This is a genomic window from Variovorax paradoxus B4 (genome assembly GCF_000463015.1).
Taxonomy (GTDB): Bacteria; Pseudomonadota; Gammaproteobacteria; order Burkholderiales; family Burkholderiaceae_C; genus Variovorax; species Variovorax paradoxus_E.
This window is the reverse complement of sequence record NC_022234.1, coordinates 278854-333727: the sequence shown is the minus strand read 5'-3', so window position 1 is coordinate 333727 and position 54874 is coordinate 278854. Positions and strand designations below refer to the sequence as shown.

General features: G+C 65.8%; 59 protein-coding genes and 1 pseudogene (2 of these 60 running past the window's edge). 30 read left to right on the top strand and 30 right to left on the bottom strand.

What is annotated here, in order from left to right; translation table 11 throughout:
- Window positions 1–998, top strand: the 3' portion of a protein-coding gene (locus tag VAPA_RS28710; RefSeq protein WP_021003720.1) for a PAS domain S-box protein. It extends 1108 nt beyond the left edge of the window; only the last 998 of its 2106 coding nucleotides appear in the window; its start codon lies off the left edge, out of view; it ends in the stop codon at window positions 996–998.
- A gap of 24 nt (window positions 999–1022) precedes the next feature.
- Here the strand turns inward: VAPA_RS28710 and VAPA_RS28705 are convergent, their stop codons facing one another.
- Together VAPA_RS28705 and VAPA_RS28700 are read right to left on the bottom strand one after the other, a co-directional pair.
- Complete coding sequence (locus tag VAPA_RS28705; RefSeq protein WP_021003719.1) at window positions 1023–2375, bottom strand: MBL fold metallo-hydrolase; 1353 nt, start codon at window positions 2373–2375, stop codon at window positions 1023–1025.
- 33 nt (window positions 2376–2408) lie between these two features.
- A complete protein-coding gene (locus VAPA_RS28700) occupies window positions 2409–3233 on the bottom strand; it encodes a universal stress protein (protein WP_021003718.1) in 825 nt (274 codons plus the stop codon).
- A 180-nt stretch (window positions 3234–3413) separates the two neighbouring features.
- Between VAPA_RS28700 and VAPA_RS28695 the strand changes: the two genes are divergently transcribed.
- Complete coding sequence (locus tag VAPA_RS28695) at window positions 3414–3761, top strand: type II toxin-antitoxin system prevent-host-death family antitoxin (protein ID WP_021003717.1); 348 nt, start codon at window positions 3414–3416, stop codon at window positions 3759–3761.
- Entirely contained in the window at window positions 3761–4408 is a 648-nt protein-coding gene (locus VAPA_RS28690; protein ID WP_021003716.1) for an AAA family ATPase, read from the top strand. The genes VAPA_RS28695 and VAPA_RS28690 overlap by 1 nt, the downstream gene beginning before the upstream one ends.
- 31 nt (window positions 4409–4439) lie before the next feature.
- Here the strand turns inward: VAPA_RS28690 and VAPA_RS34630 are convergent, their stop codons facing one another.
- From VAPA_RS34630 to VAPA_RS28640, 10 genes are all read right to left on the bottom strand, one after another.
- The gene (locus VAPA_RS34630) at window positions 4440–4811 is read right to left on the bottom strand and encodes a hypothetical protein (protein ID WP_155248132.1); all 372 of its coding nucleotides are present in this window, start codon (window positions 4809–4811) and stop codon (window positions 4440–4442) included.
- A gap of 108 nt (window positions 4812–4919) precedes the next feature.
- Window positions 4920–5183: a hypothetical protein gene (locus tag VAPA_RS34625; RefSeq protein WP_021003714.1), complete on the bottom strand. Its 264-nt coding sequence runs from the start codon at window positions 5181–5183 to the stop codon at window positions 4920–4922.
- Between the two features lie 244 nt (window positions 5184–5427).
- Window positions 5428–6420 carry a hypothetical protein gene (locus VAPA_RS28675; protein ID WP_021003713.1) on the bottom strand — a complete coding sequence of 331 codons (993 nt, stop codon included), beginning with the start codon at window positions 6418–6420 and terminating at the stop codon, window positions 5428–5430.
- A 6-nt stretch (window positions 6421–6426) separates the two neighbouring features.
- Window positions 6427–6912 carry a hypothetical protein gene (locus tag VAPA_RS28670; RefSeq protein WP_021003712.1) on the bottom strand — a complete coding sequence of 162 codons (486 nt, stop codon included), beginning with the start codon at window positions 6910–6912 and terminating at the stop codon, window positions 6427–6429.
- Window positions 6909–8159 carry a hypothetical protein gene (locus VAPA_RS33645; protein WP_021003711.1) on the bottom strand — a complete coding sequence of 417 codons (1251 nt, stop codon included), beginning with the start codon at window positions 8157–8159 and terminating at the stop codon, window positions 6909–6911. The genes VAPA_RS28670 and VAPA_RS33645 overlap by 4 nt, the downstream gene beginning before the upstream one ends.
- A 7-nt stretch (window positions 8160–8166) precedes the next feature.
- A complete protein-coding gene (locus VAPA_RS28660) occupies window positions 8167–8523 on the bottom strand; it encodes a DUF4150 domain-containing protein (RefSeq protein WP_021003710.1) in 357 nt (118 codons plus the stop codon).
- Between the two features lie 36 nt (window positions 8524–8559).
- The gene (locus VAPA_RS28655; RefSeq protein ID WP_021003709.1) at window positions 8560–9900 is read right to left on the bottom strand and encodes a DUF2169 family type VI secretion system accessory protein; all 1341 of its coding nucleotides are present in this window, start codon (window positions 9898–9900) and stop codon (window positions 8560–8562) included.
- Between the two features lie 9 nt (window positions 9901–9909).
- On the bottom strand, window positions 9910–12123 hold the full coding sequence (locus tag VAPA_RS28650) for a type VI secretion system Vgr family protein (protein ID WP_021003708.1): 2214 nt from the start codon (window positions 12121–12123) through the stop codon (window positions 9910–9912).
- A gap of 99 nt (window positions 12124–12222) precedes the next feature.
- The gene (locus VAPA_RS28645; RefSeq protein WP_021003707.1) at window positions 12223–12705 is read right to left on the bottom strand and encodes an Hcp family type VI secretion system effector; all 483 of its coding nucleotides are present in this window, start codon (window positions 12703–12705) and stop codon (window positions 12223–12225) included.
- 184 nt (window positions 12706–12889) lie between these two features.
- A complete protein-coding gene (locus VAPA_RS28640) occupies window positions 12890–13123 on the bottom strand; it encodes a hypothetical protein (RefSeq protein ID WP_021003706.1) in 234 nt (77 codons plus the stop codon).
- A 374-nt stretch (window positions 13124–13497) separates the two neighbouring features.
- Between VAPA_RS28640 and VAPA_RS28635 the strand changes: the two genes are divergently transcribed.
- The 13 genes and pseudogenes from VAPA_RS28635 (at window position 13498) to VAPA_RS28575 (ending at window position 25579) form a co-directional block, all read left to right on the top strand.
- Complete coding sequence (locus VAPA_RS28635; protein ID WP_021003705.1) at window positions 13498–14397, top strand: LysR family transcriptional regulator; 900 nt, start codon at window positions 13498–13500, stop codon at window positions 14395–14397.
- A gap of 135 nt (window positions 14398–14532) precedes the next feature.
- Window positions 14533–15546, top strand: a complete 1014-nt coding sequence (locus tag VAPA_RS28630) for a Bug family tripartite tricarboxylate transporter substrate binding protein (protein WP_021003704.1) — start codon at window positions 14533–14535, stop codon at window positions 15544–15546.
- 28 nt (window positions 15547–15574) lie between these two features.
- On the top strand, window positions 15575–16483 hold the full coding sequence (locus VAPA_RS28625) for an amidohydrolase family protein (RefSeq protein ID WP_021003703.1): 909 nt from the start codon (window positions 15575–15577) through the stop codon (window positions 16481–16483).
- Window positions 16480–17467 (top strand): annotated as a pseudogene (locus tag VAPA_RS28620) (Bug family tripartite tricarboxylate transporter substrate binding protein). Before VAPA_RS28625 ends, VAPA_RS28620 begins: the two are co-directional and overlap by 4 nt.
- A gap of 40 nt (window positions 17468–17507) precedes the next feature.
- Window positions 17508–18197 carry an RraA family protein gene (locus VAPA_RS28615; RefSeq protein ID WP_021003701.1) on the top strand — a complete coding sequence of 230 codons (690 nt, stop codon included), beginning with the start codon at window positions 17508–17510 and terminating at the stop codon, window positions 18195–18197.
- Entirely contained in the window at window positions 18194–19120 is a 927-nt protein-coding gene (locus VAPA_RS28610; RefSeq protein WP_021003700.1) for an NAD(P)-dependent oxidoreductase, read from the top strand. Before VAPA_RS28615 ends, VAPA_RS28610 begins: the two co-directional genes overlap by 4 nt.
- 74 nt (window positions 19121–19194) lie before the next feature.
- On the top strand, window positions 19195–20172 hold the full coding sequence (locus tag VAPA_RS28605) for a tripartite tricarboxylate transporter substrate binding protein (RefSeq protein ID WP_021003699.1): 978 nt from the start codon (window positions 19195–19197) through the stop codon (window positions 20170–20172).
- A 54-nt stretch (window positions 20173–20226) separates the two neighbouring features.
- Entirely contained in the window at window positions 20227–21183 is a 957-nt protein-coding gene (locus tag VAPA_RS28600) for a Bug family tripartite tricarboxylate transporter substrate binding protein (RefSeq protein ID WP_021003698.1), read from the top strand.
- Between the two features lie 7 nt (window positions 21184–21190).
- Window positions 21191–22078, top strand: coding sequence for an amidohydrolase family protein (locus VAPA_RS28595; RefSeq protein ID WP_021003697.1), 888 nt, complete (start codon window positions 21191–21193; stop codon window positions 22076–22078).
- 64 nt (window positions 22079–22142) lie between these two features.
- Window positions 22143–23069 (top strand): SMP-30/gluconolactonase/LRE family protein, encoded by a 927-nt coding sequence (locus VAPA_RS28590; protein ID WP_021003696.1) that lies wholly within the window; start codon window positions 22143–22145, stop codon window positions 23067–23069.
- A gap of 135 nt (window positions 23070–23204) precedes the next feature.
- A complete protein-coding gene (locus VAPA_RS28585) occupies window positions 23205–24335 on the top strand; it encodes a saccharopine dehydrogenase family protein (protein WP_021003695.1) in 1131 nt (376 codons plus the stop codon).
- Window positions 24336–24429: 94 nt separating this feature from the next.
- Window positions 24430–24891, top strand: a complete 462-nt coding sequence (locus VAPA_RS28580) for an Lrp/AsnC family transcriptional regulator (RefSeq protein ID WP_021003694.1) — start codon at window positions 24430–24432, stop codon at window positions 24889–24891.
- 13 nt (window positions 24892–24904) lie between these two features.
- Complete coding sequence (locus VAPA_RS28575) at window positions 24905–25579, top strand: aspartate/glutamate racemase family protein (protein WP_021003693.1); 675 nt, start codon at window positions 24905–24907, stop codon at window positions 25577–25579.
- Here VAPA_RS28575 and VAPA_RS28570 read toward each other — a convergent pair.
- Genes VAPA_RS28570 through pcaB form a run of 3 tightly spaced genes read right to left on the bottom strand, consistent with a single transcriptional unit; the run spans window position 25574 to window position 29368 of the window.
- A complete protein-coding gene (locus VAPA_RS28570) occupies window positions 25574–27001 on the bottom strand; it encodes a class II fumarate hydratase (protein ID WP_021003692.1) in 1428 nt (475 codons plus the stop codon). The genes VAPA_RS28575 and VAPA_RS28570 overlap by 6 nt on opposite strands.
- Before the next feature lie 2 nt (window positions 27002–27003).
- On the bottom strand, window positions 27004–27978 hold the full coding sequence (locus tag VAPA_RS28565) for a tripartite tricarboxylate transporter substrate binding protein BugD (RefSeq protein ID WP_021003691.1): 975 nt from the start codon (window positions 27976–27978) through the stop codon (window positions 27004–27006).
- 34 nt (window positions 27979–28012) lie between these two features.
- Window positions 28013–29368, bottom strand: coding sequence for a 3-carboxy-cis,cis-muconate cycloisomerase (gene pcaB, locus VAPA_RS28560; RefSeq protein ID WP_413470491.1), 1356 nt, complete (start codon window positions 29366–29368; stop codon window positions 28013–28015).
- 117 nt (window positions 29369–29485) lie between these two features.
- On the opposite strand from pcaB, the gene VAPA_RS28555 reads away from it, so the two are divergent.
- On the top strand, window positions 29486–30235 hold the full coding sequence (locus VAPA_RS28555; RefSeq protein WP_021003689.1) for a GntR family transcriptional regulator: 750 nt from the start codon (window positions 29486–29488) through the stop codon (window positions 30233–30235).
- Between the two features lie 42 nt (window positions 30236–30277).
- Here VAPA_RS28555 and VAPA_RS28550 read toward each other — a convergent pair whose 3' ends face one another.
- Entirely contained in the window at window positions 30278–31204 is a 927-nt protein-coding gene (locus VAPA_RS28550) for a LysR family transcriptional regulator (protein ID WP_021003688.1), read from the bottom strand.
- Between the two features lie 130 nt (window positions 31205–31334).
- Between VAPA_RS28550 and VAPA_RS28545 the strand changes: the two genes are divergently transcribed.
- Window positions 31335–31742, top strand: a complete 408-nt coding sequence (locus tag VAPA_RS28545; RefSeq protein WP_021003687.1) for a RidA family protein — start codon at window positions 31335–31337, stop codon at window positions 31740–31742.
- Here the strand turns inward: VAPA_RS28545 and VAPA_RS28540 are convergent.
- Window positions 31699–32646, bottom strand: a complete 948-nt coding sequence (locus VAPA_RS28540) for a LysR family transcriptional regulator (protein ID WP_021003686.1) — start codon at window positions 32644–32646, stop codon at window positions 31699–31701. The two genes, VAPA_RS28545 and VAPA_RS28540, sit on opposite strands and share 44 nt — an antisense overlap.
- 145 nt (window positions 32647–32791) lie before the next feature.
- Between VAPA_RS28540 and VAPA_RS28535 the strand changes: the two genes are divergently transcribed.
- From VAPA_RS28535 to VAPA_RS28525, 3 genes are all read left to right on the top strand, one after another.
- A complete protein-coding gene (locus VAPA_RS28535) occupies window positions 32792–33781 on the top strand; it encodes a Bug family tripartite tricarboxylate transporter substrate binding protein (protein WP_041946658.1) in 990 nt (329 codons plus the stop codon).
- Window positions 33782–33812: 31 nt separating this feature from the next.
- Window positions 33813–35225, top strand: coding sequence for an FAD-dependent oxidoreductase (locus tag VAPA_RS28530; RefSeq protein WP_230559088.1), 1413 nt, complete (start codon window positions 33813–33815; stop codon window positions 35223–35225).
- 199 nt (window positions 35226–35424) lie between these two features.
- Complete coding sequence (locus VAPA_RS28525) at window positions 35425–36123, top strand: HAD-IA family hydrolase (protein ID WP_021003683.1); 699 nt, start codon at window positions 35425–35427, stop codon at window positions 36121–36123.
- 153 nt (window positions 36124–36276) lie between these two features.
- Here VAPA_RS28525 and VAPA_RS28520 read toward each other — a convergent pair whose 3' ends face one another.
- The gene (locus tag VAPA_RS28520) at window positions 36277–37014 is read right to left on the bottom strand and encodes a FadR/GntR family transcriptional regulator (protein WP_021003682.1); all 738 of its coding nucleotides are present in this window, start codon (window positions 37012–37014) and stop codon (window positions 36277–36279) included.
- A gap of 91 nt (window positions 37015–37105) precedes the next feature.
- On the opposite strand from VAPA_RS28520, the gene VAPA_RS28515 reads away from it, so the two are divergent.
- Together VAPA_RS28515 and VAPA_RS28510 are read left to right on the top strand one after the other, a co-directional pair.
- The gene (locus tag VAPA_RS28515) at window positions 37106–37792 is read left to right on the top strand and encodes an RraA family protein (protein ID WP_021003681.1); all 687 of its coding nucleotides are present in this window, start codon (window positions 37106–37108) and stop codon (window positions 37790–37792) included.
- A 123-nt stretch (window positions 37793–37915) separates the two neighbouring features.
- On the top strand, window positions 37916–38728 hold the full coding sequence (locus VAPA_RS28510) for a transporter substrate-binding domain-containing protein (RefSeq protein WP_021003680.1): 813 nt from the start codon (window positions 37916–37918) through the stop codon (window positions 38726–38728).
- A gap of 36 nt (window positions 38729–38764) precedes the next feature.
- Here VAPA_RS28510 and VAPA_RS28505 read toward each other — a convergent pair whose 3' ends face one another.
- The 10 genes from VAPA_RS28505 to VAPA_RS28460 all read right to left on the bottom strand — a co-directional run bounded on the left by VAPA_RS28505 (window position 38765) and on the right by VAPA_RS28460 (window position 47346).
- Entirely contained in the window at window positions 38765–39520 is a 756-nt protein-coding gene (locus VAPA_RS28505; protein ID WP_021003679.1) for a sulfite exporter TauE/SafE family protein, read from the bottom strand.
- Between the two features lie 70 nt (window positions 39521–39590).
- Complete coding sequence (locus VAPA_RS28500) at window positions 39591–40592, bottom strand: Bug family tripartite tricarboxylate transporter substrate binding protein (RefSeq protein WP_021003678.1); 1002 nt, start codon at window positions 40590–40592, stop codon at window positions 39591–39593.
- A 125-nt stretch (window positions 40593–40717) separates the two neighbouring features.
- Window positions 40718–41620 carry a LysR family transcriptional regulator gene (locus VAPA_RS28495; protein WP_021003677.1) on the bottom strand — a complete coding sequence of 301 codons (903 nt, stop codon included), beginning with the start codon at window positions 41618–41620 and terminating at the stop codon, window positions 40718–40720.
- 50 nt (window positions 41621–41670) lie between these two features.
- Entirely contained in the window at window positions 41671–42504 is an 834-nt protein-coding gene (locus VAPA_RS28490; protein ID WP_021003676.1) for an amidohydrolase family protein, read from the bottom strand.
- A gap of 66 nt (window positions 42505–42570) precedes the next feature.
- Window positions 42571–43251, bottom strand: a complete 681-nt coding sequence (locus VAPA_RS28485) for a fumarate hydratase C-terminal domain-containing protein (RefSeq protein ID WP_018905943.1) — start codon at window positions 43249–43251, stop codon at window positions 42571–42573.
- A complete protein-coding gene (locus tag VAPA_RS28480; RefSeq protein WP_021003675.1) occupies window positions 43245–44180 on the bottom strand; it encodes a fumarate hydratase in 936 nt (311 codons plus the stop codon). Before VAPA_RS28480 ends, VAPA_RS28485 begins: the two co-directional genes overlap by 7 nt.
- A 12-nt stretch (window positions 44181–44192) precedes the next feature.
- On the bottom strand, window positions 44193–45932 hold the full coding sequence (locus VAPA_RS28475) for an L-aspartate oxidase (RefSeq protein ID WP_021003674.1): 1740 nt from the start codon (window positions 45930–45932) through the stop codon (window positions 44193–44195).
- A 1-nt stretch (window position 45933) separates the two neighbouring features.
- The gene (locus VAPA_RS28470) at window positions 45934–46278 is read right to left on the bottom strand and encodes a succinate dehydrogenase/fumarate reductase transmembrane subunit (RefSeq protein ID WP_021003673.1); all 345 of its coding nucleotides are present in this window, start codon (window positions 46276–46278) and stop codon (window positions 45934–45936) included.
- The gene (locus tag VAPA_RS28465; RefSeq protein WP_021003672.1) at window positions 46275–46610 is read right to left on the bottom strand and encodes a succinate dehydrogenase/fumarate reductase subunit; all 336 of its coding nucleotides are present in this window, start codon (window positions 46608–46610) and stop codon (window positions 46275–46277) included. The genes VAPA_RS28470 and VAPA_RS28465 overlap by 4 nt, the downstream gene beginning before the upstream one ends.
- A 1-nt stretch (window position 46611) precedes the next feature.
- Window positions 46612–47346 (bottom strand): succinate dehydrogenase/fumarate reductase iron-sulfur subunit, encoded by a 735-nt coding sequence (locus VAPA_RS28460; protein WP_021003671.1) that lies wholly within the window; start codon window positions 47344–47346, stop codon window positions 46612–46614.
- Between the two features lie 353 nt (window positions 47347–47699).
- On the opposite strand from VAPA_RS28460, the gene VAPA_RS28455 reads away from it, so the two are divergent.
- The 3 genes from VAPA_RS28455 to VAPA_RS28445 all read left to right on the top strand — a co-directional run bounded on the left by VAPA_RS28455 (window position 47700) and on the right by VAPA_RS28445 (window position 49044).
- Window positions 47700–47972 carry a YlcI/YnfO family protein gene (locus VAPA_RS28455; protein ID WP_021003670.1) on the top strand — a complete coding sequence of 91 codons (273 nt, stop codon included), beginning with the start codon at window positions 47700–47702 and terminating at the stop codon, window positions 47970–47972.
- On the top strand, window positions 47969–48289 hold the full coding sequence (locus tag VAPA_RS28450) for a type II toxin-antitoxin system RelE/ParE family toxin (protein ID WP_041946657.1): 321 nt from the start codon (window positions 47969–47971) through the stop codon (window positions 48287–48289). Before VAPA_RS28455 ends, VAPA_RS28450 begins: the two co-directional genes overlap by 4 nt.
- 122 nt (window positions 48290–48411) lie before the next feature.
- Window positions 48412–49044, top strand: a complete 633-nt coding sequence (locus VAPA_RS28445; RefSeq protein ID WP_021003669.1) for a DUF4337 domain-containing protein — start codon at window positions 48412–48414, stop codon at window positions 49042–49044.
- Between the two features lie 64 nt (window positions 49045–49108).
- Here the strand turns inward: VAPA_RS28445 and VAPA_RS28440 are convergent, their stop codons facing one another.
- The gene (locus tag VAPA_RS28440; protein WP_230559087.1) at window positions 49109–50071 is read right to left on the bottom strand and encodes a LysR family transcriptional regulator; all 963 of its coding nucleotides are present in this window, start codon (window positions 50069–50071) and stop codon (window positions 49109–49111) included.
- Between the two features lie 6 nt (window positions 50072–50077).
- Between VAPA_RS28440 and VAPA_RS28435 the strand changes: the two genes are divergently transcribed.
- From VAPA_RS28435 to VAPA_RS28425, 3 genes are read left to right on the top strand one after another with little or no spacing between them, the layout of a single operon-like run.
- On the top strand, window positions 50078–51529 hold the full coding sequence (locus VAPA_RS28435; protein WP_230559086.1) for an amidase: 1452 nt from the start codon (window positions 50078–50080) through the stop codon (window positions 51527–51529).
- Window positions 51530–51572: 43 nt separating this feature from the next.
- Window positions 51573–52538: a tripartite tricarboxylate transporter substrate-binding protein gene (locus VAPA_RS28430; RefSeq protein ID WP_021003666.1), complete on the top strand. Its 966-nt coding sequence runs from the start codon at window positions 51573–51575 to the stop codon at window positions 52536–52538.
- A gap of 7 nt (window positions 52539–52545) precedes the next feature.
- Window positions 52546–53994, top strand: a complete 1449-nt coding sequence (locus VAPA_RS28425) for an MFS transporter (protein ID WP_021003665.1) — start codon at window positions 52546–52548, stop codon at window positions 53992–53994.
- Window positions 53995–54046: 52 nt separating this feature from the next.
- Here VAPA_RS28425 and VAPA_RS28420 read toward each other — a convergent pair whose 3' ends face one another.
- Window positions 54047–54490 (bottom strand): ester cyclase, encoded by a 444-nt coding sequence (locus VAPA_RS28420; RefSeq protein ID WP_021003664.1) that lies wholly within the window; start codon window positions 54488–54490, stop codon window positions 54047–54049.
- A 107-nt stretch (window positions 54491–54597) separates the two neighbouring features.
- Here VAPA_RS28420 and VAPA_RS28415 point away from each other — a divergent pair, with 107 nt between their 5' ends.
- Window positions 54598–54874 carry the 5' end (the start) of a helix-turn-helix transcriptional regulator gene (locus tag VAPA_RS28415; protein ID WP_041946656.1) on the top strand. The gene runs 494 nt beyond the window's last position, so the window shows 277 of its 771 coding nt (coding positions 1–277); the start codon lies at window positions 54598–54600; the stop codon falls past the right edge of the window.

Here is a 54874-nt window from a genome sequence, read left to right as displayed (position 1 = left end):
CATCGCGGCGCGGCGCCGAGCTCACGGGCAAGCTGCTGGCGTTTTCGCGCCGGCAGATGCTGCAGCCCAACGCGGTGGACACGCATGCGATGCTGCATTCCCTGGCCGACATGCTGCGGCGCACGCTCGACCAGCGCATCGGCATCGCGATCGACGCCGCGCCGGGTTGCCCGCCGGTGCTCGCCGACCCCGGTCAGCTCGAATCGGCATTGCTGAACATTGCCATCAACGCCCGCGACGCCATGCCCGAAGGCGGCACGCTGCACTTTCGCGCCGCGGCCTGCGGCGCGCTGCCGCCGGAGGTGCACAACGAGCTCAGCGACCATGACGCACACGGCAGTTTCGTGGCCATCTCGGTGGTCGACAACGGCACGGGCATGACCGAGGAAGTGAAGGAGCGCGCCTTCGAGCCCTTCTTCACGACCAAGGAAGCCGGCCGGGGCACCGGCTTGGGCCTGAGCGCGGTGTACGGCTTCGTGAAGCAGTCCAAGGGCGCCGTGGCCATCGCGACGCGGCCGGGCGCGGGAACGACCGTGACGCTCTATCTTCCCCAGCTGTACGACCCGGCTCCTGCGGCTGCAGAGGAGGAAGAAGACGGCGAACAGGCGATTCCCGTCGGCCTGCGGGTCATGCTGGTCGAGGACGACGCCGAAGTGCGCAGGGTCGTCCACACATTTCTCGTGACGCTCGGCTGCAGCGTGGTGACCGCGGGCAATGCCGAGCAGGCCTTGCTGAGCATGGAAACGGATGCGGGCTCCTTCGACGTGCTGCTCAGCGACATCGCGCTCGGGCCCGGCATGCGCGGAACCCGGCTCGCCACCGAGGCGCAGCAGCGCTTTCCCCGGCTCGCGATTCTCCTGATGTCCGGCTTCTCGTCGGAGCTGCTCGACGCCGACCGCGACGTGCCGCAAAGCTGGGAGCTGCTGCGCAAGCCCTACACGCGCGGCGAACTCGCGCGCGCATTGGCCAAGGTACTGGCGGCCGCACGGCCCAGCTAGCCGCCGGCTGGCGCCGCCGAGCCGTCACAGCTCCCGCGACTCACGGTAGTCGGGCACGGTGCAGGGCCAGCCGTAGCGCTCCTCGACGGCCAGCCTCAGCGCGTCGGCGGCCACGGGTTCGCCGTGCGTCACGAACACGCGGCGCGGTGTTTTCTGGGACGAGAGCCAGGCCAGCAGTTGCTCGCGGTCGGCATGGGCGGACAGGGTCTCGAGGTTCGCCACTTCGGCACGCACCGGCACGTAGGTGCCGTGGATCTTCACCGCGTCCGCGCCGCCCACCAGCGTCGCGCCGCGCGTGCCCGCGGCCTGGAAGCCCGCGAACAGGATCGTGTTGCGCGCATCGGGTGCGTAGGCCTTCAGGTGATGCAGCACGCGGCCGCCCGTCGCCATGCCGCTGGCCGACACGATGATCGACGGATAGGTCAAGGTGTTGAGCCGCTTCGACTCCTCCAGCGTGTTGACGATGATCGTCTTTCCGCTCATGTCGGCGCATTGCTCGGCGCTCATGCGGTGCTCGTCCAGGTGCGCCTTGTAGAGACGGGTGGCATCCGCGGCCATCGGGCTGTTCAAATACACCGGCATGTCCGGAATGCGGCCTTCGCGCTTGAGCATCTGGATGCAGTACAGCAGGGTCTGCGCGCGCCCCACCGCGAACGCCGGCACGACCAGCACCCCGCCGCGCGCAGCCGTGCGGTTGATCACGGCGGCCAGTTCGCCGAGGGTGTCCGCGTCCAGATGCAGCCTGTTGCCGTAGGTGGACTCCACCACCACGTAGTCCGCCGGCGCGGCCTCCTGCGGCGGCCGCATCACCAGATCGTCGCTGCGGCCCAGGTCGCCCGAGAACAGGATGCTGCCTTGCTCCCATTCCACGCGCAGGCTGCCCGCGCCGAGGATGTGGCCGGCCCGCACCAGCCGCCATGACCAACCGGGCCAGGGCGAGAATTCTTCGTCGAACGAAACGCATTCGAACCGCTTCAGCGCAGCGCGCGCCTCCTGCTCGGTGTAGAGCGGCAGTGCAGGCTTGTGCTTCGAAAACCCGTGCCGGTTGGAAAAATCGGCCTCTTCCTCCTGCAGCCGGCCGGAATCGGGCAGCAGCAGTTCGCACAGTTCGCGGGTGGCGGCCGTGCAGTACACCTTCCCCTTGAAGCCGAGCTTCACGAGCCGCGGCACGAAGCCGCTGTGATCGATGTGGGCATGCGTCAGCAGCACGGCATCGATGGCCGACGCATCGAAAGGCAGTGCATCCCAATTGCGCAGCCGCAGCTGCTTCAGTCCCTGGAACAGCCCGCAGTCCACCAGCAGCCGCCGGCCCTCGTGCGTCAGCAGGTACTTGGAACCGGTCACGGTGCCGGTGCCGCCCAGAAAATCGATGCGCATGGCTGCTCCTGCGTATTTTTTATCAGTTTGTCGTCAATGCGACATCAGCACCGGCAGTGTCATCGACTCGAGCATCGTGCGCGTGGCACCGCCCAGGATCCATTCGCGCGCCCGGCTGTGGCCGTAGCAGCCCATCACGAGCAAGTCTGCGCCCAGATCCGCGGACATCGACAGCAGCCGGTTGCCGGCATCCCCTTCTCCGCTGGCGTCCGCATGCAGCGACACGTCGGCAATCCCCTGTGCGGCAAGATAGCGCTGCAGTTGCTTCAGGGATGCTTCGGCGTCCTCGCCATAGCAGGCCGCGTGCACGTTCGAGGCGGCGCGCAGCCAGGGCAGCGCGGCCGATACCGCGCGCGCGGCCTCGGGGGTTTCCTTCCATGCCAGCAGCACGGTGCCGGCCGCCGCAACCAGCGGCCCCGCATAGGGCAGCACCAGCGCGGGCCGCCCGCTTTCCACCAGCAGGTGGGGCAGGAAGTCACCGGGCAATTCGGAGGCCATGGGATCTTCGGGATTGCGCTGGCCCAGGATCACCAGGTCGGCGTACAGCGCACGGCGGGCAAAACCCCACGGCGCGTCGCTCTCCGGTTCGCTCCAGTGCATGCGGTGCGAGCCCGCCGCCTGGGCCGTGAAGCTCGCGTACATCCTGTCTCGCGCGGCCTTGTCGCCCTCTCGCATGATCGCGATGGCTTCTGCGGCGCCTTCCAGCGCGAACGGATAGCGCATGAGCGCGGACAGGGTGCACGGCGCACCGGTCACTTGCGCATCGAACGCCTCGGCCAGGCTGCGCGCAAACCTGATGCGCTCCGCCGTGCGGGCCGAGCCATCGAGGTGCAGGAGAATCGATCCAGGGGTCTGCATGGAAGTTTTCTTCGGAGTTGGCGGCAGGTGCGCAGACCTTAGGCCTCGTGGGCGGCACGAGCCTTGCGCAATATCAATCCGGGCGCCCGCGCCGCCGCCGGCTTTGCCGGAAAATGGCTTCCTCCGGGCCTTTTGTCCATTTTTGCTATTTTTGCCATAATGGCACCAAAGGAGCACACCATGGCCGCCGTCCTGCCCAACCTCGATGAACTGCCGCGTCAGAACGCATCCCACGTCAAGAACCGCTGGGGCGACGTGGTCCGCCAGGTCCAGAAGACCGGCAGCCTGGCCGTGACCAACCATTCGACGGTGGAGATGGTGCTGCTGACCGCGGCCACCTACAACCAGCTGGTGGAAGACGCGCAGGCGCTCAAGGCGCGCGAGCAGTCGGTGCTCGACGAACTCGGGCGCCGCTTCGACGTTCGCCTGGGCGTGCTGCAGCAGCCGGATGCGGCGGCGCAGGTGGGCAAGCTGTTCGCTGCCAAGGGCAAGCTCGGGCGCCGTCCCAAGGCAGGCGACACCTTCTGATGGCGGCGGCCGCGCGCCCGTTCATCCTGGTGCTGGCCGGCGTCAACGGGGCGGGCAAGAGCTCGGTCGGCGGTGCTTTGCTCGCCGACCACGGGCTGACCTGGTTCAATCCGGACACCTGCGCGCGGGAACTCATCGCGCAACTGGGGCTGACGCCCGAAGAGGCGAACGCCCGCGCATGGAACCTCGGCCGCGAGCGGCTGGAAGCGGCCATCGCGCAAGGTTCCAGCTACGCCTTCGAAACCACGCTGGGCGCGAGCACCATTCCCGCGCTGCTCGCCCGCGCCGCATCGAGCCACGACGTGGTCATGATCTTCTGCGGGCTTTCCTCGCCCGAGCAGCACATCGCCCGCGTGCGGGCGCGCGTGGCACGCGGCGGCCACGACATTCCCGAGGCCAAGATCCGCGAGCGCTGGATCGCATCGCGCGCCAACCTCATCCAGCTGCTGCCGAAGCTGACGCGGCTGCAGGTCTTCGACAACAGCGCGGAAGCGCCGCCCGGCGGCGACATTGCAGACCCGGTGCTGGTGCTCGAACTGAGCGCGGGCGAGCCCGTCTTTCCACAGCCGGGCGACCTGGCCGCGCTGGCGGCAACGCCGGCCTGGGCGCGGCCCATCGTCCAGGCGGCGATCGAGCTGCTGGGCTGACGAATCGCCGATCTGGTCCATCTTGGCTTTGTCAACGGAACAATTCAGACTCCATAAATTCGGCAAAGCAAGTGACGCGATAGATTTGATAGTCGATCAGACTGATCAGCAGGTGCATGCTGCAGGCTTCAAACCGCCAGACGTAGGCCGCCACGTCGTCATTGACGAGCATTGAATCCGGCTTGCGTCCCACACGCGATACGGCTTGCTCTGGCGTGTGGTGGTACTCGATTCCAAAAGGCAGTTCACCCTCGAAGCCATCGCTGTTCGAGTCACCACGTCGATTGACGCGAAAGCCCGCGAAAACTGCACCATCCAGCGCAAATTGCCGGCCGCCCAACGCTTCATACTCTTGGGCATTGCGATAGCAGAGAGCAAGACCGTGGCGCGGAACCAGGCTCACAGGATCTCGTCGCAATCGGCCATCTCAAGATGGTCGGCCTGCCAGCCGAGCGGTTCCACTTCCTTAGTCCCTTAGTCCGTAGCCCTTGAGCTCGAATTTATGACGCCATCAATCAATTTGTCGTAATCGAATTTCTTGAACATCTGAGCCGCCGCGGCGTAGGCCTTGTATGGCGCCTCCGACGTCGAACACGGTGTGCACCACCGAGCTGCCCCAGCTGTTCCACCAGCTCTCTTCCTTGGGCGTCTCGGGCTTCACCTCGGGGTTGGCCTGCTTCGCCTTGCCGGCGGTCGAGGGCGTCTCGCCAACCACGGAGCCGAGCGTGTTGCCGTTGGCGTTGGTCCCGGGCTTGCGGGGTTTGAGTTCGGGCAATTCCAGCGTCGGTTGAGCCCGGCGAAGCTCCTTGAAGATCTTCTACTTGCGTGAAGGACCGAGCCGGTCTTTAGTCATAGCACCCACGTGCCAGCAACGTGACGCGATAGATCCGAAGAAGGGCAATAGGTCGTTCAGTGTCATGCGTTGCGCTCCTGTACACGCAGCATCGGTCATCACGGCGACAACTCCGGACTCGATCAGTCCGGCGTCAGGGCCATGGAAAACCACGCGCGCACCAACCTCACGCTTGTTCGTTGCGCCGCAGATAGCCCGGCGCCATCAACGCGATGCACTCTACGCAGTTGCGCACGGTGTCGTAGTTCACTCGCACGTCCATCTGCGGGAAAGCCCATTTCGCGAACCCCCAGACCACCATGGTGTCGTCCCATGCGAGAGGAGGCATCGGTATCTTTTGCTTCAGCACCGACGGCGTGTCGTCGAAGTCGAGTTCAAAAGGAAGCGTGCCTTTCCACTTGCGGGAAGGGCCGAGCCGGGCCCTGGTGAGATTGACGCCGGCAAAAGACGGCGTGCCGTCATCGGCAGGCCTGGCGGGATCGAAGTACAACTCGAATCCGAAAGCCCGCCGGCGATCGAGGTGCCCGTCCTCGCTCTCTGCCAGCCAGTTCTCCACATCGAAGGACTCGAATGCCTCGCGGAATTCGGGCGCATCCATGGACTTGCCGAAAAGGCCGACAAGCGCTTCGTGAGTCGGATACTCCGCCGGCCGCACCAATTCGCTCTCCGGATAGAACAGTCCAAAGGACAGGTCGAAGACGCCCGGCTGCTCGGGTCGGGTGATGTCGCCCGGCTGGTAGGTCACGCTCATGTAGCGCTCGCCGAACCACCAGCAATCGCGCAGGTAGCCGTGCAACCTGTCTTCGTACTGCGTCATGCGCTCGCGGACCTGCTGGCGCGTATCGCTCCAGGAAATTCCGTAGGGCATCTCGCCTGCATAGGGCAGGTACTGCCCCTCGACTCCCGCGGTGACCGTCACGGTGCGCAACTGCAGCGTGCTGTTGCCCCACTGCCGCGGCGGCCGGTTTTCCACATAGGCGAGGTCCTGGAACGACAGGCAGAGGCCGTGCTTGCTCAAGCGAAAGAGCACCTCGTAGGGGCTCTTGAAGGGAGACGGCTTCTCCGGGCGCCGACGCACGCCGAGTTCGTCCAGCAACGCGACGAGCTGCGCATCAGTGGAGTCCACCCCCAGCAGCGAGAGAAAGCTGAACAGGCTCACTGCACGTCAGTCCTGTTTCATCCAGTACGAAATCACTCGAATCTTGCCCGGACTCTTCCACTGGATCGTCAATCTGAAGTCGGGCAGTTCCCAAAAGTGGATGTCGAGGCGACCGACGCGGGTCGGCGCTCCTAGCTTTTCCACGGCATCGGCCACTGTGTCGGAGAACCGCAGGTCCTTCCACAACGGCCCCTTGTAGCTCTCGTACTCGTCCTCGTGGCCCCAGAAGCCGCAGTGCGTCATCAGGAATGGGCCTTCGCCCACGTCGTGATACTCCTGCTCGAACACCAGGCCTGCGTCCTTATACGTGAAGCCTATGCCAAGAGTCGGCGCGCTGATGTTGTAGATCTCCAGGCCACTATCGAGCTTGACGGCATCGGACCATACGATGCCGAACGGCGCCACAACCTTGCTTCCCTGTTCGCTGTCGAATGGCTTGGCGATCGCAGAGACAAAGTCTTGGGCCTCCGGGTATCGGTGCGGCGCTTTCATAAGATTCCTTTCCATGGATTCGTGGTTCGCTTGCCTTCGAGAGCGTCGTCGATCAAGCTGTTCAGAAACTTCTTGTACTGATCATTCGAGACCTTGTCGATGACCTTCGACGCCTCCTCCAGGGCCTTTGCGCAGTCCTTGTGATTGTCACTTTTCTCGATAGCGTCCCTGTGATTTTTGGTGTCGCGTCGGGCCGCCCCAGCGAGGTCCTTCGAATCTTTGTAGTTTTCGTGATTTCCGGTGGTGGGACTCGCTCTGTGAATCTCCTTGGGCACGGCGACGGTCTGTGCGTGGGTGTAAATCTTTCCGCCTTCGCGCTGGCCATTCTTTCCGACTTTCCCGAACAGCGAGTCACGCTGTGCGGGGGTCAGATCGATGCCGTCCTCGAGCAGCATCTTTTCCGCCATGTCCTTGAGCGAGGCCACATTGGGGATGTGATCCCGCTCCATCTCATTGCCCAGGAAATCGCCGGCCTGTTTCCCGTAAGTCGCGCGCCCCCCGCACTTCGGCTTCTTGCCCTTCTTGACCTGCGAGTCCTTCTTTTTTGAACCGCCCCCGCCACCGACCTCGGCCTTCTGGGCCGCCTCCTTTTCGAGTTTCTCCTTGGCCAGCCTTTCCGCTGCCTCCTTCTCGAGGCGCTCCTTCAGCAGTTTTTCGGCGAGTTCCTTCTCGGCCTTCTCGAGCGCCATCTTGCCGCCCCTGTAGGCCAGCTTGCCGGCCTTCGTGGCGGCCCCGCCGCCAGGGATCAGGTTGGCGGCTGCGGAGACGCCCGAGATCGCGGCGTTGGCCATGTCGCCTTCGGCCGCATAGATACCCGCATTGATGCCGTCCGAAAAGATGCCCACCACCGGAATGGCGCCACCCACGTCGAGCACCGTGTGCACGACCGAGCTGCCCCAGCTGCTCCACCAGCCCTCTTCCTTGGGCGTCTCGGGCTTCACCTCGGGGTTGGCCTGCTTCGCCTTGCCGGCGGTCGAGGGCGTCTCGCCAACCACGGAGCCGAGCGTGTTGCCGTTGGCGTTGGTCCCGGGCTTGCGGGGTTTGAGTTCGGGCAGTTCGAGCGCCGGTTGAGCCTGGCGAAGCTCCTCGTACTGTTCGTGCGACATGTGCCATGTCTTCTCCGCCGGCCCGAGGTCGGAGGGAAAGTACAGCATCGACACGGAGTCGGCGTAGTTGTAGCCCACCAGGCGGCCGCCACCGCCGACTTGCCTGATGAAGGCGGGCCTGATGTCGAGGTTGACCGTCATCCGCGCCCTACTTTCCGTTCATCCAGAACAGATCGTCATGGCGCACGAGCAGCTTGCCTTCGGCGCGCACGGTGCCGCTGTGGTCCTTCGGGTAGCACTTGCCCTGCACGGTGCCGCTCTTCACGCCCTTGGCCGCGCCTGCCGCATCGCCGATGGTGGTGGGCACGACGCTCATGTCGTAGACCACCACCGGATGGCCGTTGGCGCGCACGCTCTTCGCCACCGACGTGGTGGTCTGCAGCTGCGCAGTGACCGGATAGGGCACAGGCGGGATCGAGCTGCCCATCGGCGTCTTGCACACGTCGGGGGCGAGGCTCACCACGCGCCAGCTGCCCTCCTTGCGGGCCGTGACGTTGGCGCTCATTGATGCTGTCTCATTGATGCACCCTTGGCGCTGCGCTCATCGCGAAGGCTCCATCGCTCCGGATTTCACGTCGCGCGCGGGCCGCACCAATGGCGCCTGCGGATCGGTCTCGAAACGTGCCTCGACCACACGCACCGGCGCGTCCGAGGGAATCCACATGCGATGCACCAGCGACAGCGTCATGGCTTGCGCATCGAGGAGAAGCGTGTCCGTGACCATCGGCAAGGGCAGCAACGCGCCGTTGTCCAGCCTTGCCAGCACGAGCGCGCGATGCCCCGGCAGCGTGACCGACAAATGACCATCGGGGGTCAATGCGGGATCGCTCAGGTTCCAGAGTTCGATGCGCGCATCGGGCGACAGGTACGGGATCTGCTGGTCGACGGGCGCGGCATTCCAGTAGCCGAAGTCAAAATCTCTCGGCAACCATGGGTGACGTTGCTCAAGCCAGGCGTCGTCGTACGTGCCGGCCAATGCCAGCCGCGGCGCCCAGGCACGACCGACCACACCCAGGCCGGCGGGCGTCCCGCCGTAGCCCCTGGCCGTCTCGGCCATGGTCCGGGCATCCTGGTCGACGCTCTCGTGCCTTGCGATCACCGGCTCCTGCATGCGCGTTCCGGCCGCTTCGATCTGCGGGGCCGCCATGCGCTCGACCTCGGGCTGGCCTGCGCTGCGTGCCTGTTCGAGTTCACGCTGCTCGATCCAGCCGCGGCCGAGCGGATTGGAGAAGCAGACCTCGTCGAGCAGCGGCGGCTCGTCCTCGGGGGCACCGGCCCGGCGCAGCAGGCTGCGGCCACCCAGGGCGTACTCCCAACGCATGGGCAGGCTCGCAATGGGTTCCGATGCCGTACGGTCCCAGTTACGCCTGCCGCGCCGATACAGAATGGCCGGGCCGCTGACGCAGAGTCGCTTGTCGAGCACGGCATGGGATGCGGCAAGCGCTTCCACACGGCGTATCTGGCTGTCCCACTCTTCCTGCTGTCTCGACGTCAATCGCGCGCCAGGATGCAAGGGCCGCGGCGACTTCGGCGGGTGCAGCCACTGTCGCCCTGCCGTCACCTTCACACGCACTGCCCATTCGGGCGCAGGCACGCCGCGAGGCGCGTGCGCGATGGCGTTCACGATCACGTCGCAGCGCGGCTTGTACGGCGCGAGGTCGCTTTCCTCCCGCGGGCCGGAGGCCCCCACTTCGCCCCAGTACTCGTCGCCCATGGCGAGTGGCACCGGATCGCCGTCGTTGACCAGCGCCTGCCAGTACCCGCCCGCCCCGTGCACGAGGCGGTAGCCGACCTTCATGGCAACCACGCGGTACTCGCGGTCCGATGGATCGATGGCGCGAAAGCACATCGCGTCGAAAGGCGTGAGGTTGCGAAACTCCACGGCGCGTGCTCAGTTGAGGTCGATGTCCTTGCCGCTGACCTGCACCGGCCCGCTGGCGGAGAAGTCGAACGACGAGCCGTTGATGGTGACCATGCCATCCGAGGTCATCACCAGCGAGCTCTTGCCGCACACCAGCTGGATGCGATCGCCGGCCTGCAGGGTCAGCGTCTGGCCCACGTCCACGCGCTTGGACTGCCCGACCTGCTCGGTCTGCATCAGCGCCACACTGGTGTTCATTGCCGCGCCCACCGATACCTGGTAGCCGAGGCCGATGGTCAGCGCCTTGGCAAGGCCGATGGTCTCGGCCTTCGCCAGGGCCACCGTCTCGGCCTTGTTGCCGCCGATGGTCACCACGCGGTTGTCGCCGATGTCGATGGTCTCGTTCAGGTCGACGGTCTCGGTGCGGTTCTTGTGCACCGTGATGGTCTCGTCGAGATCCACGGTTTCGGTGCGGTTCTTGTGGATCGTGATCGTCTCGTTGCCGTCGACCGTCTCGGTGCGATCGTTGTGCACGGTGATGGTTTCGTCGTGGTCGACGGTTTCCGTGCGGTCGTGCTTCACATGCACGGTCTCGTCGTGGTCGATGGTCTTGCTGCGGTCGTTGCCCACCCAGTGCGTCTCGTCGCGCTCGACCTCGATGTCCTGGTTGCGCTCCGCATGCAGCCACAGCTGCTCCTGGCCCTTCTTGTCCTCGAAGCGCAGCGCATTGGCATTGGCATCGGTCGCGCCTTCGGAGCTGCGCGTGAGCAGGCCGCTTTGCGTGGCGTTGTCCGGCAGGGTCCACGGCGGCATGTTGTCGGCGTTGTAGACGCGCCCCGTGACGATGGGGCGGTCGGGGTCGCCGTTCTCGAAGTCGACGATCACCTCCTGGCCGATGCGCGGGATCTGGATGCCGCCGAAATTGGTGCCGGCCCAGGGCGAGGACACGCGCACCCAGCACGAGCTGTTCTCGTCCTTCGTGCAGTAGCGGTTCCAGTGGAAGCTGAGCTTCACGCGGCCGTATTCATCGGTCCAGATCTCGCGGCCGGCCGGGCCCGTGACGATCGCCGTCTGCGGGCCCGTGGTGCGCGGCCTGGGCACCGGCGGGGCCGATGCCCTGAACACCTTGCTCGTCGGAATCACCTCGAAATCGACGCGGCACTCGAATTCCTGCTGCGCACTGGCATCGCCCACGTCCTGCAGCCGCAAGCGGGCGTCCGTCACCAGGTACTCGCGGTTCGACTCGTTCTGGGGATGGCGCTCCAGCGTGACCAGGCAGCCCGGCACCACCGCGCGCAGGTTGCCCGAGCCGCCGGCGCGCTCGCCCTGGCTGCCGGTCTCTTCCATGCGCGTGCGCACCAGCTGCTCGCCTTCGGACTCCACCACGTAGTCGCCCGGCCAGCCATAGCGCTCCCAGGTGTTCTGCGCCGTCTTGCGCGGCATGGCGCTGACCTGCTGCAGCTCGGCCTTCGGGCGCTTGAAGTCGAAGTCGCCGATCACCCAGCGGCCGCTTTGCAGCGCCTCGCAGGCGTTGAAGCGGTCGCAATGCTCCTCGCGCACGGTGGCCTCCGCCGCATGGAAGGGAATGCGCTGGTAGCCCGCATGGGCGAAGGGCTGGTGCGACGCCATGTCGTCGACGATCACCAGCTTGTGACTGCTCTCTTCGTGCTCGAAGTAGAAGTACAGGCCCCACTCGTGCAGCAGCCGTGCGACGAAGTCGTAGTCGCTTTCGCCGTACTGCACCTGGAACTCGCGCGGCGGATAGCTGCGCACGGCCCGCACGTCGAAGGGAAGCCCGTACTTGCCGAGCACCTCCCTGACGATGTCCAGCACGTTCTGGTTCTGGAAGATGCGGTAGTCGCTGGTGCGCGTGCCCAGCGTGAGCCAGGGCTCGATCACGGCTTCGTACAGCGCACGCCGGTTCTCCAGACGCAAGAAGCGCACGCGCGTCACAAGGCCCGAGAGATGGCGCCGCTGCGGGCCCGAGCCCGGGCGTCCATCGAGCACGATGTGCGCCGTGAGCGCCTCGCCCACCAGCTGCTTGATGGCCACGTTGGCGGCCTGGCGTTCGTTGTAGCCGGGCTGCTCGGGGGTGGCCAGGGTCAGGGTGTAATGGAACAGCCTGCTGAGCCCTTCGTCGCCTTCGATGGCGATGGGCTCCAGGGCCGGCTCGCCGCCCAGCATGGGCATGGCCGACGATGAAACGCTGAGAACGCGCGCCAGCTGCGCGGAACCTGTTGGCATGAGATCCCCCTGGTCGTCGGGCTCATGGAACGAGCCGTGGCCGGAATGCCCGGAACCTCGGCTTCGGCGAGGCCCTGCGGGCAGAAAGGCAAAGGGAAATCAGGCTTCCCGGTTTTCCTTGATGTTCCAGGCCAGCACGGTCTCGGCGCCCTTGCCGCCCTTGTCGGTCTGCTCCCAGTACTGCTGCTTCACCTTCGCCGCCTGGAACGCGAACTGCACCAGCACCGCATCGCCGCTCTGCTCGGCCGTGTACTGCACCGACGTCACCAGCACTTCTTCCAGCGTCACGCGCGTGTATTCGATCTGCGAGCCACCCGCCTTGCACAACGACACTTCCACCTTGCTCAGGTGCTTGCCGCTGGCGCAGTTCTTCATCACCGACGGCGCCGCCTTGTCGATGCGCGCGAGCACCTGCAGGTCGTTGAAGCTCGCCTTGCCCACACCGCCCCCACCGCCGCTGACCATGTTGCCAGGCTGCGTGGCTCCCCATGCGAACGACTTGATATCCGTCCAGTCCTTGTGGTTCGAGTCCTTGGATTCGCCATTCGCGCCCTCGACGCGCATGAACATGTCTACTGCCATGGTGATTTCTCCTGGAGTCATTGAGAGTCATTGATCAGCCGTGACTCTAGTAAGAGTCCGTTACTCGTGCATGACCAAAAACTGCCCTCGAATTTTTTTAAAACTCGTTCGTGAATTTTTTCCGTCAGCAATACGAAGTAATTTCCGGCTCGATATTGCTTTCGAATTATTTTTTGCGTCGCCTTCATTCATGCGAGCTGCAGGACCGCCGCAGCTCGTCGTAGCCCTTCTGCGTGATGGTCAACACCTGCGCGGCTTTCTCGATGCCCGAGAGAGTCAGTGGGCGCGATGGTGCGGGAACGAATGCAACCACCAGTCCGGCGGCTTTCAAGATCCTGACCCTGTCGATGTCTTCAGGCGAGGTGATCGACTTGGGCAGGCGGGTCGATGCGATGCTTCGGAGCAGGTCCATGGTCATGGCAATCTCCTGGTTCAGTGATCGCTTGGGTCTGCGATCGATGAAGAGGATGCCGCCGGCCTCGAGGATCCGCACCGCAGGCGGATGCCAAAGGCAACCTCTACCAGCGCCGACGAGCATCCCTTGCAGTATTGCCCTCCGACATGAAGGGCAGATGACTTTGCAGCGAGCTGCCGCACCCTGTGGAGTAACGGGACGAAACTCTGTTGCCGTCGCAGTCGACGGCTGACCATACGCCCACGCTGGACAGGAAGCCCGGCGCCCGGTGTGCAGGGCGCTATATTGCGAACAGACCGTGTCCGCCGGCACATGACAAGACCATTCGCTCGAGAGCCTGACGCCACGCGTCGTGCAAGAGCCACCCAGGAGACATTTTGGATCTGCGCGACCTGCAGTACTTCGAGGTCATTGCCGAACTCGAACACATGGGCCGCGCCTCGCAGCGGCTGCACCGCACCCAGCCCGCGCTGACGAGTTGCGTCAAGCGCCTGGAGGAAGCCTGCGGCGCGGCCCTGTTCGAGCGAACGGGCCGCGGCATCCGCCTCACGGCCGCCGGCAAGGCCTTGCTCAAGTGGGCGCAGCGCACGCGCTTCGACGTGGAGAGCGCGCGCCGCGAGATCGGCGACATCGGCCGCGGCCTGGCCGGCAACATCCGCATCGGCATCGTGCCCACGGCCGCGCAGTTCCTGCTTCCACCGGCGGCGCGGGAGCTGATGGGCGAGGCGCCAGGCATCACGCTTCGCACGACGGTGGCGCTGGGCGACATCCTGACGCCGCTGCTGCGGGCCGGCGAGATCGACCTGATGGTCGGCACGGAGGGCACGCAGGAGCCGGGCTTCACCTCGAAACTGCTCGCCGAAGACCCCATCGTCGTTGCCGCAACCAGCTCGCACGAGATCTTCAAGAAGGCCAGGCCAACGCTCAGGGACCTGGCCGGCTACCGCTGGGTGCTGCAGCCGCCCGGCGCGCCGACGCGGGACTGGCTGGACCAGACCTTCGACCGCAGCCACCTGCCGCGGCCCCAGGTGCAGGTGGAAAGCACGATGCTGCTGATGCTGCCGAGCCTGATCGACGAGACCGGCCTGCTGAGCTTCATCTCGCGGCTGCACCTGCAGGAAGGCCGCTCGGGCGCGGCGCTGCGCGAGGTCAAGGTCCGGGGCGTGACGATGCGCCGACGCATGGTCGTCACCTACCGCGAGAGCGGCTACCTCTCGCCGGCAGCGCAGCGCCTGGTGGTGCTGCTGGCCAGACACGGGCGTTTTCGGTCGCGCTGATACCCCAAGCGGGATTTATCGGTTCCAAGAAATTATCGATTGGACCGCTGGCGAACCAGAGCCAATACTTGCCTCCATCGAACGCACCGGACCCGCTTCACAGGGCCGGGCAGTTCGGCCACTGGAGACAAGTTCATGCCCTCTTTCCCGCTTCGTGCCGGCGCTTCGCGTCGTCGTCTTGCCATCGCCGCCGCAGCCCTGGTGGCCGGCGCCACCCTCCTCGCACCCGCCGGCGCCTTTGCGCAGGCCTCCTATCCGTCGCGGCCGATCCGGCTGATCGTGCCGTTCCCGGCCGGCGGCGGCACCGACCTGATTGCGCGTGAGGTTGCCAACAAGGTCGCCACCAGCAACGGCTGGTCGATCGTCATCGACAACAAACCCGGCTCGGGCGGCAACCTCGGGGTCGATGCGGCCGCCAAGGCGGCGCCCGACGGCTACACGCTGGTGCTCGGCCAGACCAGCAACCTGGCGATCAATCCCACGCTCTACGCCAAGCTGCCGTACAGCCCGGAAAAGGACCTGGCGCCGATCGGCCTCGTTGCCAGCGCGCCGCTGGTGCTGGTGGTGGCGGCCGACTCGCCGTACAGGACGCTGGCCGACGTGGTGGCTGCGGCCAGGGCCAGGCCCGAGGCGCTCAACTACGCGAGCTCGGGCAGCGGCACGGTGGCGCACCTGGCGACCGAGCTCTTCCAGAAGACTGCCAGCGTCAGGTTCACCCACGTGCCCTACAAGGGCGCCGCGCAGGGATCGACCGACCTGATCGGGGGCCAGGTCCAGATGTACATGTCCTCGGTGCCGACACTGATCGGGCACATCAAGAGCGGCAAGATGCGCCCGATCGTCGTCACCTCGCGCAAGCGCACCACCGACCTGCCGGATGCGCCGACGGTGGACGAGTCGGGCTACAAGGGCTTCGAGGCCGCGACATGGTTCGGCGTGGCGGGTCCGGCCGGCCTGCCGAAGGACGTGGTGGCCAAGCTCAACGCGGCGTTCAACAAGGCGCTGCAGGACCCCGAGGTCAAGCGCAAGCTCGCCAGCCAGGGCGCCGAGGTGAAGGGCAGCACGCCGGAGGAGTTCGGCGCCTACATCCGCGAAGAAGCGGTGCGCTGGGGCAAGGTCGTCAAGGAATCCGGCGCCAAGGTCGATTGACCAAAGCCGCAGCGGATCGGGGCTCGCCATGCAGACGCTGGATGAAGAGAAGGTGACGGCACCGTTCTCTGCGGGACAAGGCCGCACGCAGGTCCGCGTGCCCGCCGGCGCATGCGATTGCCACGTGCACGTGTACGACGGGCGCGTTCCCGCCGTGCCGGGCGCGCGACTCATGCCACCGGACGCGAACGTCGCCGACTATCGGCAACTGCAGCGGCGCACCGGGACCGAACGGGTGGTATTCGTGACGCCATCGACCTACGGCACCGACAACCGCCCGATGTGCCAGGCGCTGGCCGGCTACGGCGACGGTTCGCGTGGCGTCGCCGTGGTCGACGAACTGGTCGGCGATGCGGAGCTCCAGATGCTGCATGCCGTGGGTGTCCGTGGCATTCGCCTCAACCTTTCGCTGGGGGTCGCGAAATCGCCGCAGCAACTCGAAGCGCTGGCGGCGCGTGCAGCGCCGTACGGATGGCACCTCCAGCTGCTGGCTGCGCCGGAGGTGCTGGCTGCACTCGAAAGCCGGCTCTTGCAGTTGCCGGTTCCCATCGTCTTCGACCATCTGGGGCGCATCCCGCCGTCGCTTGCACAACGGCATCCGGCCCATCGGCTGATCCATCGGCTGCTCGACGCAGGCCGGGCCTGGGTGAAGTTGTCGGGCGGCTACATCGTGAGCGAAGCCGGCCCGCCAGCCTACGCCGACGTCGCGCCGCTGGCGCGCGGCTACCTGCAGGCCGCTCCCGAGCGCGTCGTGTGGGGAAGCGACTGGCCCCACGCGTCGGCCACTGCGGGCCATCAACCGATGCCCGACGACGCCCAGCAGATGGAACTGCTCGCGCAGTGGGCCGGCGACGCGGCTGCCCTGCGCCGCGTGCTGGTCGACAACCCGGCCGTGCTCTACGGCTTCGATCTCCCTTCCCGCAAAGGACAACCATGACCCCGTTCCGCCGGCGCGCCCTTGCCGCCATCGCCCTGTCGCTTCTGGCCATTGCAACAGCGCCTGCCAAGGCACAAGGCGATTGGCCAGCCGGCCGGCCCATGACCTGGGTGGTGCCCTATCCGCCGGGGGGGCACGACGGATATCCTGGGCCGCGCGATTGCCTTGCGCCTGGGTGCATCGCTCGGCACAACGCTGATCGTCGACAACAAGGCTGGTGCCACGGGCACCATCGGATCCGCCTTCGTGGCAAGGGCCGCGCCCGACGGCTACACCCTGCTCGGAACCTCGATCGGACCGCAGGCCATCGTGCCCAACCTGGTGCCGAAGATGCAGTACGACCCGATCAAGGCCTTCGAGCCCGTCGCGTTGATCGGAACAATCCCGCACGTGCTGGTGGTCGGCAGCAGCCAGCCATTGCGCGCAGTGCGCGAACTCGTGGAGCGGGCCAAGGCCCAGCCCGACACATTGTCTTTTGCCTCCGGCGGCACCGGCACCATCCTGCAGATGCAGGGCGAGCTGCTGCGTCTGCAGACCGGCGCGCGCATGACGCACGTGCCCTACAAGGGCGATACGCCAGCCGTCCAGGACGTTCTCGCCGGCCACGCGACCTTCATGTTCGCGCCAGTGGCCGCAGCGCTGCCGCACATCCAGGGCGGCCGGCTGCGCGCACTGGCCGTGACCTCCGCGGCACGGCTCAAGGCCCTGCCCGACGTGCCGACCATGGGCGAGGCGGGCTTCAAGGACTTCGTGGTGGAGCAGTGGCAGGCCGTCTATGCCCCCGCCGGCACGCCCGCAGCGACGGTGCAGCGCCTCAACCAGGAGATCGTGCGCATCCTGAAGGACCCCGAAGTTGCCGCCATGGCCGACCGGCTCGGCATCACGCTGGTCGGCAGCACGCCACAGCAGCTTGCCGATACCCAGAAAGCCGACCTCGCCAAATGGGGCCGGGTCATCAAGGACGCCGGCGTCCGGATGGACTGAGCCCGTCCATTTACCTTTTTCCATTCCCGAGAGAGAACCCATGTCCTCCAACCCTCCCGACATCATTCGCAATTTCGAGCGCGTGCCCGCGCACATCGTGGCGCAGGCCGCGCATTTCCAGCCCGCCATCCTGGCCGACGTGGCCGGCCGCCGAGGCGCGATGCATGGCCGCATCAAGGCGCTGCGCCCGCGCATGAAGCTGGCCGGCTCCGCCTTCACGGTGGAGGTGCGCCCCGGCGACAACCTCATGATCCACGCCGCCATCGCGATGGCCAGGCCCGGCGACGTGCTGGTGATCGACGGCAAGGGCGACCAAGGCTCGGCGCTCATGGGCACCATCATGATGACGGCCTGCCAGAAGCTCGGCATCGCGGGCGTGGTGATGGACGGCGCCTGCCGCGACAGCCTCGAGATCGACGAGATGGACTTTCCCGTGTTCTGCGTGGGCACCAACCCGAACGGTCCGACCAAGAACATCGCCGGGCGCATCGGACATCCGGTCTCGGTCGGCGACGTCACGGTGCGCCCGGGCGACTTCGTGATTGCCGACGGCGACGGCGTGGTGGTGGTCGAGCGCGAGAAGATCGAGGCGCTGCTGCCCGCGGCGGCCCGCAAGGTCAGCGACGAGGCCGCACGCATTGCCGCCATCAAGGAAGGCGACACCGCAGTCAAGTGGCTGAACAGCGCGCTGCGCACGGCCGGCGTGCTCAAGGAAGGAGAGGCCCTGTGAGCACCATCGTGGTGACCGGTGCCGACCTCGCGCCGCAGGCCATCGCGCTGCTCGAGGGCCACGAGATCGTCTACGCCGGCAAGACGCCGACCGAGGACGACCTGGTGGCGCTGTGCCGCGCGCACGATCCCGTGGCCATCATCGTGCGCTACGGCAAGGTCGGCGCCGCGGTGATGGACGCGGCGCACTCGCTGCGCGTGATCTCCAAGCACGGCAGCGGCACCGACACCATCGACAAGGCCGCGGCCCAGGCGCGCGGCATCGAGGTGGTCGCGGCCGTGGGCGCGAACGCCGCCGCGGTGGCCGAGCAGGCGCTGGCGCTGCTGCTGGTCTGCGCCAAGTCGGTCGTGGCGCTGGACGCGCGCATGCACACTGGCCACTGGGACAAGGCCACGCACAAGAGCCTCGAGCTCGGCGGCCGCACCATCGGGCTGATCGGCCTGGGGGCGATCGGGCTGCGCTTTGCCCGCATGGCCGATGCGCTGGGCATGCGCGTGATCGGCTTCGATCCCTATGCCGCGAATCCTCCGCCGCATGTGACGGCCGTCGACCTGCCGGCGATCTGGCGCGAGTCCGATGCGATCTCGCTGCACTGCCCGCTGACGGAAGACAACCGCGGCCTGGTCAACGCCGGCACGCTGGCCCGGTGCAAGCGCGGCGTGATCCTGGTGAACACCGCGCGCGGCGGCCTCGTCGACGAGGCGGCGCTGCTGGCCGCGGTGCGCTCGGGCCAGGTCGGCATGGCGGGCCTGGACAGCTTCGCGGTCGAGCCCATGGCCGCGGGCCATCCTTTCCAGGGCGAGAAGAACTTCGTGCTGAGCCCGCACATCGGCGGCGTGACCGGCGATGCCTATGTGAACATGGGCGTCGGCGCGGCGAAGAACGTGTTGCACGTGCTCGCCCGGCAGCCGGTCGCGAACTGAACTTCGGCGGCGCCACGTCCGCCGAACGCGTGCCTGGCAAACGCGCCGCAGCTTCCAACAACGAGAGACAAGCTATGAAGATCCATCTGGCGACCGTGTCGCTGGCCGTTTCAATGGGGCTGTGCGCGGCACTGCCCGCCGCTGCACAGACCGCGTGGCCCGCCAAGCCGGTACGAATCCTTGTGGGTTTTTCCGCGGGAGGCCCGACCGACACCGTCGCGCGCGCATTCGCCGAGCATGCCGCGCGCGCGCTCGGCCAGCCTTTCGTGGTCGACAACAAGCCGGGCGCCAACACGATCCTGGCGGCGGAAGCCGTGGCCGCAGCCGCACCGGATGGCTACACCTTGCTGCTGGGTGCGACCAACCACACGATGATCCCGGCGCTCTACAGCCATCGGGTGAAATTCGACGCAGTCCGTTCGTTCGCCCCGGTGTGCTCGCTGGCAGCGAGTCCGACGGTGCTGGTGGTCGGGCCGACGATGGCCGCCAGCACGGTCGGCGAGTTTCTGCGGGAGGTGAAGGCAGCGCCCGGCAAGCGCACCTATGCCACGCCGGGAAGCGGCAGCTCCGGCCATTTCGCGAGCGAACAGTTCACGCGGCTGACCGGCACCTCGATGAACCACATTCCCTACAAGGGCGCCGCCCAGGCCATGACCGACCTGATGGGCGGACAGGTGGACAGTTCCTTTGCAACCCTGGGGTCGGTCCTCCCGCAAGTGCAAGCCGGCAAGCTGCGCGCACTCGCGGTCGCCGCGCCCAAGCGTTCGGCGCTGCTACCGGGCGTGCCGACCTTCGAGGAGGCCGGCATCAAGGGCTACTCCGCCGACGCCTGGTATGGCCTGCTGGCGCCGGCGCAAACGCCGCCGCAGGTCCTGGCCGCGCTGCGGCGCGTGGCGACCGAGTTTGCCAGCGCGCCCGCGACGGTGGAGAAGCTTCGGATGCTCGGAATGGAAGCGCGGAGCACCTGTGCCGAAGCGTTCGGCGCGCAGCTCGCCAACGAAGTGAAAGCCTATGGCGAGCTCGCACACGCCCTCGACCTGAAAGCAGAGTGAGCGGATGCGCTGCGCTCTTGCTCCTGCCTACCCAACCATTCATCGAGACGACACATGAAAACCTTCATCCGCCGCGTGCTGGCGATCTGCTTCCTGGCTGCAGCCTCGGCGCATGCCGCCTTTCCCGAGCGTCCGATCACCTTGGTCGTCCCTTACGCGCCCGGCGGCTCGGCCGATGCGCTGGCGCGCGTGCTCGCCGTGCGCATGGGCGTGAAGCTGGGCACCAGCGTGATCGTCGACAACCGCCCCGGCGCGAGCGGGACCATCGGCGCGAGCATTGCCGCCAAGGCCCCGGCCGACGGCTACACCGTGCTCTACGACGCCACGCCCTACTCCATCAATCCGCACCTGTTCCCGCGCATGCCGTATGCGGCCAATGCGCTGCAGCCGCTGGCGCTGGTCTCGCTGGCGCCGAACATCCTCATCGTCAGGGCCGAGTCGCCGATCAGGGACGTGAAGGACCTGGTTGCCAAGGCCAAGGCCGCACCGGGCAAGCTGAACTTCGCCTCCGGCGGCAGCGGCACCGTGCAGCGGCTGGCGGCGGAGCTGTTGCGCCAGCGGCTCGACCTCGACATGGTGCACGTCGGCTACAAGAGCGGCGGACCCGCCATCGTGGACGTGACCGGCGGCCAGGTCGACTTCATGTTCAGCACCATCGCGGCGTCCTATCCGCTGGTGTCCTCGGGCAAGCTGCGGGCGCTCGCGATCTCGTCGCCCGAGCGCTCCAGGCGCCTGCCGGACGTGCCGACGGTGGCCGAATCGGTCGTGCCGGGCTACGAGGCCTTCGAGTGGAACGGCCTGCTGCTGCCGGCCGGCACGCCCGAGCCCGTCGCCGCGAAGCTGCACAAGGCGCTGGTCGAGGTGCTGAAGGAAGAAGAAGTGAAGCAGCGCTTCACCGACGTCGGCGTGCAGGCCGTCGGCTCCACGCCGGCCGAGTTCGCGGCCTTCCTGAAGAAGGAAGACGCGAAGTGGGCCGAGGTGATCCGCCAGGGCAACATCAAGCTCGACTGACGCGCCAATGGCCGATCTCCCGCTCAGGCATCCCGTGCCGCATTCGGTCGGGCTCGATCGCCCGTCGCGCAGGCTGCCCGCCAACGCCTGCGACAGCCACATGCACATCTTCGATCCGCGGTTCGCGCCCTCGCGGCACTGGAAGCGGCAGCCGCCCCGCGCCGAGGTCGCCGCCTATCGCCAGCTCCAGAAGCGGCTGGGCACGTCGCGCACGGTGGTCGTGAACCCGTCGACCTATGGCACCGACAACGCCTGCATGCTCGACGCGCTGGCGCGGCTCGGAACGAGCGCGCGCGGCGTCGCGGTGGTCGGCGCCGAGGTGAACGATGCGCAGCTCGAGCGCCTCGCGGCGCAGCGCGTGTGCGGATTCCGCGTGAACTTCGTGACGCCGCAATCCTGGGGCGCCACCACGCCGGAAATGCTGACGGCGCTCGCACGCAAGGCGGCGCGCCTGGGATGGCACATCCAGGTCTTCGTCCACCCCGGGCAGCTGGTCGAACTGGCGCCGTTGCTCGAGGCCTTGCCCGCCTCGCTCGTGATCGACCACATGGCGCGCATCGATCCCGCCGAAGGGCCGGCCGGCGCCGCCTTCGCCACGCTGCGCCGGCTGCTCGACAGGGGCAACACCTGGGTGAAGCTGTCCGGCGTCTACATGCGCTCGCGGGAGGGCGCGCCGGCCTATGGCGACACCCATGCGCTGGGGCGCGCGCTGGTGCAGGCCGCGCCGGAGCGCATGCTCTGGGGCAGCGACTGGCCCCACACCACAGAGGCACCGGGCACGGTCGACGACGCCGGCCTGGTGGACGTGCTGCGCGCCTGGTGCGGCGATGACGGCGTGATGGACCGTATCCTCGTCGACAACCCGGCACGGCTCTACGGCTTCGGCGAGGCCTGACCGCCACCAACACGCCGCACCTTCCTTCACACCCTGCGGCGCCGGCGCCGCGACGGAGACACCCTTGTTCCTTCTGCAGCCCCCCGAAGTCCGAGAACTCGAAGTGTTCACGCGCATGCCCGGCGCCCTGCGCCGGCGCGAGCCCAGCGCCTGGGCCGACGCCAACCGCGGCGGCCAGGCCACCGACTCGTTTCTCGAGGGGCCGGTGTTCGACGAGGCCGGCAACCTCTACGTGGCGGACATCCCGTTCGGCCGCGTCTTCCGCATCGATCCGGCCGGTGCGTGGACCCTGGTGGCCGAATACGACGGCGAGCCGAACGGCATGAAGTTCCTGGACGCGCACACGCTGCTCGTCACCGACTACAAGAATGGCCTGATGCGCATCGACGTGCGCACCGGCGCCGTCACGCCTCACCTGCAGCGGCGCAACACCGAGCGCTTCAAGGGCGTGAACGACCTGGTGCTGGACGCGCAGGGCAACGTCTACTTCACCGACCAGGGCCAGACCGGGCTGCACGACCCCACGGGCCGCCTCTACCGGCTGCGGCCGGACGGGCAGCTCGATCTGCTGCTGGGCAACGTGCCCAGCCCGAACGGCGTGGCGCTCTCGCCCGACGGCAAGCTGCTCTACCTGGCGGTGACGCGCGGCAACTGCGTGTGGCGCGTGCCGCTGCTGGCCGATGGCAGCGTCGCCAAGGTGAGCCAGTTCTTCACCTCGTACGGTCCGAGTGGACCCGACGGCCTGGCGGTCGATGCGAAAGGACGCGTGGTCGTCGCCAATCCGGGCCTGGGCTATGTCTGGCTGCTGAACGCCCGTGCCGAGCCGGTCATCGTTCTTCGGGGACCGGCGGAGGCTTCCACGACCAACCTTGCCTTCGGCGGCAAGGACCGCAGCACGCTCTACGTGACCGATTCGACCCATGGGAACATTCTGATGGCGCAGCTGGACGCGCCGGGATTGATGCTGCACCGCGGGCGGCGCGGAGCCTGAGTCCTCCGAAACGTCACGCGGCTTCGTCGAAACGTCGAGAAGACTGCCGCCTTCGCCGTTCTGCTCTCTACCGCCTGCCAGCCTTCGCTTCTACATTTTCTCCATGGAGCCGTAGCTCCTTTCTGGAGAAACAAAATGTCGAAGCTGCAAGTCAAGAGTGTTCTGGTGCTGGGTGCGGGCAAGGTGGGCAGCACGGTGGCGGACATGATCGCCGAATACCACCGCATTCCCGTGACGCTGGCCGACCAGCGCGCCGGCAAGCCGTCCAGCGATCCGCTGGTGCGGCAGATCACGCTGAACGTGGAAGACGAGGCAGCGCTGGCCGGTGAACTGGCCTCGCACACGGTGGTCATCAACGCGCTGCCCTTCTTCCTGGCCGCGCGCGTGGCCACGCAGGCGGCCCGGTTGGGCGTCCATTATTTCGACTTGACGGAAGACGTGGCAGCCACCCATGCCATCCGCCAGCTTTCCCATGAAGCCACGTCGGTGCTGATGCCGCAAAGCGGCCTCGCGCCGGGCGTGATCGGCATGCTCGGCGGCCACCTGGCGGGGCACTTCGACGAGCTCTACGACCTGCGCCTGCGCGTCGGCGCGCTGACACGCAACGCCACCAACAGCCTTCGATACAACTTCACCTGGAGCATCGACGGCGTCATCAACGAATACTGCAACGCCTGTGACGCAATCGTGAACGGCCAGCTCGTGTCGGTGCAGGCACTCGAGGGCCACGAGACCTTCACGCTCGATGCGGAGGCCTTCGAGGCCTTCAACACATCGGGCGGACTGGGCACGCTCTGCGAGACGCTGCGCGGCAAGGTGCGCAACCTCGACTACAAGACCATCCGCTATCCGGGCCATCGCGATGCGATGAACTTCCTGCTGCACGACCTGCGCCTGATCGAGCGCCGTGACCTGCTGCGCCAGGTGCTCGAGCATGCGGTGCCGCACAGCCGCGAAGACGTGGTGATCGTGTTCGCCTCGGCCTCGGGCATGCGGGGCGGCCGCTTCGAGCAGGAAACCCGCCTGGGCCGCGTGTTCGGCGCGAAGCTTCGCGGCAAGGACCGCACCGCGATCGAGCTCACCACCGCGGCCGGCGTGGTCGGCGTGTTCGAGCTGCTGCAGCAGGGCAAGCTGCCCCGGTCCGGCTTCGTCGGGCAGGAGCAGGTGCCGCTCGAGGCGTTGCTCTCGACACGCGTGGGCCACTACTATCAGGGGCTCGGCGTGACCGCGTCCAGCCCTTCGCAGCAGGAACTCGCTGAAGCCTGAGCGCTTCGCGGCCCCGCGGGCGCCAGGATCCGGCAGCCTCGTGCGCGCAGTGCTTTAGCATGCCGCTCGAATCCCACTTTCACGAGGCTGCCCGATGGATGGAAGACTTGACGACCTCGACCGCCACCTGCTGAGCCTGCTCCAGGCCAACGCCAGGGAGCCCGCCGCCAACCTGGCGCGAAAGCTCAAGATCGCGCGCACCACCGTGGTCGCGCGCATCGCCCGGCTCGAGCGCGAAGGCGTCGTGGCGGGCTACGGCGTGCGCCTGGGCCACAAGCTCGAGCATGCGGCCGTTCGCGCGATCTGCGGGCTCAGCGTCAATGCGAAGAACGCGCCCGCGGTGATCCGGGCGCTCGAGCGCGTGCCCGAAGTGGAAGAGCTCTCGGCCGTGAGCGGCCAGTTCGACTACATGGTCTTCCTGCGCTGCGACACACCGGAAAAGCTCGATGTCCTGCTGGACCAGCTTGGCCAGTTGGAGGGCATCAACCAGACGCAGACCTCCATCGTCCTGAGCCGGAAGATCGACCGCCGCAGCGCCCTTCCCTCGGTCTCCTGAGTTTTTGTTTGACATGAACGACGCTGCGCCTGGCTTTCTCGGTGTGCTGATGCTCGACACGCGCTTTCCGCGGCCGCCGGGCGATGTCGGCAACGCGCAGACCTATGCGCGGGCCGGCATCCCGGTGCGCTTTTTCACGGTGGAAGGTGCATCGCCCAGGCGCATCGTCGAAGAAGCCGATCCGCGCCTGGTCCAGCCTTTCGTCGACGCCGCGATGCGACTGGCCGCGGAAGGCGCGTCGATGATCACCACCAGCTGCGGTTTCCTGGCCGCCTACCAGGACGTGCTCTCGCAGGCAGTTCCGGTACCGGTGCTGACCTCGAGCCTGCTGCAGGTGCGGCACTGCACTCATCCAGGCATCGTCACCTTCGATGCGCAATCGCTGACACCGCAGATCCTGCAGGCTGCCGGCGTGCCCGCGGGAACACCTGTCATGGGCGTGCGCCCGGGCTGCGAGTTCCATCGCCGCATCCTGGACAACGACACCGTGCTCGATCTTGCCGAGGCGCAGCGCAATGTTGTCGAAGCGGCGGTGCGCCTGGTGCAAGCCTCCCCTTCCGTCGAGAGCATCGTGCTCGAATGCACGAACATGCCGCCGTACCGCGAGGCCGTGGCCGCGGCTGTCCGACGCGAAGTGCACGACATCGAGACGCTGATCCTGAAGGCCTGGCGCGGCAGGCCCTCATGACCGCTCGCTGAAACCCTCTGGTCGATGCGCCGGGCGCCCAGCCAAGGTTCGGGCATCCACCACACGGTCGTAGGTTGCTTCGTCCAGCAACCCGAGTGACAACGCCGCCGCTCGCGGGGTGACGCCCTGTTCGAGCGCCGCAGCGGTGATCTGCGCGACCTTGTCGTAGCCAAGGATCGGATTCAGCGCCGTCACCAGCAGCAACGCGTTCTCGACATTGCGGGCCAGTTGCGCACCGTTCACCTCGACGTCCCGGACCAGGCGCTGGGCAAAGACGCGCGATGCATCCGCAAGCACGCGGATCGATTGAAGCAGGTTGGCAATCAGTACAGGCTTGGCCACGTTGAGTTCGAAGTTGCCTGATGCGTTGGCCATGGTGATGGTCGCGTGATTTCCGGTGACCTGCATGCAGGCTTGCGCCAACACCTCCGCGATCGTCGGATTGCGCTTGCCCGGCATGATCGAACTCGTCAGGCCGTCGTCCGGAATCTTCAGTTCCCCCAGGCCGCAGCGCGGACCGGACCCGAGCCAGCGCAGGTCGTTGGCCATTTTGATCAACGAAGTCGCGATCACATTGAGTGCGCCGGACACCTCGACCAGGGCATCGTGCGCGGCCATGCCTTCGAACTTCGATGGATTGGGCGAGAAGTTCCGCCCCGTGAGCGCACGGATCTCCTCGCAGAAGAACACGTCGAATCCGGGTGGTGCATTCAAGCCGGTGCCGGCCGCGGTTCCGCCCTGTGGCAGCGACATAAGCCTTAGCATCGTGGCGTCGATTCGATCGACCCCGTGTGCGACCTGGCGGGCAAAGGTGTCGAAGGCCTGTCCCATCGTCATGGGTACGGCGTCCATCAGGTGCGTGCGCGCGATCTTCAGGACGTCGGCAAAGGCATCGGCGCGCGCGCGCAGGCCTTCCTGCAGAAGGACGAGCGACGGCTTCAGCCGCTCCTCGAGTTCCAGCACCGTGACCAGATGCATCACCGTCGGGAAGCTGTCGTTCGACGACTGGGATGCGTTGACGTGGTCGTTGGGATGCACCGGAAATTTGCTGCCCAGCGGCTGTCCGAGCATTTCATTCGCCCGGTTCGCGATCACCTCGTTCGCATTCATGTTGGTCTGCGTACCGGAGCCGGTCTGCCAGATGGTCAACGGAAAATGCGCGTCGAGGCGCCCGTCGCGCAGCTCGCTCGCCGCTGCGACGACCGGCTCCGCCAGCACAGGGTCGAGGGCGCCGCACCGCAGGTTCGCACGGGCCGCCGCCATCTTCTGCAAGCCGAAGGCGTGGATCAGGCAGGACGGAAAGCGCTCTACGCCGATGTCGAACACGCCGAGCGCGCGCTGTGTCTGCGCGCCCCAGTAGCGATCGGCGGCAATCTCGACCGGACCGAATGCATCACGCTCGAAGCGAGTGCTGCTGCGCATGCTCAGTCCAGAGAGATATTTGTCTTGGCCGCCACGGCCTTCCAGCGAGCGACCTCGGCCTGGGTGTGCTTCGCCAGCGCCGCGCCGGTGTACTGCTCGGCCGGCAGCAGCTGAATGGCCTGCTCCGCCATGCGGTCGGTGAACGCCTTGTCCGTCATGACCTTCTGGTAGGCGGCCTGCACCTTGTCGAGCACCGCCTGCGGCGTGCCCTTCGGCGCGTAGATTCCATACCAGGTCGAGGCCTCGAAGTTCGGCAGCACGGTCTCGGCCAGCGTGGGGACGTCTTTCAATTGCGTGAGACGCACTCTCGACGTCACGGCCAGCGGCCGCACCTTGGCTTCCCTGATCTGGGGCAGCGCGGTATTGGTTTGATCGAATATCCCGTCGACCTGTCCGCCGATCACGTCGATCAGGGCCGGGCCGGCGCCCTTGTAGGGCACCTGCGAGATCTTGATGCCGGCCGAAGAGGCGAACAACGCCGCGATCAGGTGCGAGCTGGAACCCACGCCCGCGTTGCTGATGAACATCTTGTCGGGGTTGGCTTTGGCAAATTCGACCAGCGCCTTGATGTCCTTGGCCGGATGCTCCTTGCGCACCATCAGCACCAGCGGCGTGTCGGGGAAGCGGAACACCGGCGCGAAGTCTTTCACGGGGTCGTAGTTCAGCTTCTTGTACAGCGCGGGCGCGGCGCCCATGTAGCCCATGTGGCCGACGAGCATCGTGTAGCCATCCGGTGCGGCTCGCGCCGCCTTGGCGGCGCCCACCGTTCCTCCCGCGCCGGGCGCGTTGTCGATGACGATCGGCTGGCCGATCTCGCGGGCCACGCGTTCCGCGATGGTGCGCGCCAGCGCATCGGTCGGGCCACCCGCCGCGAACGGCACGATCCAGGTGACAGGCTTGGCGGGATAGGTCTGGGCGAGCGCGGTACCCGCGACAAGCGCCAATGCCAGCGCGGCACACTTCCAGGTCGGCTTCATCTTGATTCCTTGGTTGATTCGGATTCCGGACGCCTCAGGCACCGACTTCGGCCGACAGCGCCAGCGCGCGGTCCACCATCTGCGGCGCGAGGCCGAGGTAGTTGGCGGGATCGGTGAGCCGATCGATGGTGGTGCGGTCGAGATGCCGGGTGACCTCCGGCAGTGCTGCCAGCGCCTCGGCCAGGGTGCCGCCCTTCTCGTTCACGGTGCGGCAGGCGTCATAGACCACGTCGTGCGCCTGCTGGCGGCCGATGTGCGGGGCCATGCCCATCATCACGGCCTCGGCCACGATCAGTCCCCGGCTGATGCCCAGGTTGTGGGCCATGCGGGCTTCATCGACGATCAGTCCGCCGAGCGCGAACTTCGCCTGGTGCAAGGCGCCCGAGGTCAGGATGAAGCTTTCGGGAATGGCGATCCACTCGGCATGCCAGGGGCCGGTGGCACGTTCGAAGTCCTGCACCATCGCATCGACCATCAGGCCTGCGTGCTGCCGCACCGCCTTCGATGCCGCGAGCATCAACTCGCTGGAGATCGGGTTGCGCTTTTGCGGCATCGTGCTCGATGCACCGCGTCCCTTCACGAAGGGCTCGTAGACCTCGGCGAACTCCGTCGACGCCATGATCATGATGTCGAGCGCGATCTTGCCGAGCGAGCCGGTCACGAGCGCCAGCAGGTTCACTGCTTCCGCAAAACCATCGCGCGCCACATGCCAGGTGGTGGCGGGCACGCCGAGCCCCAGTTCCTCGGCCATCGCCTTCTGGACTTCGAAGCCCTTGTCACCCAGAGAAGCCAGCGTGCCGGCGGCGCCGGCGAACTCGACCACCGCCACGCGCGGGCGCAGCTCGGCAAGGCGCTGCTGGTGCCGGTCGAACATCGCCAGCCAGATCGCAGCCTTGTAGCCGAAGGTCACCGGCAGTGCCTGCTGCAGATGGGTGCGGCCGGCCATCGGCGTATCGCGGTGCTTTTTGGCCAGCGCGGCCAGGATGCCGCGCAACTCGCGGATGTCGGCTTCGACGCTGTCGAGCGCGTCGCGCACCTGCAGGGCGACGGCGGTGTCCATGATGTCCTGCGTCGTCGCGCCCCAGTGCACGAAGCGGCCTGCTTCTCCGCACATCTCGACCAGCTGATGCACCAGCGGCAGGATGGGATAGCCGACGATGTCCGTCTCTTCCCGCATGTGGTCGAAGTCGATACGCTCGATCTTGGACTCGCGCGCAATCGCTTCGGCAGCCTCTTGCGGAATGACGCCGCAGCGGGCCTCGGCCTTGGCCAGGGCGATCTCCGCATCGATGTAGCGCCGGATCAGCGTGCTGTCTGAGAAAATCTCGCGCATCTTCCGGGTGCCGAATGCATCGCGGAACAGGATGGAATCAACAACGGTGCTGGCCATGGGGAGCGAAGGAATCGGCATGGATACTGGTTTGCTGAAGCTGGACATTAATATGTTCGGACATATCCGACTTTATATGTCCGGACATAATCGCAACACGGGGTTTACCCTGAAGTCATGAACACGACCCTCGAACCCGCGCCGCAGAAGGCCAATTTCTCCAACATCGCGCGCCACCTGACCGAGGCCATCACGTCGGGACATTTCGCTGTGGGTGCGCTGCTGCCCACCGAACTCGAGCTCTGCAAGCACTACGGCACCAGCCGGCACACCGTGCGCGCCGCGCTGGCCGAACTGCAGCAGATGGGTCTGGTGTCGCGGCGCAAGAACGTGGGCACGCGGGTCGAGTCCGCGAAGCCGCGCGCCAGCTTCAGGCCGTCATTGGCGTCGGTGGACGATCTGCTTCAGTTCGGCGCGGAGCACGTGCGCGTCGTGCAATCGATCGAAACGGTGAACGCCGCCGGCGATCTGGCCACCGAACTGGGTTGCGACGAAGGCGTGCCGTGGCTGCGCATTTCGAGCCTGCGCATGGAAGAAAACGATGCGGCAGCGCCCATCGGGTGGACCGACGTGTACATCGACCCGAGCTACGCGGACATCGCCGACCTCGTGAAGGCATCGCCCGACACGCTGATCAGCTCGCTCATCGAGGAGCACCATGGCCGGCACATTGCCGAGATCCACCAGGATGTCCGGGCGGTCACCATGGAGGACGGGGCCGTGGCGCGATCGCTTCAGGTCAAGGCCGGCGCTTCTGCGCTGAAGATCGTCCGGCGCTACTTCGATGCCCAGGGCGAGGTGTTCGAGATTTCAGTCTCGGTGCATCCGGCGGACCGGTTTTCGGTTTCGATGCGCCTGCGCAGATGAGGAAGATTGCGCCTGCAGGCTGACCCCCGAGCCATCCATGCTTCACGCATCGCCCAGCGCAGCAATCGGCGCATGGCGTGCCATCAGCTCGTCGATCCAATCGATGAACACCCGCAGCTTCGCGCCGACATGCCGGTTCGGCGGGAACACCACGTACATCGGCATCGCGCCGAAGTGCCAGCCCTCGAACAGCGGCACCAGCTCGCCCTGGGCCACGTGGGGCGCGGCCATGTAGTGCGGCAGCCAGAGAACGCCCATGCCCGCCACGCCGGCCGCGAGGTAGGCATTGCCGTCGTCGACCGCGACCACGTGGCGGCCCTGCAGTTCGATGTGCTCGCCGCCGCGCTGCATGCGCAGCGCAGCGACCTTGCCGCTGCGCGCGCTCAGGTAGCCCACGATGCGGTGGTGCGTGTCTTCGAGCTCGCTCGGGTGTGCGGGTGTGCCGGCGCGTTCCAGGTAGCACGGCGCCGCATAGACGCCGAGCCGCAGCTCGCCCACGCGACGCGCCGTCAGCGACGAATCGGTGAGTTCGCCGCCGCGCAGCACGCAGTCGACGTTGTCCCCGATCAGGTCGACCATCCGGTCGCTCACGCCGAGGTCGAGCTGGATCTCGGGATGGCGCGCATGGAACGCCGGTAATGCGGGCACCAGGATCATGCGGGCGAACGGGGTGGGCACGTCCACGCGCAAGCGCCCCCTTGGCGAGGCCGAGGCGCCTGACAGGCTGGCGTCTGCATCCTCCAGGTCGGCGAGCAGCCGCACCACGCGGTCGTAGTAGGCGGCGCCATCGGCCGTGACCTTGACCTGGCGCGTCGTGCGGTTCAGGAGCCTCACGCGCAGCCGCGCCTCCAGTTGCTGGACCAGCTGGGTCACGGTGGTCTTGCTCATGTGGAGCGTCTGCGCCGCCTTGGTGAAGCTGCCCGCTTCCACCACGCGGGCGAAGGCCTGCAGCGCATCGAATCGGTCCATCTCTGTGTCTCGGGGTCGATTGTTTGTCCTGTGCAAACAGTCATTGTGCGTCCTGCCTGTTTATCCATCGGCCGCACACTCCTAGAGTCCACCGATCGCAACCTCCCTTTCCAAGAAAGAAAGCCGATCCATGTCCGCACGCAACGTTGTCTTTCCCGCCGGCCGCCAGGCGCTCTACGAGCGCAACCGCTATTCGCCCGCCATCCGCTCCAACGGCTTTCTCTTCGTGTCGGGGCAGGTCGGCAGCCGGCCCGACGGCTCGCCGGAGCCCGACCTGGAGGCGCAGGTCCGGCTCGCGTTCGACAACCTCAACGCGATCCTCTCGGCCGCGGGCTGCACCTTCGACGACGTGGTCGACGTGACGGTCTTCATCGTCGATCCCGAATCGAAGTTCGAAACCATCTGGAAGGTGGTCGCGGAGTACTGGGGCGAGGCGCCGCACCCGACGCTGACGGGCATCGGCGTGACCTGGCTCTACGGCTTCCAGTTCGAGATCAAGGTGATCGCGAAGCTTCCAGACGAGCCCGCGGCCGGCTGACGGACCGCCCGCCCAGGCCCGGCGTCCGAGTCCAGACCTTGTCGAAAGCTTCGCAGAAGGCGCGCTGCACGACCGACATCGGGCGGTACCGGTTGCGGATGACGTGGATATCGAGCCGCTCGCTGCTGCCGAAGGGCCGCACCGCGAGGCCATGGAAGTTCTGCCCCGCGATGGCGGCGCGGTCCACCACCGCGATGCCGACGCCGGCCTGCGCGAACCAGCAGGCGGTCGTCGACGAACGCACCTCGACATCCAGGTTGAGCTCCTCGGCTTCCTTGCCGTAGGCCCGGTGCAGGCTGCGGCCGTAGGCGCTGCTTTCGGGGGACGTGATGATGCGGTGGCCTCGCAGGTCCGCCGGACGGACGATCTTGCGCCCGGCGACGGGATGGTCGCTGCGCATGACGCAGGCGAGCGTGCACTGGTAGCGCTTGACGACGATGAGGTTCGGATGGTCGTTGGGCAGCAGGCCGATCGCCAGGTCCATCGAGCGATCGAGCAGTGCATCGACCATGATCGGCGCGACAAGCACCTCGACCCGGCACTTGAGCCGCGGGTATTGCGCATGGAGAAGCGCCATGGCCTGTGGCACCAGGTAAGGCGCCAGACTGGCGGACACCGCGATGCGCAGCATGCCGGTGTCGGGTTGCGCCAGGCTGCGCGTGACGTCCCGCACCCGGTCCACGCCGCGCCACAGGGTCTCGATCTCCTGGTGCAGCAGATGGGCCTCGGGGGTCGGGATCAGCCGGCCCTTGATCCTCTCGAACAGGATCAGGCCGGTCTGGCGCACGATCTGCCCGAGCAGCTTGCTCACGGCCGGCTGCGAAACATGCAGCAGTTCCGCGGCGCCGACGACGCCGCCCGTGAGCATCACGGCACGAAATACTTCCATGTGGCGCAGGTTCATGCCTTGGATTCTCCATCGCATGCCGCCGGCCAGGAATCGGCAGTACATAACCAAAGGTTAAGCCCTCGCCAATTCTTTTCATTTGCGGGGCCGGGCGAGCCTCACAACAATGAAGGCACTCCTACAAGACCAGAGACAAAGAAAGATGAACGCACACGAGTACGGGCGGCTGTCTCGCCGGCGCCTGCTGCAGGCCGCATCGCTGGGCGTGCTGGCGGGAACCCGGGCTGCCTATGCCCAGGAGTTTCCGACCCGACCCGTCAAGCTGATCGTTCCGCAGCCCCCGGGCGGTGCGGCCGACCGGCTGGCGCGGATCTTTGTGCAGGCGCTGGAAGCCCGGTGGAAGCAGTCCGTGGTGGTGGAGAACAAACCGGGCGGCGGCGTGGTGATCGGAACGCTGGCGACCGCGCGCGCCGCGCCCGATGGCCACACCTTCGCCCTGCTCGGAAGCTCTCTCAGCATCAATGCCGCCCAGCGCAAGGACCTGCCGTACGACACGGCCAGGGATCTCGGGCCGATCGCGCGCATCGGCTATTTCACCATCGTGCTCGTGGCACCGGCGGACTTCGGCGCCAGCAACGTGCGCGAGCTGATCGCCATGGCCAGGAAGAACCCTGGGGCACTTTCGTTCGCATCGAACGGCATCGGCACATCCGCGCAGCTGGCCGGCGAGATGCTCAACCACATGGCGGGCATCCAGCTTCAGCACGTGCCCTACAACGGCGCGGCCAAGATGTACACCGACATGATCGGCAAGCAGATCCCGCTCGGCTTTTCGGTGGCGTCTTCCGCGGAGAGCTTCATCCGGTCGGGACAGCTCAAGGTGCTGGGCGTGACCAGCAAGGAACGCAGCCCGCTCTATCCGCAGTGGCCCGCCATCTCCGAGACGCTGCCGGGCTTCGAAGCCGTGAACTGGGCCGGCTTTGCCGCGCCGGCGGGCGTGCCGCGCGCCGTGACGGCCAGGCTGGCCGACGACATCCTTGCCGTGCTGGCGACCGCCGACGTGGCCAAGGCGATGGCCGACATGGGCATCGAGGTCAGGCCGCAAGGGCCGGACGAGTTCCAGGCCTTCATCCAGTCCGAGATGCGGCGGTTTTCCGAGATCACCAAGCCGCTCAACAAGCCATCCACCTGAACCGGCAGAACCCCCAGCGATGACCCAGCCCATGACCTCTCCGTCCGAATATTCCTTCAGCCGCACCATCCCCGTGGACGAAAGCTACGACCTGGTGGTGGCCGGCGGCGGCCCCGCCGGAACGGCCGCGGCCGTGTGCGCGGCCCGGCTCGGCCTGAAGACCCTGCTGGTCGAGGCCGGCGGCTGCCTGGGCGGCATGGGCACGTCGGGCCTGGTCGCGTCCTTCGGCCCGGTGTCCGATGGCGAGCGCATGCTGGTCGGCGGCTTCATGAAGGAGCTGCTGGAGACGATGTGGCGCCAGAAGGCTTTCGGCCCGCACGTGGTTCGCGAATTCCTAGACGGCCAGCTCAATCGCTGGGTGCCCTTCAAGCCCGAGCATCTGAAGCGCATCCTCGACGATTTCGCCGTCGCGGCCGGTGTCGAGCTGCGCTTCTTCACGCGGCTGATCGAAGCGGACGTGCGGGACGGGCGCGTGCGCGGCGTGGTGCTCAGCAACGTCGAGGGCCTGCGCTATGTCAAGGCGCGGACCTTCGTGGACGCCACCGGCGACGCCGCTCTGGCCGCGCTCGCGGGCGCCGAATGCAAGGTCGTGCTGCGTGACACGGACACCGTCGCGCCGAGCACGTTGTGCTCGCTCTTCGGCGGCATGCGCTGGGACGATCCGGCCTATGGCGACGACTGGCGCGGCATCGACGCGGCCAAGGCCCGCACCAAGACCGAGCTGCTGGAACGGGCCATCGCGGATGGCCACTTCACGCAGGCCGACCTCTTCATGCCGGGCATGAACAAGATCGGCGAGCGCACGGCCAGCCTGAATGCGGGCCACGTGTTCAACCTGAATCCGCTGTCCAGCCGCAGCCTGTCGGACGGCATGGTTTTCGGACGCAAGCTGGCGGTGGAATATCTGGAGTTCTTTCGCAAGTACGTGCCCGGCTGCGCCGATCTCGAGCTGCTGGCCACCGCGCCGGTGATGGGCGTGCGCGATTCGCGGCGCGTCGTCGGCGAGTTCGAGCTGGGCATCGAGGACTTTCGCAACCGGCGGGAGTTTCCCGACCAGATCGCGGTCTACAACCGGCCCACGGACGTCCACCCCACCGATACCTCCAAGGCCGAGTACGAACGCTTCCTGCGCGACTTCGACGGCAAGGACAACCTGGGCCGCGGCAACAGCGTGGGCATTCCGTACAGCATCCTGGTGCCGCGCGGCTCGCAGAACCTGTGGGTGGCGGGGCGCTGCCACTCGAGCGATACCAAGGTGCATGGGTCGATCCGCGCGCAATCGGCCGCCTACATGATGGGACAGGCCGTGGGCACCGCCGCCGCGCAGTCGGTCGCGAGCGGCGAGCCGGCCTGCGACCTCGACACGCAGGTGCTGGTCGAAAAGCTCCGGGAGCACGGCGCCTACCTGCCGCAGAAGACGCTCGCGAGAACGATGACGCGCTGAGCGGCTGCCCGGTCCGGAACGCGGGCACCGGCCATGGCGAAACAAGATGCCGCCACGGCACCGATTGCGAAATCACATGCCGATTCACGTGCCCACTTCGATCTGAAAAGGAGCAGCGAGGCTCCTATGCTCGTAGCGAACGACCCCTGTCGTCTCTTCGCCGCTGCGCGCCTTTTTCACTTCGATTGGAGCTGTTCCCATGTCCCTGCAGGATTTCAAGGTTCTCACTTTCGACGTCGTCGGCACGTTGATCGATTTCGAGCGCGGCATGCTCGCCTACCTCCGCTCGGCGGTGCCCGATGCACGCGTGAGCGACGAGGAATTCCTGGGCGCCTACCGCCAGGCACGCGCCGACGGCAAGGCCGGCTGGTACCCCGACGACCTGGAGCGCTGCTGGCACGCCATCGCACCCGCGCTGGGCCTGCCCGACAGCGATGCGCTGGCCCGCGGCCTGCGCGATTCGGTGGCGCAATGGCCGGCCTTCCCGGACTCGGTGGAGGCACTGAAGCGGCTGCACAAGCGCTTCAAGCTGGTGACGATGACCAACGCGCAGCAATGGGCGCTGGCCCATTTCGACAAGACGCTGGGCTCGCCCTTCGACATGCTGCTGAGCTGCGACGATGCGCTGTGCGAGAAGCCCGACGCACGCTACTTCGCCTACGCGCGCGGCCGCTTCGAGGGCGCCTGGGGCTTCAGGCAGGCCGACAACCTGCACGTGGCGCAAAGCCAGTACCACGACATCGGCATCTCCAAACAGCTGGGCATCGCCACTTGCTGGATCGAGCGCCGCCATGCGCAGAAGGGATCGGGGGGCACCATCGAGTCCGAACGCACCGAGCCCGACTACCACTTCCACACGCTGGCCGAACTGGTGGATGCGGTCGAGGCGGGCCGCTGACCCACAGCGGCCTTCTGCGGTCATCGCACTTCCCCCAGAAGCGGCGAGCGGCCGTTCTTTTCCCGCGATGTCGCTGATCTCGCTCACCACGTCCTGCACGTCCACGAGACTCCCATGGCCGTGCTCAAGCCCGGGACCGACAAGACGCATCGCTTACTTGCGGGCCTGCACGCCAGGCGGCTTTTGGAGCACCCTCAGCGCGCGCTCCATGTGCGAGAGCATGCATCGGCTTGCACCTTCTGCATCCCGGTTGCCGATCCGCTCGACGAGTTCGACGTGGGCATCCTGCACCTGTTGCAGGCTTGCTTCTGTCTTGCGCCGTTCCATGCCCTGGCGCGACTGCGCTTCCAGCGAGGCCCGGATCGATCCGATGATCTGGAACAGCAGCAGGTTTCCGCTCGCCCGCGAGATTTCCAGGTGCAGCTCCATATCGAGCGACGCGTACACCGCGGGGCGGCGAAGCTGCGCTTGCATCCGGATCACCAGATCAGACATCCGGGCCAGTTGCTCCGGCGTGCGGCGAAGCGCTGCCAATGCTGCAGCGCGACCCTCGAGGCTTGCCCGCACGTCCATCAAGTCCTCCGTGGAATTGTCCAGAACCTGCACGGCGCGCGAAAAGTAGATGCCCAGCGCAGTCGCGTCCAGTTCGCGGCGGATCGTCGGGCTCTTGCCGTTCGAAATGTCGATCACACCCAAGCCCTTCAGGGTTCTCAGCGCCTCGCGCACGACGGTTCGGCTCACCCCGAGCGACTCACCCAGGCGCGCTTCCGAAGGCAGCGGTGATCCCGGGCCGAGCTTCGCGTCCTGTATGCGCTGCAGAAGGCTCTGAACGGCCTGCTCTGCAAGGGAAGTCCTCTCCAGTCGGCCTAGGACGAAGGGGTGTGCGGTCATGCGTCGTCTCCTAACCTATCATACAGGTGGACAGGTTGTGCACGCGTGCCGCCATGGGTCCAATCCGCATTTCTTCAGGAGGCAAGAAGCGATGTGGAAAGACGATGACGAACTGTTCACCCTGATGCGCGCGCGCCTGTTCCCTGCAGTGGTCGGCGACATCCTCGACACCCTGGGTTTCATGCACCAGTTCCTGCCCCCGGCCATCAAGCCGGTCGAACGCTCCATGGTCGTGGCGGGCCGCGCCATGCCCGTGCTGGAGACCAACTGCTATGCGCGCTCCGAACCCGAGGGCAAATCGCCGCTGAGCCAGCAGGCTTTCGGTCTGCTTTTCGAGGCGCTGGACGATCTCGCGCCGAACGAGGTCTACGTGGCAACGGGGTCGGCCCCCGAGTTCGCGCTGTGGGGAGGTCTGATGACCACGCGAGCCCTGCATCTGAAAGCAGCCGGCGCCGTTCTCGACGGGTATTCCCGTGATACGACGGAGGTTCTCGAATTGGGCCTCCCAGTGTTTTCGCTTGGCGGCTACTCCCAGGACCAGGGCCCGCGAGGCAAGGTCGTCGACTATCGCGTGCCGGTGGAGATCCGGGGAATTCGAGTTCGCCCCGGCGACATCGTCTTCGGCGACCAGGACGGCGTGCTGATCATTCCGCGCGAGGCGGAAAAGGAGGCGATCAGCCTCGCGCTAGAAAAGGCCGACACGGAAAGCAGCGTGAGAAAAGCCATCAAGAACGGCATGAGCACGGTCGAGGCATTCAAGACGTTCGGAGTGATGTGAGGTGGTGGTGCTGCACCTTTCCAACGAGGTGCTTGGGATGCGCAAGCACGACCGCGCGCTCGCATGCTGACTCATTTTTTATCTTCCTCGTCGCTTCCTTTCTTTGTTTCGGAGACACAACCCATGACTCGTACCACCACCCGCCGCGCAGCGCTGGCATCCCTCGCATCCCTGGGATTGGGCGCCGGGCTCACCGTGTTCGCACCCTTCGCCTCGGCACAGTCCGTGGCCGACATCAAGAAGAAGGGCGAGATCACCATCGGCATGCTGGTCGACTTTCCGCCCTACGGCACCACCAATGCGCAGAACCAGCCCGACGGCTACGACGCCGACGTGGCCAGGCTGCTGGCCAAGGACTGGGGCGTCAAGGCCAACATCGTGCCGGTGACCGGACCGAACCGCATTCCTTTCCTGCTGACCAACAAGGTCGACCTGCTGGTCGCGTCGCTGGCCATCACCCCGGAGCGCGCCAAGCAGGTCGATTTTTCGATTCCCTACGCGGCAGCGACCGTCGTGCTCTACGGCGCCAAGAAGGTCGACATCAAGGCTGCGTCCGACTTCAAGGGCAAGCGCCTGGGCGTGGCCCGCGCCAGCGTGCAGGACGTCACGCTGACAGGCATGGCGCCCGAAGGCACCGAGATCCGCCGTTTTGACGACGATGCTTCGGCCATGCAAGCGATGCTTTCCGGCCAGGTTGACGCGATCGGGTGCTCGACCACCGTGGCCGCGCAAATTGCCAAGCGTGCGCCTCAGGACACTTACGAACAGAAGATGGTCTTGCGCCAGCAGGTCATGGGCATCGTGGTACGCCCGGGCCAGGCGGAACTCAAGAGGGCCGTGGATGACTTTGTGACGCGCAACAAGGCCAACGGCGAGCTGAACAAGCTGTACCAGAAATGGTTGGGTACTGGCTTCCCATCGCTGCCCAACTCCTGAGCAGCCCAGATGTCGGAAACGGATCGAGTCAAGCCATCAGCCGCTTGCAACCAAACCACGGTAGATCGCACCAGCGCCAGCGGCCGACAAGAGCAGCAGGACAAGGCGCTTCAAGCGCTCAGGCGACACCAGGGTCCTGGCCTTCGAACCCACGAAGAGTCCGAGCAAGGACATCGGGAGAAGGACGCAAGCCAATCCGAGGATGGAGTCCTTTCCATAAAGACCTGCCACACCAAACGCGGCGGCTCGGCTGATTCCGCTCAGAAGGATCACGACGGCAATCGTCGCCCTGAAGTGGTCGACATCAGATAGCCGTCTGGCCAAATAGATCGTATAGATCGGTCCCCCGGTACCAAACAGCGCGCTGAACACGCCGCCAGCCATCCCGAATGGCAAGGACCATACCCTGGGGAGCCGCGGCCTTGCCGCCGATTCACCGGCCAGCAGATTGCGAACGCTGACAACCAGCACGAAGACGCCGAGTCCCACCAGGGGCCACCTCGGCCCTACGTTGTGAAGCAATACCACCCCTATGGCAATCCCCAGCAGCATGGACGGCAACAGGTACTTCAATTCCGGCGTGGAGACGCTGCCCCAGTTCTTGCCACCGACCATCGCTGTCGCCACCAGGTCGAAGAGGACCACGAGAGGCACCGCCACCTGAAGCGGGATGAGCTGGACGAGCATAGGCACGGCCACCATTGCCGCACCGAATCCAGTCATCCCGAATACGGCGTATGCGACGAAGACGATGGGCGCAGCAACTGCAACAAGTTCAGGTGATAGTGGCATCGCTCGCTAGAGAAATGGAAAGGATTGGGTTGCGCTCTTGCCCACCCGGCCAATCGGAGAAGACAAGGCCTCAGTTGGCAGAAAGCTTTTTCTTCTCGACGAGAGCCTTCCACTTACTCGCTTCACTGAGGATCTCCACCTTCAGCGGCTCGGGTGGAACGATGGCAGCCGACATCCCCTGTTCGGTCAGGTATCGTTTCATCCCCGGCTCGGCAACAGCTGCTTTCACCTCGGTGAGCAAACGGTCGATGGCCGCCTTCGGCGTCCCGGCCGGCGCTGCGAGAGCGAACCAAGCCATGTACTCGAATCCGGGGACGCCATCCTCGGCGGTGGTGGGAATGTTGGGAAGCAGCGGGGACCGCTCTTTCCCCGTCACCGAAAGTGCGCGGAGCCGTCCGCCCTTGAGAAGCGGAGACATCGCATTGATATTGGCAACGGCCAGTTGCACCGTGCCCGCCATCAGATCTCCATAGGCGGGGCCCTCGCCCTTGTAAGGCACATGCAGAAGCTCGAGTCCTGCCGCGTCTGCCAGCGACTCGCCTGCCATGTGCGTCTGGCTGCCAACCCCCGCCGAGGCGAAGCTGATCTTGGCGGGCCGCTCTTTGACGTAGGCGATCAGTTCCTTCGTGCTTTTCACCGGCAGGTCCGAATTCACCGTCACCACCATCGGACCGCTGGCCACCTTGCTGATCAGGGAAAAGCTGCTCAAGGTGTAGCCGGGCTTGGCGTAGATGAACTGGTTGACCGTGAACATGCTCCCCGACGCCAGCAGCAGTGTGTAGCCATCGGGCGGCGATATTGCCACGGCCTGGGCACCCAGGTTGCCGCCTGCACCAGGCTTGTTTTCAACGATCACACTTTGCTTGAGGCTCTTGGTCAGTTCCACGGCCAGCGCGCGCCCGAGCAGATCAGTGGCGCCGCCTGCGGCAAAAGGCACCACGATCCGAATCGGCTTGTCCGCCGGCCAGTCCGCGAGTGCCGTGCCGCAAAGCAGCGGGCCGCCGAGCAGTGCGCATGCTGCAACCTCCAGGGCTCGACGACGGGCCGGCTTGGATCTGAACGAGAATTTCATCGTAATCTCCTTAATGATTGACGTGATGGGTTGCAGCAGTTTGCTTAGGGGCAGGCGATGGATCGCCCTCAAGCCCATTGGCTCGATTCGGTGCATGAGGAGTGGAGTTGGTTTTGAAGGCGGCCTTAGGCGGAGCCGACCTTTCGAACCAGTTCGTCAGGACCGGTGGTGACCGCCTGCAGCGCTTCCAGAAGTAGCTGACACAAGTGCGACCTCGGGTTCTCCTTCGGGGCGAGCATTCCCAATCGACGAGTCACTGTCGGATTGCCGAAGGGAATCACTCGAACGGTGGTTGGAAATTCATTCTTCACCCCGCGAGCCGGAACAACCGACGCGCCGAGACCATTGGCGACCATGGCGATGACACCTTCAAGGTTGTCGATCTCCATGGTCGAGCGGACAGTGATCTGTCGGCGGACGATCTCCTCTTGAACGAGGTTGCCCACCCGGGCCAATCGATTGAAGCGGACATACGGCGTTCCTTCGAGTACTTCCTGATCGCTCGCCCCTTTTGCGGACTTGTGTGCGATGACCACGAGCGCCTCGTCGACGAATGGTAGAAAGTCAAGGCCACTTCGTGGAAGCTCCGGCTCGGTGACCAGGGCCACATCCAACTGCCGATGGTAGACAGCTCGCTCCAGGTCATGCGTCAGGCCGGTGGTGACGTGTACCTCAAGGCCATGGCCTTGTCGTTGCAGGTGACGCAGCGCCAGCGGCAATACGCCTGAGGCAACGGTGTGAACGCTTCCCAGTTTCAGCAACCCGACCGCCGTGCCCTTCTTGAGCGAAGCGCTCATGCTCTCCCAATGGGCGAGCAGATCGCGTGCGCGATGCACCAGGGCCAACCCCGCATCGGTCAGGACCGGTGGACGACGGCTGCGATCGAAGATGGTGCTCTCGAGCTCTTCCTCGAGAGCACGCATCTGCATGCTTACCGCGGACAGTGAAAGGCCGATGCTATTGCCCGCCTCCACGAAGCTTCCTCGATCAGCGATCGCGACCAAGGTGTACAGCGTCTTGATGTCCATGCAGCAAATACCTTCTTCGAAATTGACTCTGCGGGTCAGCCGTGGAGCTTCTAGATTCCCAGCAGCCGGCGCGCGTTGCCCCCCATGACCTTGCGCAGATTTTCTTCCCTGATTGGCAGCTTCTCGAACCACTCCTTGTAGCCAAGGACCGGACAAAAGGGAAACGAGCTGGCGTACAGCATGCGCTCAGCCAGAAAGCCATCCGCCGCCTTGACGTACTCTTCCCATCCTGGCATTCGGGAAAAATACATGTCGGGAGAGAGCCAAAGGTTGGAACGACGAAATCCCAGGTGCAGGATCTCGTTGACCCAAGGCCATCCGCCGTGGGCAACGACGACATTGAGCCTGGGGAAGTCCGCGAGGACCCGGTCCGTCCGGATGGGATCGGAATAGCTGAGGTCCGGGCCTGCGGTGCCACCCGCCATCATGATGACGGGCACGCCGATGTCCTCGCAGTGGCCGTAGATCGGATAGAGGCGGCGGTCATCCGCGTACATCGGCACCGGGTACGATCCGGGCTCGATGTTGATCAGCTTGAATCCATCCTTCACCGCCTGGGTGATTGTCTGGCATGCTCGGCGCCGATCGGTGGGATCAATGGATGCGGCGCCGATGAAGCGGCCAGGGTAGTCAGTGACAATCCTCAGGACATCATCGTTCGATACGCTGCCGAGCACGCCGGCAAGGCGGCCCACGACCACGCCACGATCGATCTTCGCTTCGTCCATCTCCTTGAGCAGCGACTCCATCGACTGTTTCTGAGCCGCTTTCGATGGTTCAAAGCCGACCGTTCGCGTGAACCCATCGCGGCGCTCGCCGGCCGAGTACATGAGCGTATTGAGGAAGCCGCCGACCGGCGGGCGCAGACGGAAATCGATGATCATGGCACTGACCTTTTGAATGGAAACGACTCGAACCCGGGCGGCATCGCAAGCCTGCAATGCCGGCGGCTACATCACCTCGTCCTTGCGGTTGTCGGTCTCGCCGTAGCGATGCAGCGCTGGAGGCTTGAGACCTGCATACAGGGCCTCGATGCCGGCATTGATGGTCTCGGCATGCTGCGCGAACAAGGAGTTGCCTTCCAGATCGCTCTCGACGATGAAGGGACCGAAGTTCTCCACCTCGAACAACCACATGGCCTGGGCGATCCCCAGCTCATCGAGCCAGTGGACCTCCCGGACACGCTTGATGCCGCGACCGAGCAGCGCACCGGTGCCGTAGCCGACGGTTGTCAGGTAGATGGCGCCACCCGGAGCGAGGACCTTCTTGTAGTCATCGGCAGGCATGCCTCCTTTTCCGATGAGGATGCTGCACCCTGTCTGTTCGAGCCAGCGAGGAATCCACTTCGAGAAGCGAAAGGATGCCGTGGCGGTCACAGCGCCGACCCTGTAGCCTCCCTTGCCGTCGGGTGCGGCGGCCGGCGAGCAGTGGAAGTTGACGTTGCTGATCGACTTCAGATCGACGGGTAGCGCCAATCCCTCGTCCAGCACCTTCTTGTAGACACCCTCGCGCGCGGTGTAGACCACGCCGTTCAGATAGACCGCGCAGCCCAGCTCGAGCTTCGCAATGTCTTCCCGCTTCGCCGGAAGGTTCAGGTGGAAGACCTTGATGTCGTCGTTGCTGCTTACCATTCGACCGTCTCCCGACGCAGATAGGGGGTGAACCATTGGGGATCGGTTCGATACTCGATCTCGCCGTTGGCATGGATGCGCGCTGTGGCACGCCGTGATGAAAGACAGAAGGTGTGCAGGCTGATGGGCATGCCACCGGTGTGCGTGTAACCGCACTCGATGTGGCAATCCACGACCATCCCGGACCCCACAAAGCCCATGGCGCCCATCCCGATCGAGTTTCCGAGCTTCATCAACTCAAGTTCGAGCTCGGCGACCTTCGGATCGGGATTCCGGTCCCCGACCGTGCGCAGGCACGCAGCCTGTTTGCCCAGCTGCATGCAGGTGTCCTTGGAGCCACCCAAGCCGATCCCGACGATCGCGGGCTGGCAGGCCAGGCCGCGCTTTCCGAAGGCAATCAGCGTGTCCAGGACAAAGCGCTTGATACCGTCGATTCCGTCCCCGGGGAACAACATGCGGTAGTCGGTCCCGAAGAGGCCGCCCTTGTGGACGGTGGTGACGTCGAGCCAGTCTGCGTCCGGCTCGAACGACCACTCGACTTCGGGGGCATTGATGCCGACGTTGTTGTTGTGATCCGTGCGCCACAAGGGATGCACGCGATTCGGCCGAAGCGGAATCGTGACCGTACCTTCTGCCGTCGCATGCCGGAGCGCTCGCTCCACGGCAACGAATCCCGACTCGACCGATGCGTTGTTGCCAACCTTCACGTAATACCGCGGCAGGCCGGTATCGGCGCACATGGGACGGCGATCCTGATCTGCGGCCTCCCAGTTGTCGACCATCGCGTGGATGACGAACCGAGGCAGTTTTCCGGTCTCCGTCTTCTGCAGCTCCTGAATTCCCTTCTTGTAGTCGGGAGGAATCTCGATCGCAGCGCGTCGCGTGATCTCCAAGGCGGCTTCTTCAACTTTCTGAATCGGAATCTTCATTTGGGTGTGCCCTCAGGTTTGGGGGGTGTCTGCTTCGCCGGTGATGAGCGATTCACCGGGTCTCACGATGTCGAAGGAGACGGGGACCATTTCGAGCTGTACGTCGTCGTCCCGGGCGCTCACGCGCGTGTAGCAGCTGGAGTGGAGATCGCCCGGGTCGGGGAAGTCTTCGCGGAAATGAGCGCCGCGACTGTTCTCGCGCGCCAGTGCGGAGACGGTAATGATCTTTGAGATATCGACGAGGCTTTCCAGGTTCAGCCAGTCGTGCCAGGTCACGTTGTAGCGGCGATCACCATCTGCGACGCCCATTGCCGACAGCGCGGCTCGATGAGAGGCCACTGCTTCGAGCCCATGTTCCATCGCCTCACGGTTGCGCAGCACGCCTACGTCATCCCACATCGTCTGTGCCAGGGCGTCGCGCAACTCGTGGATACGACCCACCGACCTGGAAAATGGATACTCCGCGCGCTCGATCCCGCTGGCGACAATTCGGCTGTCGGGGTCGCGCCACTTGCCGTTCCTCTCGACGAAGGCGGCCATGGAGTCTCCCGCGATGCCACCAAAGACGGTGGAGTTCGCGACACCGTTGCCGCCAAGGCGATTGGCCCCATGGACGCCTCCGCAGTCCTCGCCCGCGGCGAACAGTCCTGGCGATGCGGTCGAGCAGTCGACGTTGAACTCGACACCCCCCATCAGGTAGTGGGCTGTCGGAACCACTTCGACCTTGCCACCTGCCAGATCAAAGCCGCAGTCCTTGCAGCGATTGACCATTCCCGGAAATGTCTTGGCGACCTTCTCCGGGCCGAGGTGGCTCATCTGGATGTAGACGCCACCCATGGGCCCCGTGCGCCCCGCGCGCATCTCGGCGTAGATGCCTCGGCTGACGACGTCGCGGGTCGCACGCTCGCCACGCTTGTCGTAGTGGGTCATGAACCGGTCGCCGCCCCCATTGAGCAGGTAACCCCCGGCGCCGCGCAGGCCCTCCTCGAGAACGGTGCCCGTCATGCGCGTATCCGGCCCACCGAGGAGTCCGGTGGGATGGAACTGCACCATCTCCATATCCCGCAGCTTCAGGCCATACCGCAGCGCCATGGCCAGCCCATCGCAGGTCTTGTCGCCGGACGGCGTGTGATAGCGGTACATCGTCGGCCCGGCGCCCGTCGCGAGGAGTACCGCTTTTGCCTGCACCAGGCGATAGGTACCCGCACGCATGTCAATGAACAGGACACCGGCGATTCCGGCTCCATCGGCCGCCGGAATGAGCTCGATCGCGCGATGCTCCTCGAGCTCCTCGACGTCCATCGCGCGCACCTGCTCCATGAGGCGGTTGATGATCTCGATGCCCGTCAGGTCGGCCTTGTGGACCGTGCGATCGAAGCTCTGGCCCGCAAAGGCCTTCGAATGGAGCGACCCGTCGGGATTGCGGTCAAAGAAGCACCCGATCTCGTTCTCGAGTTCGCGCACGCGCTCGACGGCCCCTTCCACGAGGCGCCATGCGAGATCCTGGCGCGGCAGCCACTTGCCGCCCTCGATGGTGTCCATGAAGTGTCGCTCAACCGAGTCTCCAGCCGACAGCGCCACGTTGTAGCCGCCCTGGACCATGCGTGTGCATCCGCACTTTCCAAGCAAACCTTTGACCGTGACCGTGACGCGCAGGGAAGGATTCGCCTTCTTGGCATGCAAGGCAGCAAACAGGCCGGCACCACCGGTTCCCAGCACCAGGATATCGGTCTTGTAAGTCTCGAAGTTCATTTCAAATCACTCTCGCGATGAACGCAAAGCCAAATGCCATCGATGCCGCAAAACCCCAGCCAATCCAGGCCAGGCGAGCGTCGCGGGTGGAGCTCCAGGGAAGCAGCTCGAGTGCGAGCAGGCGCGATCCAAAGAACATGTGCAGTGTCAGTAACAGGACGAGTCCCCACTCGCCGAACTTCATCGCGGGCATCTCCGACAGCTTCAGGAAGCGGTCGAGGCGTGCTTCGTCCAGGGCCATGCCGAGCACGTAGAAGTGGGCGGGTAGGAAGAGTGCAAGCGCCAGGCCCGAGAGGCGATGCCCCAGGAAGGCCCAGTACGCTTGATGACTGCGAGCGGTCTTCATGGCATCAGTCCCCCCACCGCGGCGACGGCGCGAAGGCCCAGGTACAGCAATGCGGCGCCGAACACCAGGCTCACCAGGGACGCGGCGCTTCGTCCGAGGCGCAGCCATTCGATGAGGATGTTGCGCACGCCGATCGGAACGTGGACGGCCACGCTGATCGCAAAGAGGCCGTAGAACGCGATCCACACCCAGTTGCCTTGCGTGCGAGAGAGGACTTCGCCAGCGGTCAGTCCGCCGCGGACCGCGTAGATGATGAGTCCCACATGCGTGAAGACAAATGGCGCCATGACCATTGCCGTGAGGCGCTGAAGAGCGAAGAGGCGAGCTTCCATTTCAGTCTCGCTTGAGGAAACTCAGGAGCGCACTTCGCTTCAGTCCCGCAATGCTGCCGGTCGGGCTCAGGCTGACCGGGCAATGCTTCATGCAACTGCCTTGCGTGTGGCACGAATTGCAGCCGCCACCGGACGTTGCCTTGTGCAAAACGTCGTTGGGGTCCGCATGTCGTTCGTCGTTGTAGAGGGTCCAGGCACGATTGAGCGCAGCTGGTCCCAGATAGTCCTTGTCCCAGGTGACGACGTCACAGGCGGCATAGCACACGCCGCAATTGATGCATTCGATCGCGGCATCTGCCAGCCTGCGCTTCTTGCTCTGGGGAGGCACCCGTGCCGGCGGATCATTCCGTGTTGCCGTGCCAACAAAGGTGCTGCCCGCCTTTTTCCACTTTTGGAAGAACTCGCGCATATCGACCACGAGGTCCTTGATGCGCGGCATGTTGCGAAGAGGCTCGATGACGATGACCCCCTCCTCTTCCACGCGGCTGACATGGGTTCGGCAGGTCCAGCGGGGCTTTCCGTTGACCGTCATCGCACAGGAGCCGCACACGCCAACGCGACAAGCGAATCGATAGGAAAGGTCTGGCTCCTGGGTCCGTTGGACCTCCGTCACGACGTCCAGCACGGTCTGGTTTTCGCGCCAGGGAACCAGATACGTTGATAAGGAACCATCGCCGGTTCCTCGAGAGATTCGTACGGTGAGTTGTCTCTGCTTCGTGGGGTTGTCGGTATCCATCTCTGCCTCGCATCTGCGACGAATCGCTATGGAGGAATTCTAGAAATCCTGTTTTTATGAATCAACATTATTTAAATTGATATTTATTGAACTTATTTCGCCCAGTCCGAGAAGTGATCTGCCCATGGAAGGTCTCCGTCCTGGTGCGGAACTTCAGTTTTCCTCGACGTCCGAGCCATGCCATTGACGCCGTGATCGCAGGCGGGCGGCACTTGGCGACCAATCAGGAAACCGCCTTGGTGCGATCACCAGGCCGCTGGCGGGCCCTGCCCTCCCCATCGCGATTTGCTACCGAGCATCGCCTCCGGCGCGGGTATATACTCGATGCGTCGCAATTGCAACGCATCACGGCCATGAAGACTTCCACCTTTCCTTCCCTTCGAGTCGAGGCCGAACTCCGCCTGGCCGCCGAGAGCGTGCTCCGCGAAGGTGAGACGCTCAGCGCGCTGATCGAAACAGCCGTGCGCGAAGCCATCCAGCGCCGCCAGGTGCAGGCGGACTTCCTCGCGCGCGGCCTGCACGCCAGCCAGGAGGCCCAGCGTACCGGCGTCTATCATTCCGCGGCGGCCGTGCACGGCGAACTCCAGGCACGGCTCGACGCGCGGCGTAAACAGGTGCTGGGTTGAACGGTGAATTCCAGGTCAGATACACCGACGCAGCCCGTGAAGACCTGATCCGACTTTTCGACTTCCTGCTCGTCCGTGCAAAAACGCGCGAGGATTTCGACGCGGCGCAACGCACCATCGACACCCTCGCCACGGCGATAGAGAATCACTTAAGCCGAACACCATTCATCTTCCGCAAAGCGAGTGATAGCCCGTTCTTGCGAGAACTCGTGATTCCCTGCAGCGGGGCCGGCTACGTCGCACTTTACGAGATTGAAGGTGCTGAGACCGTCAACATCCTGGCGCTTCGGCATCAGCGTGAAGACGACTACCACTGAGCAGCTGGGGATCACCACCTGCTGGATCGAGCGCCGCCATGCGCAGAAGGGGGCCGGCGGCACCATCGGGTCCCGGGCATACTCGCACGCGCTCCGAGAAACCACACTTCAACAAGGATCCCATGTCAGGACACGGCTTTCATGTGCACGGCCCGCACGACCACGAACTTGAACACGCGGCATCCGGCAGCGGCCATGGCGACAGCCATGGTCATGCGGAAGGCGGGGCAGCCTCGCCTTCCGGTGGCATGAGCATGACGAGCAAGATCGCCGTGTGTACCGCCGTGATCGCCACCGTCGGCGCGATCTTCTCGTACATGGGCGGGGCCACGCAGGCGAACGCCGGCCTCTACAAGAACAACGCCGCGATCAAGAAGACCGAGGCGTCGAACCAGTGGAATTACTTCCAGTCGAAAAGCACCAAGCAGGCCCTCGCCGAATTCGCGCGCGACACCGCGACCGACGACGTTCGCATGCAGGGATGGCAGGTCAAAGTGGCGCGCTACGAGCAGGAGAAGACCGACATCCAGGCCGCCGCGAAGAAGCTGGAAGCCGAGGCGAGCCAATGGGACGCCCAGTCGGAAGAGCAAATGCACCAGCACCATCGCTGGGCCCAGGCGACGACCGTGCTGCAGGTGTCGATTGCGCTGGCCGCCATTGCCTTGCTGACGAAGAAGAAATGGCTCGAGCGCGCGATGTTCGGCGTGGCGGCCGCGGGGCTGGTGGTGGGGGCGCTGGCTGCGTTTCACATCTAGCAGCCGGGCCGGCGCGAGTCGGAGGCAGCGCGCGTAGCTGCCGCCCAGGCTTCCCGGCCCTCTGCTACGCAGCTTGCCGCAGCGAGGCGCGCGCGCAAGCCAGGAAGGGTTCGATGAGCGGACTCTGCCAATCGCTGCGCCAGCAGGCGGCGATGTCCATCTTTGCATCGACGTTCCGAAGCGCCCTGAACACCACCCCCGGAGGCCGGCCGATCCGGGCGCAGGCGGGCAGGATGGCCACGCCCTTGCCTGCCAGGACGAGCGCCAATGCCGACACCATGGTCTCGACCCGCTGCGCGATCGGCATGCTGACATCGTGCCGCCGAAGCATCGAGGCGATGACGGATTTGTCGACGTCTCCTTCGGGCACGGGCAGCCCGATCAGGGGCATGCCTGAAAGCCGCTCCATCGGAATGCTGGACATGCGGGCCAACGGCGAATCCGCGCGCACGGCCAGCATCAGCGGCTGGGTTCCGATGCGTTCGACCGCGATGCCTGGCTGGGCGATGGGCGGAATGCAGATCGCCACCGACACGTCCGAGTCCGTGAGGGCCGAGACGTTGTTGACGGCGTTCAGTTCCACATACTGGATTTCCACGTCCGGCAGCTTCGCCCGAAGCGTGTTCTCCAGGCGAGGGAGCACCAGGTAGGACAGCACGACCATGGTTCCGACCGTGAGCCGGCCCCTGCTGCCCGACCCGATCGCCCGCGCTGCGTCGAACCCTTCGTTGGCAAGCAGCAGTGCTTCCTTCGCGCGCTGGAAGAGCGCATTGCCGGCGTCGGTGATCTCCATGCCGCGCGCCGCCCTGCGGAACAGGGGCGTGCCCACCGCCGCCTCCAGGTTCTTGATGTGGACCGACAAGGGCGGCTGGGCCATGTTGAGCCGGCGTGCCGCCTTGCCCACGCTGCGTTCCTCGGCAACCGCCACGAAGTAGCGGAGCGTTCTGAAGTCCGGTGCTGCCATACGCTGGTCGTATGCCTTTTCAAGAAAACAGTATTGGACTCGATGTTGCGGCGCATCAATCATTTGCGCATGAAAAAGTTTCCGCGTCTTCCGAAGTCCGAAATCTGCGAGCTGTCCGCCGTGGCGCTGCGCACGCTGGTCGCGCAGCGAAAGCTCTCGCCGGTGGAGATCACCCTGGAAGTCCTGCGCCGTGCCGATGCCGTCCAGCCACACCTGAACTGCTTCATCACGCTCTGCCACGAGCAGGCGATGGCGCAGGCCCGCGAGGCGGAAAGCGCCGTGATGAGGGGCGAGCCGCTGGGCCTGCTGCACGGCCTGCCCTTCACCGTGAAGGACATCGTCGACACCGCGAACGTCAGGACGACCTACGGTTCCCTGCTGCATCGCGACCATGTTCCCGCGCAAGACGCGGTGGCCGTCGCGCGCATGCGCCAGGCCGGCGCCATCCTCATCGGCAAGACGACCACCTCCGAATTCGGCGCCAAGTGCCTGACCGACGCACCGCTGTTCGGAAGCACCCGCAACGCATGGGATGGAACGCGCACGAGCGGCGGCTCGAGCGGCGGGGCGGCCGCATCCATTGCGGCCGGCGTCGCGCCGCTGGCCATCGCCACCGACGGCGGCGGCTCGACCCGCATTCCCGCCGCCTGCAACGGCGTGGTCGGCCTGAAGCAGAGCCTGGGCGTGGTGCCCCACAGCCAGGTGCAGGACGCGTTCGGCAACTACACCTACGTGACGCCCACCACGCGCAACGTGGCCGACACCGCGCTCATGCTGCAGGCCATGACCGGCGCCCATGGGTCCGATCCCTGGTCGTTGGGTGTGCCGGCGCAGCGCTACTTCGACGCACTGCAGCCCGACGGCGATCTGCGCGGCAAGCGGATTCTCTATTGCGCAACACCCGCGGGGCGCCCGATCTCCGTCGACGCCGCCGCTGCCTTCGAAGCCGCCCTTGCCACCTTGCGTTCGATGGGCGCGCAGCTCGAACAGATGCCCGGCGAGGGCTACGACGTCGAGCCGGTGTGGCGGGTGATCAACCACACCAGCTGGCGCGGCCGCTTCGCGCCGCTGGCCGCAGCGCATGCCGACCAGCTGAGCCCGTCCTTGCTGCAGCAGCTCGCGCTCGCGGAGCACGTCGACGGGGTTGCCTTCCAGCAGGCCATGTTCGCCAGGACCGCGCTCTTTCGCAAGGTCCAGGCCCAGCTGGAGAGCCACGACTTCATCTTCACGCCGACGCTCTCCCGCACGGCGCTGCCGATCGACCAGGACCTGTTCGGCCGCATCGAGATCGATGGCGAGGCGTATGCCGAAGTGCGGGCGAACTGGTTTCCGTGGACGATGCCCTTCAACCTCACGGGCCACCCCGCCATCAGCCTGCCGTGCGGCGCGGGCCGCGACGGCCTGCCCATCGGCATGCAGCTTGTCGGCCGGTTCCGCGAAGACCAGCAGCTGCTGCAGGCCGCGTCGTTCTTCGAAGCCGCGCACCGGCCGGCGAACGCGCTGCCCACCCTCGCTTTCTGAGTCCGCCCCTCCGTTTCGTTCTCAACCCAGCAGGTACCCCACCATGGCCTCTTTCCTCAAGACACTTCTTCTCGGTGCGTCGATCGCCCTGATCGGCGCCGCTGCGCATGCCGATGCGCCCATCCGGCTGGTCATCGGCTTTCCGCCCGGTGGCGCGCTCGACAGCCTGGCGCGTTCGCTGGCCGAGGACCTGCGCACCACGCTCAAGGAGCCTGTGCTGGTGGAGAACCGGCCCGGCGCGTCGACGCGCATTTCCATCGAGGCCGTCAAGGCCGCACGGCCCGACGGCCGCACCATCCTGCTGGGCTCGACGCCGCCCTTCGTTCTCTTTCCGATGACCTATGCACGGCTGAACTACGACGTCGACAAGGACTTCATCCCGGTCGCGCACCTGGCGATCGTGCCCAGTGTCCTTTCCGCCGGCGCAGACCAGCCGTTCAGGACGGTTCCCGAATACGTCGCGTGGATCAGGAAGAACCCCGCCGGCGCCAGCGTGGGGCTGACCAACCTCGGAGGCGGACTGCACTTCAGCGTGCTGCAGCTGTCCAAGGCCATCGGCGTGCCGCTCGCGCCGGTCACCTACAAGGGCGGCGCGCCGCTCGCGACCGACATCGTCGGAGGCCACGTACCGCTCGGCGCCGACGCACTCGCCAGCCAACTCGAACTCCACCGCACGGGCAAGCTGCGGGTCCTGGGCGTTGCGGGCACCCGGCGGCTGAGCTGGCTGCCCGACGTTCCGACGATCAAGGAGTCGGGCTACGACGCCTTCGACCGCGCCAACGCCGCCTATGCCGCCTTCGTGCCGGCAGGAACGCCCAAGGACGTGGCCGCCAAGCTGGAGGTCGCCCTGCTCGCCGCCATGCGCAATCCGCAGGTGCGCGCGCAGGTCGATCGCATGGGCCTGGAGCCGACGGGGCTCCCCGGCGCGGAAGTGACGCGGATCATGAACGAGGACCGCGCGTACTGGCGCCCCATCGTGAAGGCCTCGGGGTTCAGGAGCGAAGACTGAATCGACGATGGCCGATGACGACCCCGACGCCGGCAGGGCCGATTGGGCGGTGCTCGTTGCCGCCAGTTCCGGCGCACTGCTGTGCTTTCTCAATCTCAGCGCACTCAATGTCGCGCTGCCGGCCGTGGCGCGGAGCCTGCACGCCTCGCCGGCGCAGGCGAGCTGGATCCTGCTGTCCTACATGCTGGTCAGCACCGTCTGCATCCTGAGCTTCGGACGCCTGGCCGATCTCTGGGGACGGCGCCGGCTCTTCCTCGCGGGACTGTGGCTTTTCGTGGCTGCCTGTGCGGCATGCGCCTTCGCACCCACCGCCGAACTGATGCTGGCGAGCCGCATCGCCCAGGCCGTCGGTGCGGCCGGCGTCATGGCCAACGCCAGCGCCTTGGTGGGCGATGCCTTCGGCCGCCGCAAGATGGGGCTGGCGCTCGGCGTGCTCGCCATGGTCGCGGCGCTGGCCCAGGTCGTGGGCCCGCTGGCGGGTGGCTTCGTCGTGTCGTGGTGGGGATGGCGCGTTCTTTTCATGCTCAACGTGCCGATCGGGCTTGGCGTGCTGGCGTGGTCCTGGAAGGTGCTGCCAAGGGGCGCGGCCGCCCGGGCCGAGCGCTTCGACCTGGCAGGCGCGGCGCTGTCCCTCGTCGGCATCGGATGCGTGACCTATGCACTCTCGATGGCCGGCACCCACGGTTGGACCAGCACGCCGGTGTGGGCATTCATGCTCGCAGGGCTTTGCGCCATCGCCCTCTTCTCCGGCGTTCAGATGCGTGTGGCCAGCCCGTTGGTCGACCCCTCGCTGTTCAGCGACCCGGGACGCCGGACCGCCTACGCGGGCATCCTGCTCCTGTCGATGACGCAGACGGCACCGCTGCTGCTGGTGGCCTTGTATCTGCAGGCTTGTGCGGGCCTGCAGCCATCGCAGGCGGGCCTGCGCATCGCACCGGTGGCATTCGGCATGCTGATGGCTGCGCCGGTGGCAGGCGCCCTGACGCGACGCTTCAGGCCCGAATCCATCTGCGTGGGCGGCATGCTGCTCGCGGGATGCGCCCTGGCGCTGCTGGCCGCCCTGCTGCAGCCGACGATCGGCGCCGTGCAGCTGTCGCTGTGCCTCTGGGTGCTCGGCCTGGGCATCGGGAGTTTCGTGACGCCGAACAACACATCGATCCTCCAGAACGTGGTGCCCCAGCGTCGAGGCATCGCCAACGGCGTCCGGTCAACGCTGCAGAACACGGGCATCATGATCGGAACCGCGCTGACGCTGAGCGTGGCGATGGCACAGCTTCCTTCCGGTTCGCAACGCATGATTCTGGGAAATGGCGGCCCGGGGCTTTCGAACCCGGATGTGGCGGCCTTCACCCAAGGGGCCAGTTCTGCGCTGGTGCTGCTTGCGGTCCTTTGCTTTGCCGGCGCGGCCCTGATCGCGAATACCCGGCGTCAAGCCGGCCGGCTGCAATCGGCGTGAAGGACACGGCGACAGGACTGCATCGACGCTCCCGCGGGTGTTCCGGCCGCATCTAGTTGCTGCGCAGGGGCGAAGCACCCACCCCGGCAGGAAGTGCGCCAATCTGCTGCAGCGCGCCCAGCCGGTCGGTTTCCAGCCAGGAGCGCACGATCTTGCCGTGGCGCAAGTGGTAGATGGCAATGCCTGTGTTCTCCACTCGGCGGTGCGACGCTTCCAGGCCGCGGAACTCGCCAGCGTGAATGGCCTGCCAGCGCCAGCGCACTGCGACCTTGTCCGGCTCGGCGATCAGGTCCTCGACCTGGAAGCGGATGTCCGGAAAGGCGCTGCGCAAGCCATTCATGGTCGTCGCAAAGCCCGCGGCGCCGCTCTCGCCGTTGGGCCCCACGTAGTCATCCGCGATCGCGTCCTGCAGCTCCTCGAAGCGTCCGTGCGACAGCCACTCTTCATAGAGTGCCCGGATCAGTTGGCTGTTTCGGGCCTTCAAATCGTCTTGCATGGTTTCTCCTGAATGGATGGAGCTCCATGCTAGGCAGCACGCAGGTTCGGCAATTGAACAAAATCAGTGCGTCACACAAGAAAAGGGCGCCCCGCTACCATCGGCCAATGCGCATGCGCTTGCTGCCAGCCACCCCCGCCCTCGCAGACCAGGTGCGGAATTTTGTGATCGTCGAAACCGCCGAGGCCGCCACTCGCCTGCTCATGCCGGAGCCAAGCATCTTGCTCGGCATTCGCTACGGCGGCTATGCCGAACAACTGGATGGACCGAAGACACGCCGCCTGCCCCAAGCCACACTGACGGGACTGCGCGACACCGCACGTTCGATGCACACCTCGGCCGGCGGCGGCATCGTGCTCGCTGCTTTCCGTCCTGCGGGCGCTG

Coding starts and splice junctions, on each gene's coding strand:
- VAPA_RS28690 (WP_021003716.1), top strand. CDS start 3,761: ATGGCGGCGGCCGCGCGCCCGTTCATCCTGGTGCTGGCCGGCGTCAAC.
- VAPA_RS28475 (WP_021003674.1), bottom strand. CDS start 45,932: ATGAACTTCGAGACTTACAAGACCGATATCCTGGTGCTGGGAACCGGT.
- VAPA_RS28545 (WP_021003687.1), top strand. CDS start 31,335: ATGTCCGCACGCAACGTTGTCTTTCCCGCCGGCCGCCAGGCGCTCTAC.
- VAPA_RS28595 (WP_021003697.1), top strand. CDS start 21,191: ATGGCCGATCTCCCGCTCAGGCATCCCGTGCCGCATTCGGTCGGGCTC.
- VAPA_RS28480 (WP_021003675.1), bottom strand. CDS start 44,180: ATGAAGATTCCGATTCAGAAAGTTGAAGAAGCCGCCTTGGAGATCACG.
- VAPA_RS28490 (WP_021003676.1), bottom strand. CDS start 42,504: ATGATCATCGATTTCCGTCTGCGCCCGCCGGTCGGCGGCTTCCTCAAT.
- VAPA_RS28550 (WP_021003688.1), bottom strand. CDS start 31,204: ATGGACCGATTCGATGCGCTGCAGGCCTTCGCCCGCGTGGTGGAAGCG.
- VAPA_RS28495 (WP_021003677.1), bottom strand. CDS start 41,620: ATGGACATCAAGACGCTGTACACCTTGGTCGCGATCGCTGATCGAGGA.
- VAPA_RS28700 (WP_021003718.1), bottom strand. CDS start 3,233: ATGCAGACCCCTGGATCGATTCTCCTGCACCTCGATGGCTCGGCCCGC.
- VAPA_RS28445 (WP_021003669.1), top strand. CDS start 48,412: ATGTCAGGACACGGCTTTCATGTGCACGGCCCGCACGACCACGAACTT.
- VAPA_RS28425 (WP_021003665.1), top strand. CDS start 52,546: ATGGCCGATGACGACCCCGACGCCGGCAGGGCCGATTGGGCGGTGCTC.
- VAPA_RS28465 (WP_021003672.1), bottom strand. CDS start 46,610: ATGGAAGCTCGCCTCTTCGCTCTTCAGCGCCTCACGGCAATGGTCATG.
- VAPA_RS28435 (WP_230559086.1), top strand. CDS start 50,078: ATGAAAAAGTTTCCGCGTCTTCCGAAGTCCGAAATCTGCGAGCTGTCC.
- VAPA_RS28565 (WP_021003691.1), bottom strand. CDS start 27,978: ATGAAGCCGACCTGGAAGTGTGCCGCGCTGGCATTGGCGCTTGTCGCG.
- VAPA_RS28645 (WP_021003707.1), bottom strand. CDS start 12,705: ATGGCAGTAGACATGTTCATGCGCGTCGAGGGCGCGAATGGCGAATCC.
- VAPA_RS28460 (WP_021003671.1), bottom strand. CDS start 47,346: ATGGATACCGACAACCCCACGAAGCAGAGACAACTCACCGTACGAATC.
- VAPA_RS28660 (WP_021003710.1), bottom strand. CDS start 8,523: ATGAGCGCCAACGTCACGGCCCGCAAGGAGGGCAGCTGGCGCGTGGTG.
- VAPA_RS28705 (WP_021003719.1), bottom strand. CDS start 2,375: ATGCGCATCGATTTTCTGGGCGGCACCGGCACCGTGACCGGTTCCAAG.
- VAPA_RS28615 (WP_021003701.1), top strand. CDS start 17,508: ATGTCCTCCAACCCTCCCGACATCATTCGCAATTTCGAGCGCGTGCCC.
- VAPA_RS28640 (WP_021003706.1), bottom strand. CDS start 13,123: ATGACCATGGACCTGCTCCGAAGCATCGCATCGACCCGCCTGCCCAAG.
- pcaB (WP_413470491.1), bottom strand. CDS start 29,368: ATGGCCAGCACCGTTGTTGATTCCATCCTGTTCCGCGATGCATTCGGC.
- VAPA_RS28650 (WP_021003708.1), bottom strand. CDS start 12,123: ATGCCAACAGGTTCCGCGCAGCTGGCGCGCGTTCTCAGCGTTTCATCG.
- VAPA_RS28470 (WP_021003673.1), bottom strand. CDS start 46,278: ATGAAGACCGCTCGCAGTCATCAAGCGTACTGGGCCTTCCTGGGGCAT.
- VAPA_RS28600 (WP_021003698.1), top strand. CDS start 20,227: ATGAAAACCTTCATCCGCCGCGTGCTGGCGATCTGCTTCCTGGCTGCA.
- VAPA_RS28585 (WP_021003695.1), top strand. CDS start 23,205: ATGTCGAAGCTGCAAGTCAAGAGTGTTCTGGTGCTGGGTGCGGGCAAG.
- VAPA_RS28575 (WP_021003693.1), top strand. CDS start 24,905: ATGAACGACGCTGCGCCTGGCTTTCTCGGTGTGCTGATGCTCGACACG.
- VAPA_RS28695 (WP_021003717.1), top strand. CDS start 3,414: ATGGCCGCCGTCCTGCCCAACCTCGATGAACTGCCGCGTCAGAACGCA.
- VAPA_RS28505 (WP_021003679.1), bottom strand. CDS start 39,520: ATGCCACTATCACCTGAACTTGTTGCAGTTGCTGCGCCCATCGTCTTC.
- VAPA_RS33645 (WP_021003711.1), bottom strand. CDS start 8,159: ATGACGGTCAACCTCGACATCAGGCCCGCCTTCATCAGGCAAGTCGGC.
- VAPA_RS28555 (WP_021003689.1), top strand. CDS start 29,486: ATGAACACGACCCTCGAACCCGCGCCGCAGAAGGCCAATTTCTCCAAC.
- VAPA_RS28510 (WP_021003680.1), top strand. CDS start 37,916: ATGACTCGTACCACCACCCGCCGCGCAGCGCTGGCATCCCTCGCATCC.
- VAPA_RS28485 (WP_018905943.1), bottom strand. CDS start 43,251: ATGGTAAGCAGCAACGACGACATCAAGGTCTTCCACCTGAACCTTCCG.
- VAPA_RS28605 (WP_021003699.1), top strand. CDS start 19,195: ATGAAGATCCATCTGGCGACCGTGTCGCTGGCCGTTTCAATGGGGCTG.
- VAPA_RS28580 (WP_021003694.1), top strand. CDS start 24,430: ATGGATGGAAGACTTGACGACCTCGACCGCCACCTGCTGAGCCTGCTC.
- VAPA_RS28520 (WP_021003682.1), bottom strand. CDS start 37,014: ATGACCGCACACCCCTTCGTCCTAGGCCGACTGGAGAGGACTTCCCTT.
- VAPA_RS28530 (WP_230559088.1), top strand. CDS start 33,813: ATGACCTCTCCGTCCGAATATTCCTTCAGCCGCACCATCCCCGTGGAC.
- VAPA_RS28420 (WP_021003664.1), bottom strand. CDS start 54,490: ATGCAAGACGATTTGAAGGCCCGAAACAGCCAACTGATCCGGGCACTC.
- VAPA_RS28440 (WP_230559087.1), bottom strand. CDS start 50,071: ATGATTGATGCGCCGCAACATCGAGTCCAATACTGTTTTCTTGAAAAG.
- VAPA_RS28540 (WP_021003686.1), bottom strand. CDS start 32,646: ATGAACCTGCGCCACATGGAAGTATTTCGTGCCGTGATGCTCACGGGC.
- VAPA_RS28430 (WP_021003666.1), top strand. CDS start 51,573: ATGGCCTCTTTCCTCAAGACACTTCTTCTCGGTGCGTCGATCGCCCTG.
- VAPA_RS28630 (WP_021003704.1), top strand. CDS start 14,533: ATGCCCTCTTTCCCGCTTCGTGCCGGCGCTTCGCGTCGTCGTCTTGCC.
- VAPA_RS28515 (WP_021003681.1), top strand. CDS start 37,106: ATGTGGAAAGACGATGACGAACTGTTCACCCTGATGCGCGCGCGCCTG.
- VAPA_RS28570 (WP_021003692.1), bottom strand. CDS start 27,001: ATGCGCAGCAGCACTCGCTTCGAGCGTGATGCATTCGGTCCGGTCGAG.
- VAPA_RS28535 (WP_041946658.1), top strand. CDS start 32,792: ATGAACGCACACGAGTACGGGCGGCTGTCTCGCCGGCGCCTGCTGCAG.
- VAPA_RS28455 (WP_021003670.1), top strand. CDS start 47,700: ATGAAGACTTCCACCTTTCCTTCCCTTCGAGTCGAGGCCGAACTCCGC.
- VAPA_RS28525 (WP_021003683.1), top strand. CDS start 35,425: ATGTCCCTGCAGGATTTCAAGGTTCTCACTTTCGACGTCGTCGGCACG.
- VAPA_RS28625 (WP_021003703.1), top strand. CDS start 15,575: ATGCAGACGCTGGATGAAGAGAAGGTGACGGCACCGTTCTCTGCGGGA.
- VAPA_RS28500 (WP_021003678.1), bottom strand. CDS start 40,592: ATGAAATTCTCGTTCAGATCCAAGCCGGCCCGTCGTCGAGCCCTGGAG.
- VAPA_RS28670 (WP_021003712.1), bottom strand. CDS start 6,912: ATGAAAGCGCCGCACCGATACCCGGAGGCCCAAGACTTTGTCTCTGCG.